The following is a 56,586-nucleotide window of genomic DNA, read 5'->3' as shown; positions in this document are numbered from 1 at the left end:
GCCGTCTTCCACAGCTCCGTCTGCAGCAGCGCGCCGGCGGCCACCGCCGTCGCGGCCCAGCGGAGCACGCGGATGGTCCGGCGTGCCGCGAGACCAGCCAACTGCCGTTCCCGCCAGGCCGCGCCGCTGTTCATCAGCTTGAGCAGCAGCGCGAAGAGGCCGATCACGAGCGCCGGCGTCGTCGCGGGCCCGGCGAGATAGAGCGGCATGTAGACCGCGCAGACGAGCAGCACCGCGGCGAAGCAGGCCAGCCCGTTATAGCGGAACGACCGGCGGAGGTACGCCCTCATCTCCGCTTCGCGCGGCACGAGGAACACGATGTCCGCCTCGCGCAGCCACGTTCGCAGCGGGCTCCAGCACAGCACCGGCGTCAGGACGATCACCCCGACCAGGGTGAACGGAAAATTCGCCGGCATGTTGCGCAGCAGCAGCGCGTATCCGGCCAAGCCCGCGAGCAGCAGCATGATGACCACGCCGGGCAGCCCGCTTTGCGTCATGTCGCGGAAATAGGGGATGCTTTCGCGCCAGAACGCGCCCGCCCGCCGGCGCCACAGCGCCTCAACGGACCGATCCATCGGATCCCCCGTCCGTCACGAGCCGGTAAAACGCTTCCTCCAGCGAGCCGGCGCCGGCGCTGCGCGTCATGCCGGCCGCCTCGCAGACGTCCGCCAGCGTCCCCTGCGCGACGACGACGCCGTGATGCAGCACGATGAAGCGGCTGCAGTACGATTCCACCGTGGACAAAATATGCGAGCTCATGAACACCGACGAGCCTTCCTTCGTGACCTCCACGAGCTTGTCGAGCAGCGAGCGGATCCCGAGCGGATCGAGCCCGAGGAACGGCTCGTCGATGACGTACAGCGACGGACGCGCGAGCAGGGCGTTCATGATCATGACCTTCTGCCGCATCCCCTTGGACAGATGCGACGCGAACGCCCCCCGCTTCGGACGCATGTAAAATTCGTCCAGCAGGCTTTCCGTCCGCTTCTCGTACAGCGCTTCTTCGACGTCGTACGCCATCCCGGTCAGGCGCAAATGCTCCTCCACCGTCAGCTCGTCGAACAGCAGCGGCGATTCCGGCACGTAGGCCAGCGCCTGCCGGTACTGCTCGGGCTGCTCCGCGAGCGTATGCCCGCCGATGCGGATCTCGCCTTGATGCGGCTGCATCAGCCCGAGAATATGCTTGATCGCCGTGCTTTTGCCGGCGCCGTTCAGGCCGATCAGCCCGACCATCTCGCCCTCGGCGACCTCGAAATTCAAATCGTGCAGCACGGGCCGGCGGGGACTGTAGCCCCCTGTCAGCCCTTTGACCTCCAATACGGGTTTCATCGCGATCACCTCTTCGTTCTTCCCTGAATACTACCAAATTTTCGAAGAAATGAAAAACGAACGCGCGGTCCGCGGACCGAAGCCCTCCCGCCGCCCGGCCATGAAAAAGACCGGACGGAAACGAATCCGGCCGGTCGGTATCGGCGCCGCAAGGGGCGAGAGCGCAGCGCGCCATGATGAGAGGGGCGAATACGTGCATCGGACGCCGCATGAAGTCCGATCAGGCATGCCGCCGCCGCGCGGCATCGAAGCCGCATGGGCGCGCGGATAGCGTCGAACGCCGCACCCCGGCGAAGCGGCGGTTACGCCGCTTTAGTCGGTTACACCACTTTAATGGAGATGACGACCCCGTTCAGCAGCGTCAGCTCGACGGCATGGCCGTTCTCGAGCAGGGCCGCGTTGCCGACCACGGTCACGTCCGGCGAGACGTTCAGCACCAATGCCTGCGTGCCGCCGTTCACTTCTTTGGTGATCGAGACCGTGGCGATTTTGCCTTGCGCGTTCAGCGACAGGGAGTTGAATTTGCCGCTCTCCGTCGTGACCGCCGGCTGGTCGGCCGCCGATTTCGTCACTTCGAGGAAGACGACTTTGTTTTGGTACGTGCGCACCAGCACTTCGTCGCCCGCCTTCAGCGCGGATACCGAGGACTTCACGTTGTCGCGGAAGACGAACACGTTCGGGTCGAGCGCCAGCGCGACTTCGCTGTTGTCGGCCTTCACGACCGTGATGACGCCGTTCGAAGCGGCGGCTTTCAGCTTGCCGGTAATGGCGGCCGCGTCGTGGTCCGGCAGCTGCGTGTCCGTCCGGTCAAGCAGCGCGGCCAGCTCGGCGCGGGTCACCGGTTGGTTCGGACGGAACGTGTTGTCCTCGTAGCCGGTGATGAGGTTCTTCTCGATCGCGACTTCCACGTAGCCGACGGAGCCGGCCGGGATTTTGCCCGCGTCGCGGAAATTCAGCTGCGAATTGCTCTTCGCCTTCGCTTCGGCTTCCAGGCCGAGCGCCTTCACGAGCAGCGTCGCCGCGAACAGGCGCGTCGCCGGCTTGTCCGCCTGGATCTGATCCTCGGTTTCGGAGAACAGGTCCTTCTCCAGCGCGACGGCGACGTAGCCGATCGCCCATGGATACTTCTTCTTCAGCTGGTCCGCGTCCTTGAAATTCAGCTTCGTGTTCATTTCGGTCGCGGATTCCGCTTGGTCCTTGAGGCCCATCAGGCGGACCGCCGCTACGATGGACTCGATGCGCGTAATCTTTTGCTGCGGCTTGAACGTGCCGTCCTCGTAGCCGTTGAACACGCCTTTCGAAGCGAGGCGCACGATATATTCGAGAGCCCATTTGAGCTGGTCTTCGTCTTTGAAGTGGAGATTGATAGCCGGACCTTTGCCCTTATCGTCGTTCTTGCCGTTATCGTGCTGGCCGTTGTTGCCGTGTCCCTTGCCGTCGGCGAACGCGCTGCCCGCGCCTCCCGCCAGAGTCAGTAAAGCCATCGAAGTCACTGCCGCTTTCTTCAACATGGCGTTTTTCATGATGCTGCCACTCTCCTCACGATTGCGGTCCGAGCCGCTGAGTTAACGTTCGCTCATATCGTTCGCGGGGCTGTAAATGCTTTCAGGGGGTGACGAGAGAAAAAAATGCCGGATCGGTTCGGCGCGGCTACCGTCGACCGAACGGCGAAATGCTCGGAAACAGGCGGCGCATGTCGGCAAAATCCGCAACATGGAACCCACCGCCGATTCCGCGAATCCATCCGCCCGCGCCGGCAGGCGCGGTAAGACCGACAGCCCCCGCCGGCCGGCGGGCAGCCCTCGATACGCCGCGATCAGTTCAGCTTCTTCAGGAAATTTTGGCGCAGGTTGTAGTACTTCATCCATGCGTCCTTCTGCTTGCTCAACCCGCCCGCGATATCGCTGCCCGCCAGGACGTCCGCGTACGCCTTGTAATTGGCGTCGAACTTGCCGACGGGACCCGTGATCGCCTTCACGATCAGGTTGTCGAGCTCATCGTTGTGCGGCGCGATCATCGTGTTGTTCACGTCGTTGCTCACCTGGTCGTAATCGGCTTTGGCCTTCTGCGTGGCGTCGTCGACCGGCAGCTCGGCGTAGAGCGACATGCGCTTCAGGTTATGCTGCTGCCAAGCCTGGTTCACGAGCGTGTACTGGTCGTAATTGCTCTCGCTGAACGGATAAACGACGGACGGGCTGTAGACGTAGCCCATTTCTCCCGCCATCGCAAGACCGTACACCTCCGGATTCGTCATCGTGCCGTCCTGGCCCTGGATGCCGTAATACCAGCCGTCGCCCGTCTCGTCCTGCTTGCCGAGCAGCTTGTATTCCTCGACCTTCTTGTACTCCGGCTTGAACCGGCGGTCCATGCCGTCGCCCGTATACATGTCCGGCGTGCCCCACTCGCGGAGCGATGCCGCTTCGAGCGAGTCGTTCCAATCGATCCAGTGCAAAATTTGCGGAATCCGGTCCTCGGTGACCTTCTTCGGATTGATGACCTTGGAATTCCATTTGGTCGTGAGCGGGAAGTATTGGTTCGCCGCGTCTTGATAGCCCGGATCGAGCTCGCTCGCGAAGATCGGGTAATAGCGCCAGTTGTAGGTCCCGCCCGCCTTCTTGACTTTGTCCTGGTTGGCGGCGATCGGCGCCCACATATTGACGACGGCGTACTCGCCGTTGATGATTTTCGCGTCGCGCTGCTCGTTCTTCTGGATGTAAAATTCCTTGCCGAACAGCCCTTCGTTGAAGCTCTTGTTCATGAACGAGATGTAGTTCTTCCACTCCGGCGTCAGCTCGTAGTCCGCGAACAGGTTCTTGGACTCGTTGATGACGAGCGGGTACGATTGGCTCAGGCTGAGTCCCGTCGCGGAGAACAGCGACCAATAGAGCGCGCCCCGGGAGTTTTCCAATTGCAGATGTCCCGGCGTGATGGGATGGCCGTTCTCCGTCAGATTCAGGTCCTTCACCTTCGTCAAGTAATCGTGCAGGTCGTCGAGATTATGGATCGGAATGTCCATGATTTGCTCCAGCGACAGCTTGCCCTTGTTCGCGACCGCGAGCTTCTTCAGTTCGTCCGCGCTCATGGCGTCCGGGTAGATCTTCTTCAAAATGTCGTCGCGGAACCAGACCCCGTAGCCGCCGTTGCCGAGACGGGCTTCGCCGTACGGGGAGTTGCGGTACTCGTCCTTCAGCAGCGGGCTCGGCAGCGACGGGATCGCCCACAGCTTGCCGTCGGTCGGATCGACGCTCGCCTTGTACCACTGCTCCATCGTAACGCCGAGATCGGCGAGCCGTTCGGCGGTCAGCGGCATGTACGCCTTCAGCTCGCCGAGCGTGATTTCGCGCGCCATGCCGGCTTTCTTCAGCATCTCCATGTTGGCCGGGTCGTCGGCAATGCCGTTCTGGTTCGCGATGACCTGCGGCACGGTGTTCGCGAGGATCTGCATCTGCAGCCAGCTCTTGTAGTCCGTGTTGGCCGGAATTTCGACGAAGTCGGGAATGACCTTCGTCTTCTCGCGCCAGATCGGCGTCAGGCGGTCTTCGACCGGCTTGCGCGGATTCGTCGGCAGCTGGCTCAGCACCTCCAGGTGCATCTCCTTGAAGCTGGACGGATCGACGGGCGCCGGCGCGTTCCCCGTCCCTTTGTTCGTCTCGGACGCCGTTCCCTTGTTCGCGTCGGACGCCGCGCCGGCCGGCTCGTTCGTCCCCCCGTTCGATCCGCCGCAGCCGGCGAGCGCGGCCGACAGCGCGACCGTCATTAGAAGCGCGATACCCTTTCTCATAACCCGATAAACCTCCCTTTTTGGATGGCGATCGCGGACGGCGAGGCGCTTACGCCTTGACCGCTCCGGTCAGCATGCCTTTGACGAAATATTTCTGGAAGAACGGATACACGAACAGCAGCGGGAACGTCACGACGACCATGACCGTCATCTTGATGACCTCCGGCGTCGGCACGGTGTTGTTGGCCATCGACATGAGCCGGCGCTGCTGCGCGCCGGTCGTCTTGGTGAAGTCGATCAGCGTGTTCGCTTCGGCGCGGTTGATGATCTCGTAGAGCACGAACTGCAGGGTGCTCAAGGAACGGTCGGTGACGTAGATCAGGTTGGTGTAGTAGTCCAGCCAGTTGCCGACGACCGAGAAGAAGGCGAACGCGGCGATGATCGGCATGCTGAGCGGCAGGATGATTTGGAAGAAGATGCGGACGTACCCCGCGCCGTCGATCGTCGCCGATTCCTGCAGCTCCTCCGGCAGCTCTTCGATGTGCGTGCGCATGATGACCATGCTGAAGAAGCCGAACGCGCCGGGCAGGACGTACACGAGGAAGTTGTTCAGCAGGTCCAGCTTCGCGATGACGACGTAGTTCGAAATGATCGTGCCTCCGATGAACATCGGGATCATGAAGAAGAACAAGATCGTCTTGCGGCCCGGCAGGAACCGCTTCGACAGCGCGAACGCCGCCAGCATCGTCACGAACACGGACAGCGCCGGTCCGATCGCGCAGCGCAGCGCCGTGACGACGAACGCCGTCTGCAGCCGGTCGTACTGGAACACGAAGGCGTAATTCTCGAGCGTGAACGCGCGCGGGAAGAACCAGATCGGGCCGGCCGCCGCGTCGGCGCCCGTGTTGAAGGACATGACGAGAATGTACCAGAACGGATAGACGGCCGTGATCGCCCAGACGACCATGAGAATGACGTTGAACGCGTCGAAGGCGCGCTCGCCGGCCGTCCGGCGGATTTTCGTGCCTTTCATCGCCAGCTTCTCCGGGGCTTTCGCCGCCGTTTGGAGTGTCGCTTGCATCGTCAGAAGCTCCTTTCCCTAGATGATGCCGACGTTGCTCAGCCGCTTGGTCGTGGCGTTCGTCGCCATGATCAGAATGAAGGAGACGAGCCCCTGGAACAACCCGACCGCGGCGGAATAGGAATACTGCCCGCTCACCAAGCCCTGATAATAGGTGTAGACGCCGATCGTGTCGGTATCCAGACGGATCATTTTGTTTTGCAGGTTGAACACCTGGTCGAAGTTCGTGGCCAAGAGGCCGCTCAGCGAGAAGATGAGCAGGATGCACATCGTCGGCACGAGGCCGGGCAGCGTGATGTAGCGCAGGCGCTGGAACCGGCTCGCCCCGTCCACCTGCGCCGCTTCGTACTGCTGGGGGTCGATGGTCGTCAGCGCGGCGAGGTACAGGATCGTTCCCCAGCCCGTCTCCTTCCATATCTCCGAGATGACGAGCACCGGCAGGAAGTTATGCGCGTCCTGCATGAAGGAGATGCGCTCCGCGCCGGGGTCGAAGAACTGCCGGATGTTGTTCACGAGCCCGGTCGCGTCCACGGTAAGGAACAGGTAGAACAGTCCGGCCACCGTGACCCAGGATACGAAATGCGGGATGTACGAGGTCGTCTGCACGACCTTTTTGAACCGCTCGCCCCGCAGCTCGTTCAGCAGCAGCGCCAGAATGAGCGGAGCCGGGAACGTCGCGACCATCATCGTGACGCTGTACAGCAGCGTGCGCCCGATCAGGGTGTAGAACGTGTGGTCGTGAAGAAACTTGGCGAAATTGTCGAAGCCGACGAATGGGCTGCCGAAGCCGAACCAGCCTTTGTTGAAGTCGTAGTCCAGGAACGCGATGTAGTTGGAGAACATCGGCAGGTACGCGAAAACGAAGGTCAGCGCGAGCGCGGGCAGCAGGAACAGGTAGAGCACCTTGACGTTTTGCGTTTTCAAGCGTTTGCCTCGCTTGGGCGAAGCGGTCCGTTTGCCGGTTAAGACTGACACGGGATCATCCTCCTGTATTCCGATTGCGGGTCATGCGGCGGGCATCAGGCGTTGGCGGACGGCGATCCGTCCGCGCGGCCGAACCCGCAGGATTGCCGGATCGCGAGCTCGGTCGGCAGGACGATCGACTGGCCTTCCCGCGGGGAATGGAACAGGCACTGGGTCGCGATGGCGCCGAGCTCGTACCGGGAGTGGCCGACCGACGTCAGCGCGGGGCGGACGTACGAGGCCTGATGAATATTGTCGAAGCCGACGACCGCCACGTCGTCCGGAATCGACAGATTCGCTTCCTGCAGGGCGCGCACGGCGCCGATCGCCATCTCGTCGTTCGCGGCGAACACGGCGTCCGGCAGCCGGTTCGCGGCCAGCATCAGCTTCATCGACTGGTAGCCGGTCGTCTCGGTGTAGCGGCCTTGCGCCTTGATCGTCCGCGCATACGGCAGCCCGTGTTCGTCCATGGCCCGCCGGTAGCCGGCGAATCGCTTGGCGTTGTCGTAGGCGACGACCGGCCCGCTCAGAAAATCGATCTTTCTCCGCCCCAGCTTGATCAGATGGGACACGGCCTCGTACGCGCCCTGCTCGTCGTCGATCCGCACGCTGTGGACGTAGTCGGCGTTCAATTCCCGGTCAAGCACGACGATCGGCAGCGACTTGCCGGCGATCGTCAGGATGAGGCTGTCGCGGATGTCGAAGCCCATGATGATCGCGCCGTCGACGAACTTCTCCCGGAGCACCCGGTGCGCCGAACTGTTCTCCCCGCCGTAGGTGCTGGAGACGATCAGCTTGTAATCGTACGAGGCGACGACCTCCTGGATGCCTTCGATCAGCTGGCTGTAAAACGGACCGCCGAGGGCGTTCAGGAAGAGGCCGATCGTCTCGCTCTTGCGCTTCTTCAGGTTGCGCGCGGCGCCGCTCGGGCGGTAGTTCAGCTCCTCGGCGGCCCGGGCGACCCTGCGTTTCGTTTCGTCGCTGATTTTGGGCGAACCGTTCAGCGCGTAAGACACGGTCGAAATCGCGACCCCCGCGAGCTTCGCGACGTCTTTGATCGTAGCTGCCATCTGTCGTGTACCTCTCCGTCTGGTTGTGCCGTGGACATGCTTGGGTGCTGGTCGAACAAAGGCCACGCCGCCGGGTTCGGCCCCTATTGACGCTCCCGCAGGCAGGCTTGCAGGAACGCGACGGATCTGGCGGTATCTTCCGCGAGCGTCCGTTTGGCGCGGGTCTCTTCCTCGTGCAGCAGCTCGAACGTCAGCCAGCCGTCGTAGCCGATCTCGCAAGCGGCGCGCAGCAGCGCCTTCATGTCGATGTCGCCCGCCGCCAATTCTTCGCTCGGAACGCGGCCGATCTGGTTGCGCAAATGGAACGCCCGAATCCGCTCGGGATACCGGCGCAGCAGTCCGATCGGATCCATGCCCGCCACGTGCGCCCAGCCGGTGTCGACGCACAGGCCGACGGCGCCGTCGGCATACCGGATCACGGAGCGCAGGTCGCCTTCCGCGTTGTGCCCGTCGGCCGCGTGGTTATGCATGCTGACCGTCAGCCCCAGGCCGCCGGCCGCCGTCGCGATGCGCGATAGATTGTCGCCCTGACGCTCGAACTCGTCCTCCGTCTTGGGCAGCGGCGCGTCCCAGCCGCCCTTCGGATCGGCGTTGATCACCAGGTCCGTGCCTCCGGCCTCGGCCAGCCTTATCGCCGCCGGCAGCACGGTCGCTTGCACGTTCAAGCGCTCGAACGGCTCGTGGAGCGGCAGACCGATATAAGCGCCGGATATCGCGAGTCCGTGCCGCTCGGCGAGCGCGAGCACGTCCGGGGTCGGGTCGGCCTCGACCGCCTGCAGGCCGGCCTGCGCGCAGGCGCGGAAGATCTCGTCCAGCGCCGGCTCGCGGCCGTCCTTCCAATACTCGGCCTGCCAGCCGTACAGCCCGGTCGAGAAGCCTTTGCCGCTACGCATGCGCGTTCCTCCCCAGCCGGACCGGCCGTCCGCTCTCGGCGCTCTCGTAGATCGCGAGCAGCTGCAGGAAGTTGAACACCGCCTGCTCGTTTACGATCGCCGATGACGCGAGCCCCTTCACCTTCCGGCGGAACAAATGCACGGGATGGTCCATGTAGCCGATCGGCCCTTCGTACGGCACCTCGCGTTCCTTCGCCTCGACCTCGCCGCCACGGTCGGTCTTGACGAGAACCCGGTCCGTCTCGAAATACGGCGACCATTTCACCGCGCCCTTCGTGCCTTCGATCTCGACGAAGGCATGCGGTTCGCCATGCGTGCACGACGCGCGCTCGTACTGGACCCACACCGACCGGCCGTCGTCCCGCACGAATTTCAGCATGGCGCCGACATGGCCCTCGATATCGTACACCGTGTCCGTCGGGTCGATGTCCGTCTCCGGCTTGCTCGTCCACGCGGCGGCTACCTCGATGCGCTGCGGCTGCAGCAGATCGTTCAACACCGCCACATCGTAAGGGCCCCAGTCCATCACGATGCCTCCGGCGCTTTTGGCGCGGTCCAGGAACCAGCGGCTCTCCGGCTGGTATTCGACGCCCGGCCGGCCGCGCTGGCCGCGGAAGACGAACGATATTTTGTACACGTCGCCCAGCGTGCCGTCGTTCAGCAGCTGCTTCACTTCCTCGGTCTTCGGCACGTCGAGGAACCGGACGCTGCAGCAGCCAAGCAGCCGGCGATGCGCCTGCGCCGCCGCGAGCAGCGCCTCGGCTTCGGCGCGGTTCATGACGAGCGGCTTCTCGCAGAGGACGTGCCGGCCGGACGCCAGCGCCATGGAGGACAAAGGAAAATGCGTGAACGGCGGCGTCCCGACGATGACGATGTCGTCCTCGCGCGGCGGCTCCGCCAGCATGGCCCCGGCATCCGCGTAGCCCTCCGCTTCCGGGAAACGCTCCAAGAACCCGGCCAGCGCCGCGGGATTGGGATCGGCCGCCTTGATCTCGACGGTCTCCTCGCCGTCCAATTTGTAAATCGCTTCCGCATGGGTGCGGTTAATGACGCCCGCCCCGATTAAATAAAACCGCATTGTCGTCACCTCGTCATGGGATGGGATAGCACTCGAACGGATGGCATTCGAAATCCGAAAAAATCCGAGTGTTGAAGGAACCTGACCGATAGAACCCGAATTGCCGATAGAACCCGAATGTGATCAAAATGGAATGAGGCAGAAATCCGAACAAAACCGAGTCCGATGATGCGGCAGAAACCGACTGCGATCGAATGCGATTGCGATCGACACGGACGCCGGTGACATCGGCAGGCGAGCATTCCGGTTGTGATGACCCGGCATGCGATGGATTTGTGAAACGATTCGATTATGACTGATTCAAGCGCATTCGGCCCCCCGCTTCCTTGCTCCGACTGACATGAAACAGTCCAAGCGTGCTTCTGTAAGCGCTATCGTATAGTGAAATCGCCGATCCTGACAAACGACGAGTAATCGCGATCGAGCCAGCATATTGTGTGCCCGGGCACGAAAACAGGCGTTTCACCAGCCATTTCACTTATGCGGCTAACTAGGCAAACCTGCGGGAATGCGCGATAATCTTGGGATTGCCTCTTGGCGGCGAAGAAGGTTGTTGAATCGTTTCACTCGCCTGCGCGGCAGCGGTTCGGAGGCGCCGGAAGCGTCTTGCGGAAGGGCCGACCGGCGCGGCCGATCCGTGACTCCGCTTGCGGTTCTCCTCTTCGCACGACCGTCCCGCGATCTTCCTGTGACCTGCGCGTGATCTTGCCGTGTCCTTCATCAAGACCTGCTCGTGACCAGCCCGTGTCCTTCCCTTCACGCGGCAATCACGCGAGCTCCTTTCGACCTTCCCGTGACCCTCACGTGATTTTGCCGCGAACCTCCCGCAACTTCTCCCTTCGCCTTCTCGTGATCATCTCGCAACCTTCCTCCGACTTTCCTCTCCACCTTCCCGCGATCTTCTCGCAGCCTTTCTCCGACTTCCCGCGATCTTCTCGCGGCCTTTCTCCGACTTCCCTCCCGACCATCTTGCGAGCGATCTTCCGCAACCTTCCCGCGACCACGACAAAAAACCGGAATGGCCTCATGGCCCTTTCCGGTTTTTGCTGCTGCGCGATTTGCTGATGCGCCGTCTACTCCGGCGCGCCGTCTCGTTTGGCCTTCAGCCATTTCGGCGCGCCTTTGTTTTTGCGCTCCTGCTCCAGTTGTTTCTTGGACTTGGCGGGCTTCGCCGCCGGTGCCGCCGGCTTTCGGCCCGTTTCGCGGGCTGCCCCCGCGCCGGGGCCGGCAGCCCTGCCGCCGGATTGCGCGGCTGCCCCGCGCGCCGGCTGACCGGACGCCCCCCTGCGCGCCGCGATTCCGGCGCCGCCGTCGGCGACGCGGGCAGGCGTGCCGTCGCCGCGCCGTTCCGAAGGGCGTCCGCCCTCGGCCCCGCGGCGTCCCGCTGCTTCGCGGCGGTCGCCTTCGTCGGCGCGGCCCTTCTCCTCGCCCGGCGTCCATAACTTCCCGCGGTACATCGATTTCTCGCGCAGGTCGAGGCCGAGCTGCTTGCGGAACTTGTCCATGATGAACAGCTGGTTCCGCGTCACGATGGATACGACCGTGCCGGATTTGCCCATTCGGCCCGTACGGCCGGAACGGTGCACGTAATGGTCGGCATCCAGCGCCGGATCCAGATGGACGACGAGCGGCAGGTCCGCAATGTCGAGCCCCCGCGCCGCTACGTCCGTCGCGAGCAGAATCTGAATCCGTCCGTCGCGGAACCTGGCCAGCGTGGCCGCGCGCCGCTGCTTATCCGCGTCGCCGTACAGCGTTTCCACCGTGAACCCCTCGTACCTCAGTTTCGCCTCGTAATTCGCGATTTCGTCGGTTTCGTTAATGAACAGCAGCGCCGAAGCCGGCTTCAGCAGCCGAACGAGCCGCCTCGCGGTATCCACCTTGTCGCGTTTGTCGCAGACGAGATAATAGTGGTCGACGCGGCCGCCCGTTTGGCGCTCCACGTCCACCTGCCGCGGCTCGCGCATCCATCGCGCCTCCACGTCGGCCATCGCCTGCGGCCGGGTCGCCGAGAAGAACGCGATCTGCCGGTCCCGCAGCATGCCTTTCAGCAGCGATTCGACTTCGACGGTCGAGCCCAAATTAAAGACCTGATCGGCTTCGTCGATGATGACGAGCCGAATGGCGTGCAGCTTGAGCTTGCCGGCCTTCACCAGCTCGTGGATGCGGCCCGGCGTGCCGACGACGAGCTGCGGATGCTCGCGCAGCTTCTCGACCTGACGCTGCATGGAGGCGCCGCCGATCAGCTGCTGCGCCTTGACGCCGAGCGCTTCGCCGTACGTCTCCGCGACGCGGAAAATTTGCATGGCCAGCTCCTGCGTCGGCGCAAGGACCATGACTTGCACGGTATCGCTGCCCGGATCCGCCTTCTCCAGCGCCGGCAGCATGTAGGCCAGCGTCTTGCCCGAGCCGGTCTGCGACCGGGCGGAAAGATCATGCCCCGCGAGCAGCAGCGGAATCGTCTCCGCCTGCACCGGCGTCGGCGACGCGATATCGTGGCTTCGCAATGCTTCGATCAGCTGCGGCTGCAGCTGTAATGGTTCCCAGGACACGGTTTATCAAACTCCTCATGTGACTCGTATGCTTATTTGCGGTTCAGCCAGCGTCCCGCGACCCGGTCGGCGAACCGCGGAAACAGGCCGTAGATCCGAATGCCGATCGCGGCCGACCGCGGCAGATCGACTTCCGGCTTTCGTTTCCGGATTACCTGCACGATCGCCGCGGCGACCTGTTCCGGCTTCAGCATGAAGCCTTTCAACCGGTCGAAATACGCTCCCGTCGGATCGGCGGCGTTCAGGAACGGCGTGTCGATCGGGCCGGGATTGACGGCCGACACGGCGATGCCGAAGCCGGCCAGTTCCGGCCGGATGGCGTTCGTAAAGCCCAGCACCGCGTGCTTGGTCGCGGCATAGCCGGACGCTTTGGCCGTGCTCAGCTTGCCGGCCATGGACGCGACGTTCACGATATGCCCGCTCCCCTGGGCGCGCATGATGGGAACGGCCGCTTTCGTGCAGCGGACGATGCCCATATAATTCGTGTCCATCATCGCCTCGAATCGCTCGATGGGCGTGTCCTCGAGCGTCTCGAATACGCCGAAGCCCGCATTATTGAGCAGCACGTCGAGACGTCCGTACGCGGCCGCGATCTCCGGAAGGACAGTCCGTACGGCGCCGTCGTCGGTCACGTCCATCTCGTAAACGCCGTGCGGCCCTTCGATCGAGCGAGACGTCCGTTCGAGCTTGGCCTTGCTGCGGCCGGTCAGGATCGGCATGGCGCCATGCTTGGCCAGCTGTCTGGCCGTCTCCGCGCCGATGCCGCTCGCCGCGCCGGTTATGACGATGATTTTCCCTTTCAGCACGTAGCATCACCTGTCCTTAAGTGTAGCGCAACCGGTACGAATAGGCAAAAGGGCCGCGTCTTTCCGGACAAGAAAAAAAGCTCCCACGGGAGCTTGAAATCATGCTACGATGCAAGAAGAACCTGAATATCCAGTTCGCCGATCCCATCCATGATGAGCGGGATCGTCAGTGCTTTGGTCGCGGCGAAGCCGGCGGACTGAGCCGAATGCATGACTTTCGGCGGGGTGATGTCCACCCGCACGCCTTGATTGTACAGCATCGTGCTGGCGTTGCCGCTGATCATGTTGCCGAGCTCGGAGATCGCGCTTTTGCCCATCTCGTCCATCTCGGCGATGGCATAGCCGCCCATCATGGCGGAAACCATCTTGAGCGCCACCTGCTCGCTTAAACCGAACACGATATCGCCGTTCATTTGACCGTTGATGCCGATTTGAATCCATATGTAGTTTTCGACGAATTTGATGTCTTTGATGCCGAGCTGCCCGGTAGAAGGTCTGATTTGAATCACTTGTTCGATCACGATTTTAGCGGACTCCAAGAAGGGATTGATATATTCAGCCTTCATCTTCAGGATAGCGCCCCTTTTCGACGATTTCTTTCAAACTCATTACAAGTATACAGGAATACTTAGGCCAAGTATACTATAGCTTGCAAGATATGAAGAAATTTGTCGAACATTCGACCTAAAGATACGTTAAAGTTCCTGGTCATTCCGTAACGGTGCCATGTCGATGGACATGGTCCGAATGACCGGCCGCCCCCGCTCAAAGAACGTCTCCGTTCATTATTCGGGTCACGAACGATTCGCAAGCAGAACGTTCCGTACCTCTAGTCCAGCAAGACAAAACTTTACAAGGATCTATCTTACTTATAGCGCAACGCTCTTGTGCGACCGTCATCCATACTTGCTCTTCCCTTCGAGGCGGTTTTATTAAGCGGCTCGCGCTAGCTTACTTAATTTTGAGGAGGTTACCCGTGCCAAACGTTTGGACCCATTTGCTATTCGGGCAGCGATGCCTGCAGGCTCTCGGCGAAGGGGCACTGATTGCCCTTCCGGAGCGCCGGCGCATGTTCAATATGGGCTGTCAAGGCCCCGATTTCCTGTTCTATCATCATTTCCTGCCTTGGCAGAAAGACCGGACGATGGGCGCCCTTGGCGGCGCCATGCACGAGCGTCACTGCGGCCCGGTCCTCATGGATCTGCTCGACGCGGCGGACCGTGCGGCCTTAGAATGCGATCCGGGCAAAGACGACGCGCTCGTCTATGCGCTCGGCTTCCTCCTGCATCATTTGCTGGACCGCGTCATGCATCCGTACGTGTTCAGCCGCTCGGGCTTTCGCAAATGGGACCACCAACGCTTCGAAGTCATGATGGACACGCTCATCGTCCGCAAGCTGCTCGGGGCGGAGACCTGGAAGACGGAGGCATGGCGGGAAATCGACAATCGCGGGGAGCTGCCCCGGGCGATCCTGGACGCCTTCGAACAGATCGCGGCCGTCCACTACCCCGAATCGGCGCCTCGCGTCCGGCGCGAGGACTGGCAGCACGCGATGCGCGACATGATCCGGGCGCAGCGGCTGTTCCACGATCCGAGCGGCATCAAGCGTTTCCTGACGTTCAAGCAAATCGATCCGTTCGTGTACAAGCGCCGGATGCCGGAGCTGGATATCCTGAACGAATCCCGGCGCCCGTGGCTGGATCCGACGGACGGGCGGACGCGTTACGACGAGGACGTCTGGACCCTATGGGACCGTGCGATGGACGAGAGCGCGCAAGTCGTGTCGGCGGTACTTCAATGGCTGCGCTGCGACGAACCCGAGGCGCCGCGGGTCGACGGCGCGATCGACGAGCAGACGCTGTCCAAACATCGGCTGCGCGAAGCGGCCGCCCAATTGATCGGCAACCGCTCCTACGAGACCGGACGGGATTGCGACAGCGGCGCCTCGATCCGGTTCGAGGATCCGATCTGGGCGTTATGACACCCGGTCGTTGCCGACCGAACGGCGATACCGCAGCCGGATCAGCCGCAGCCGATCGTATAGCAGGTCCAGTCCCTTGCCCTTGCCCTGCTCCGCGTCTTCGCCGTAAACCCGGTGCAGCACGGGCCGCAGGTACCGGTCGCCCATGGACTGCAGCGCGTCCCACACGAGCTGCTGCTCCGAAGCCGGCATGCTCGCAAGCTCCTTCTCGATGAGCGGCTCCAGATCGTAGCCTTCCAAATCGAGCTTCTCGAGCCGTTCCATTAAATCCCGCCGCGGCAGCTCGATCTCCGCCTGCAGCTCCTCGATCGATTTGCCTTCCGCGATCGCGCGAAGCAGGTCGCGCTTCTCCTGCTGGCGGTCAAGCTGCGTCTTGTACTTGTTCTCCTTCTGCTTGAACACCCACTTCGTGTACGCCTTCGGGTCGAGCCTGTCCGCTACCCAATCGAGCGGAAACGACGTCTCCCGTTCGAACGCGCCCGTAACGGCCAGCACCTCCGCGCCGTATGCGGCTTGCTTGGCCTCGCCCCATCCCGGGATCTGCATCAATTCTTCCGGCTGCAGCGGCACGTAGGCGCTGATCATCCACAGCATCCGGTTCGTCGCCACGAGATAAGCCGATTTCTTGATCGACGCCGCCTTGGCGCGCCGCCAGTCGCGAAGCGCGTCGAACAGCTCCGCGTTCCCGTTCATCTCCCCGTAGCATTGGATCATGGCATACCGCGCGGCGCCCGCGTCCGCGCTTCTGCGCTCCTCGAGCATGCCGTCGATCAGCGGCGCGAAGCCTTCGCCCATCCGGACCGCGACGCCATGCCGGAACGCGGTCATCATCTCTTCCCACGACCCGCCTTCGTACCACGCCGATTGGCCGCCGTCCAGCGGTCCGTCCGCATCCGTCCAAATGACCGACCAGACGCCGTTCTGTTCGCAGATGGACAGCTGCGCTTCGCGCGCCGCCCCGTCCTCTCCGCCCGATTTCTCAAACGTGTTCAAAAATACGACCTGCATGCAGGCCACCTCCGTCTCCTAGTGTCATCAAATCCCGCTCCGCAACGCGCGCCTCTAGGCGCATGAACGCAAAAAAGCACCGCTTAACGCCATAATTAATGGCGAAAAGAGGTGCTTCCTCATGGGCAACGATTCGATTGCACTCATCATAGCACAGGCGTCGCGGCGTTGGCAACAGCAAAATCGAACAATCGTTCCCCTCTGCTATATTGCCCGGCCGCGAACGGGATGCTATGATAAACCCATCAAAGGAGGAACGCCCGATGCAGCTGCCTGATTACGATTTTATGTCGGATACGACCGAACAAACGTCGACCCGCTTCGTGACGTTCATCACGCCGAGCCTGAAACGCTTCGATCTCGCCATCTTGACGACGAACCGCTTCTATGGCAAAAAGCTGATTACCGACCTGCAGTCCGGACGCACCGCGATCGTGGGACAGGACGATCTGGACGAGGAAGGGTACTTGGAATACACGTACAAGCTGACCGAAGAAGAAGCGGCGGAGCTTCGCCAGTTTCTCGAGCTTGTAGTGGGAACGGTGAATTTTACCGACTGATCGGGGTACACTGAAACGGTACCACCCCAATCCGTTTCAGGAGGTAGCCGACGTGTTCGAAGAAGAAAATCGCCAAGCTTATACGGATTTCAAGACGGTCGAGTCCCAGCGCAACGATCTCGTCGCGGAGGAATTTCCCGAAGGCCCTTACGGGTCCGGCATTCAATCGGCTTCGCTCGGCAAGAGCACGCCGTGGCGGATAGACATGCGCTCCCCGAACCGGTTCGACTACGAGAACCGCGACCTGCACGAAGGCATCGACCGCGACTATCCCGGAGAAGACAGCTATCCGGACGCGCTCGACGAGCCTTGATGTCCCGCAGCCGACTCTAAACCGTCACAACGAACATAAACATAACCGCGTTGCGCATAGCCCGCAGACAAGAAGCGCTTTACACGATGCTTCCGGCCTGCGGGCCTTTTCTATTGCCGGACGGAATCCGGCGATCCGCCGCAGCCCATGGGTGTAAAAATTGGGAACTGCGCTGTCGCGAACGCGTAGGAATCAAACAATACCGACTTTTCAAAAGGAGCCGGCTCATGAACAAACATGCCCTGCGTTTGATATTGGTCATCGCCTGCCTCCTCCTTCCGATCATGGCCTTGCTCTACGGCATCTGGGACTTCCGCCGACCGAAGACCGGCCCCGTCGGGGATGGAGAACTCCATCTCTCTTTCTTTCAGCTGCTTCCGCTGTTCACGACGTTTCTGATCTGGCTTTTGAATCTGCCCCAAGCCGTTTCCCGTTATAGAGAACACAGAGCCCGCAAACGCCGATGATACGCCGCAACGCGGGCAGCTGCACAAAACGATTGACATCCATAACTGGAAAAGATTAGAATACGGGTTCAGGAAGCGGAGGTGCCGCGGCAGACGCCTGCCTCTTCCGCGCCCGAAAGGAGGACTAACGTCATGAACGCTGCGACCGGACTATCGGGCTTCTCGCTCTTATCCGCGATCCCCGTGTTTTTGATCATCGCGTACGGATTAATGGCGCTGCTCGGGCTGTATGCGCTTTACCTCGTCATCAAGCTCCTGATCCGCGCGATCGAAGCGCTCGACATTCATTTGGACGAGAAGCGTAACCGACGGCTGTAGCGGCTTACGCGAGGAGGTGACGAAGATGCCGAACGGATCGGACGAAGAGATTTGGCGTGAATTGCGAAGGATCAACGACAGGCTGGACCGGCTCGAAGCGTCGCGCGGGTCTTCCTGGACGATGAAGCTCGCCGCGGCGCTGTTCGGCTTCCTGGTGGTCGGCCCGCTCGCCGTCGGACTGCTCGCCTTCGCGCTGCATTGACCACGGAGGCGCGCATGGTAAAGTACCCATCAAAAAAGGACGTCCCGCGGGACGCCCTTTTTTGTCGGTTTCCGATACGCCTTCCCGCTAGCCGATCAGCTTCAGCAGCGAGGTCAGCCGGTACTGCTCGAACATCGGATGCGCCGGGTCCTGCGGGCCGCTCCAGGCGCAGGTCTCCAGCTCGCATTCGATCGGCACCTCGACGTTGATCCGCGCCAGCGTGCGCGAAAGATGCAGCATCTCGAGGTCGGCTTCGATCTTCGCCTTGACGCTCTTGGACAAGGCATCCAAATTGCTCAGGATGCCGTCGATCGACTCGTATTCCTGCAGCAGCTTGAGCGCCGTTTTCTCGCCGATGCCCTTGACTCCGGGATAGTTATCGCTCGTGTCGCCGGTCAGCCCCTTCATCTCGATGATCTGGAACGGCCGAACGCCCTTGTCCGTCTGCAGGAAATCGAGATCGTACACCGCGTAATTGCCGCGGCCCTTCTTCATGATGACGACGTGAATCCGCTCCGAGATGAGCTGCAGCATGTCCTGGTCGCCCGTCAGCACGTACACGTGACCGAGCTCGCTCAACCTGTTCGACAACGTGCCGATGCAGTCGTCCGCTTCGTACCCTTCCAGCCCGACGTTCGGGATGCCGAGCGCGGCCACGATGTCTTTCACCAAGGAAAATTGCGGAATGAGATCGCCCGGCGCCTCCGGCCGGTTCGCCTTGTAGCCGGCGTACATGTCCGTGCGGAACGTCTTGCTGCCCATGTCCCAGCAGCAGAGCACGTGCGTCGGCCCGAAACGGTTGACGGCGTCGAACAAATACTGCAGGAATCCGTAAACGGCGTTCGTCGGAGTGCCGTCGGCCATGCGGCGGGCATCGTACGACTGGGCGAAATACGCCCGGAACAGCAGCGCCATCCCGTCGACGATCAGAATCTTGTTTTCGTTCATCGGTTCGTCCTTCCTGTTCTATCAAAAGTTACTCTTATCATAGAATAGGATGGCCCCCGGCCGCAACGCCGATCGCCGGTTGGATGCAATTTACAAGGAATCGCCGCCGTCCGTAAGTCGGTGCGCGATTTGGGCGAAGTAGCGCGCCGAGTCCGGCCGGTCCATCCGCGCTTCCCAAGACGCCGCCCATTCCGACAGGCTCGCGAGCAGCTCCTCGATGTCCGTGCGGAAGTCGAGGAACCACTGGTCGTAAATGCCCTGCATGAACGGTTCCGTGCCGACGGTCCGCAGCAGTGCCCTTAACGCCGCGTATTTCGCCTCGCCGTCCGTGATGAACGGAATCCGCCTGAGCTCCGCGCCGTAGATCTGCAGGTCGCATTCGATCTTCGCGTTCAGCCGGATATGGGTCCGGCTGGTGACCAGCACCGACTCGCCGCCCGGGAGCTCGAGCAGCTTCTTCAGGTAGCCAAGGTACACGCGCAGATTGCTGAGCGCCGTCAGCCGGCTGAGTTCGGGGAACAAGGCGTCGCACAGCTCTTCCCGGGTGCAGGACGGGTGCATGGCCAAATACGCCATAATCGTCTTGGCATACCGCTTGTCCCAGCCGTCCAGGATCGGCACCCCGTTCAGCCGCACTTCGAACGGATGGAACAGCGCGACGTGCAGGACCGGTTCGAGCGCCTTGGCCGACTCGCGCGGGCGCATGTCCGGCGCGAGGTTTTGCATCAACGCGTGGATAACGGACGGAATATGGCTGGCCATCGTCGCCCGGGACGACTGCTGCACGTAATTCGACGCCTTCAGCACGAAGTCCCGGATCCATTGGGCCGTCAGTTCCGGCTGGTCGATAAACACGGCGTTGCTCGCGTTCGGCATGATCAGGAACGACCCTCTCGCGAAGTAGCCGGCCGTGATCGACTGGAGCTGAGGCAAATAGAGCTTATCCTGTTCTCCCGCGAGCAGCAGCGCCGGACAGGCGATTTTCCGCCGTTCGTGAATCGGGCGGTCCAGCATTTGCAGCTTGAACAGCTGAAGATAGAGCCGCTCGTCGATCCGGTCGTACGCGCGATAGATGGCTTCGAGCGTCTCGTCCCCTTCCGGGAGCAGGGTCAGGAACGGTATGAATTCGCGCCGGGCGACGGTCCGCAGTCCTTGCTCCGCGACATGGCTGAGGTAGGCGTTAATGATCCGCTCCCCTTCGACGGCGGGATAGAACACCGCGATCGAAATCAGGACGAGCGTCTTCACCGCCTCCGGGTAACGGTCCGCGAAAGCGACCGCGAACGAGCCGCCGAACGCGTGTCCCGCGATATGCAGCTCGCGAATGTCAAGGCGCGCAAGAAGGCCGCGGAGCTCGCAGCAAAGCCGGTCCCAGGCCGCGCATTCCGCTTCTCCGGCATTCACGTCGATGAACAGCACGTGGAAGCATTCGTTCAGCCGCTCCGCCATCCCGCCCCACAAGGAGCTGTTGAAGCCATTCCCGTGCAGCAGCATGATCGTTTCCGCTTCCGGGCTGCTCGCCGGCGAATGCCGGTACGCCAGCACCGGTCCCGGTTCTTTGACATCGGACAAAGCGAACCCCTCCAATCGGGCCGTCTGCGGCCAATTCGGTTAGAATGCGATATTCACGGCCTCACCGGCCATGTAACGGTTATGTAACGGTAGCTTTATTATAATTTGTGCAAGCGAGAAAGCAATTGCGGCCGCCTTCCAATGTTTGGGGGCGCGCAAGGCCCGCGGCTTCGAATTCTACCCGATTGTTCCCGAAGGAGACATGCGCGATGGCCAAGTCAAGACGGCATTGGTACGGGCAGTGGCTGAACGATCAATTGGATCTCTATTCGATCGCGGAGTCACTTGGCGACGCAGCCTGGCAGGAGGAAATCATGAACGCGCTGACACGCAAAGAAGCGGCCGTCGAGCAATACATCCGGTCCGCAACCGATCCCGAATTCAAAGCGCTGCTCCTAACCATCGCCGAGAAGATCACGGAAGCGCAAACGCTCGTCGATCAAGAGCGGAGCAAAGCGGCCGATGCCAAGCATCGTCCTTAAGAGCCACGAACGGCCCTGCCATCCCCGATGGCGGGGTCTTTTTTGTCGGCGGCGATGGACGGGCCGTCATAGCCTGTACGCAGGACGACGGCGACGGGTTCCGTAAAAGGAGAACTCAGGCGCAGTATACGATGCCCGTGCGTACCCGTCAACCCTTAAAAATCCAAGCAAATCAGGCATTAATTCGCCGGAGCGGCACGTTTCCTTCGCCGATATGGCGATAGGTCGGAGACGCAGGTTATCGTCTGAATTTTTTAACGGCCGGGAGGAAATGTGCCGGGGCACGGTGAAATCATGTTCTGCGGCTATGCTTTCGAAGTCGTTTTGCTCTTCCTTGCGTGTATTACCGCAAAACTTTGAGGAGGTTCACAACATGCGAATCGCACTTATCGGCGCCGGCGCCATGGGGACCGTTCATGCCGAGGCCCACGCGCGCAATCCGCGCGCGGAGCTGGTCGGCATCGTCGACGCACGCCCGGACGCCGCCGCCGCATTGGCCGAGCGGCTGGGCACGCGCGCGTATGCCGCGCTGGACGAGCTGCTGGCCGACGCCGAACCGGACGTCGTCGATATTTGTTTGCCGACGCCCCTGCATAAGGAATACGTGCTTCGCGCCGCCGCCCTCGGCAAGCACGCCATTTGCGAGAAGCCCATCGCCGGCAATCTCGCGGATGCGCGGGCGATGATCGGCGCATGCAAGTCGGCCGGGGTTCACCTGTACATCGGCCACGTCGTCCGCTTCTTCCCGGAGTATGCCCAAGCGCGGGAGCTGGTCCGCGCCGGCGAGATCGGCGACGTCGGCACGGTCCGGGCCGAGCGCGTCAGCTCCGCCCCTAGCGGCTATAACGGCTGGTACGCCGATTTTGCCCAATCCGGCGGCGTGCTGCTGGATCTGCTGCTGCACGACTTCGACTGGCTGCGCTGGACGTTCGGCGACGTCGAACGCGTCTACGCGCGCGGGCTGCACGCCTCCGGCGACGCTTCCGGACCGGATCACGCCTTCGCCACGCTGCGCTTCCGCAGCGGCGCCATCGGCTACGCCAACGGCTCGTGGGCGTTTCCCGAAGGCTTCGCGACCCGACTCGAGGTCGCGGGCAACGGCGGCATTCTCTCCGTCAACTCGGAGGACGCCGTCACGAACCGCACCCGGCTGGCCGCGCGGAGCGCCGACCGGCCGGCCGTGCAAGTTCCGCGGAGCGCTCTCGCCGCCAGTCCGTACGACGACGAGCTCGCGCATTTCCTTCGCTGCATCGAAGACGGCATCGCGCCCGTCGTGACCGCAGAGGATGCCTACGAAGCGCTGCGGATCAGCTTGGCCTGCCTGCATTCGGCCGCAACCGGCACCGCCGTCGAGCTGGACGGCTTCGGAAAGGAGGAGGCGTAAAATGAAAGTCGGTTTATTGGGCGTCGCCCACATGCACGTCTACGCCTACGTCAACGGCCTGCGCCGCCTCGGCGTGGAGATCGCCGGCGTCGCGGATCCCGAGGAAGCCCGCGGCCGCCAAGCGGCTCATGATTTCGGCACGGGCTGGGAGCGGGACTACGAGAAGCTGCTCGCCTCGGATATCGACGCCGTCGTCGTCTGCTCCGAGAACGCCCTTCACCGCGAGATGGCGGTCGCCGCGGCGGAAGCCGGCAAGCACGTGCTGTGCGAGAAGCCGCTCGCCGATTCCCTGGAGGGCGCGGAAGCCATCGTCGCCGCGGCCCGCAAGCACGGCGTGCGGCTGATGACCGCGTTCCCCTGCCGGTTCCACCCGGCGGCCGCGGCGATGAAGCGCGAGGTCGAAAGCGGCGCGCTCGGCCGCATCCGCGCGCTGCAAGGCACGAACCGCGGCACGATGCCGGGCGGTTGGTTCGTCGACAAGGCCAAATCCGGCGGCGGCGCCGTCATCGACCACACCGTCCACGTCGTCGACTTGATGCGCTGGATCATGCCCGGCGCGGAGATCGTCGAAGTGTACGCGGAAATCGCCACCCGTTTCCACGCGATCGAAGCCGACGACTGCGGCGCGCTCGCGTTCGCGTTCGACAACGGCGTCATCGCCTCGCTCGATCCGTCCTGGTCGCGCACCAAATCGTTCCCGACCTGGGGCGACGTCACGCTCGAGATCGTCGGCAGCGCCGGCGTGTCCAAGGTCGATCTGTTCAAGCAAAACATCGTCGTCCATAAGGACGCGACGATGAAGACGTCCTGGGCGAACTGGGGCTCGGACATGGACGCCGGCCTCGTCGCCTCCTTCGTCGACAGCGTCCGAACCGGCAGCCCGGTCGCCGTCACGGGCGAGGACGGCCTCGAGGCGGTGCGCGTCGCGCTCGCCGCGTACGAATCCGCGGCGCGTCGCCAGCCGGTGAAGATCGCGCGCTAAGCGCGGTCATTCACCCGCGCCGCACCCGCGCCGCACCAGTGCCGCATCCTTGCTGCACCCGCGCTGCCCCTTCGCGGCGTGACGCGGCATCATCGCGGCGTTCACGCCGCCTGCTTGCAGACTCGCTATCCTAGCCGCGGAGTTTCCGCGGCTTTTCGGCGTGCGGCCGATGCCTGCGCAGCGGTCGGTCCGCTGCAGGCCGATGCGCCGGTTTCCGACTGCCTCGTGCGGCTTCGGTCCCATGGGCGCGGCAATCGCGATGGTGTACACTACCAATCAGAGGCGGCAGGCAAGGGACATGGACCGCCTCGATAATTATACGGATTGGAGTGACGTTCTTGACGATTCCCAACGCGAACCTCGATGTGTCGTCGCCCGCATTCAAACGGCACGCCCACGAGCTTTATGACCGGCTTCGCGCCCATGACCCGCTGCATGAGCTGACCATGACCGACGGCCAGCGCGCCTGGCTGACCACGCGGTACGACGATGCCATTCTGGCGCTCAAGGACAACGAACGCATCACGAAAAACCTGCAGTCCCTGTCCCCGGAAGACTACGCCTCGGTCATCCCCGAGAAAGAAATGGCGCTGATCAGCAAGCAGATGCTTTCCTCCGATCCGCCGGACCATACCCGGCTCCGCGCCATCGTGTCGAAAGCCTTCACGCCGCAGATGATCGACCGGATGGAAAGCGACATCCAGCGCATCGCCGAGGACCTGATCGACCGCATCGAGCAGGCGGGCAAGCTGGAAGCGATCGAAGACTTCGCGTTCCCGCTGCCCATTACCGTCATCAGCCGCATGCTGGGCATCCCCGACGACGACTACATTCTGTTCAAGCGCTGGTCGAGCGATTTCATCGAGGCGGCCAACAACCGCGAGAAGCTGAAGACGGCCTTTCCGTCCTTGCAAGCGTTCCGCCTCTACCTCGAGGAGCTCATCGACGCCCGAAGGAAAACGCCGGGAGACGATCTCATCAGCCTGCTCATTCAGGCGCACGACGATCAAGACCGGCTGTCGGGAGACGAACTCGTCTCCACGATCTGGCTGCTCATCGTCGCCGGACACGAGACGACGGTCAATCTGATCGGCAACGGCCTGCTCGCGCTGCTCGAAAACCCGGACCAGCTGCGTCTGTGGCGCCAGGATCCGTCGCTGACCGCGACCGCCGTCGAAGAGCTGCTGCGCTACTATAGCCCGGTGGAAATCGCTACGTCCCGCTGGGCCAGCCGCGATTTCGAATGGCATGGCAAGGACGTGCGCAAAGGCGATCTCATCCTCGTCGGCCTCGGCGCGGCCAACCGCGATCCCGCCCAATTCGACGACCCGGGCCGCCTCGACTTGAGCCGCAAGAAAAATAAACATATCGCCTTCGGCAACGGCATCCATTTCTGCCTCGGCGCGCCGCTCGCCCGCATCGAAGGGCGGATCGCGCTGACGGCGCTGCTCCGGCGGCTGCCCGACCTGAAGCTCAGCCCGTCGTTCACCGGCCCGGAATGGCGGCCGGGCATCTTGATGCGCGGACTGCGGGAGCTCCCGATCGAGCTTCGCTAACTAGGCGCATCCAATAATAAAGGTCGACCGGGAGCCATCCCGATCGACCTTTTATGTATCCGCACGGCTTCTATTCGCCGCGAATGAACGCCCCGATGCGCGCCGCCGATGCGCGCAGGCGGGCTTCGCTTTCCACGAGCGCGATCCGCACGTACCCTTCTCCTTCGGCGCCGAACGCATCGCCCGGTATGACCGCGACGCCTGCCCGTTCGAGCATTTCCCGGGCAATTCGACGCGAATTCCACGGTTCCGCGAGCTCCCAGGCCATTTCGGGCAGTTTGGCCCATAGGAACATGGTCGCTTTCGGCCTGCCGATGTCCCAGCCCTGCTCCCCGAGCGCCTCGACGAGCACGTCCCTGCGCCGCTCGTACAACGGCCCGACCTTCGGACCGGTCCCGAGCCGATCCTCCCGTAACGCCGCGATGCCCGCTTCCTGCACGGGCAAGAACACGCCGTAGTCGATGTTCGCCTTCAGCTCGCGCATCGCCGCGACGGCTTCGCGGTTGCCGGCGAGGAAGCCGATCCGTGCGCCCGCCAGATTGAAGCTCTTCGACAAAGAATGGAACTCCACCGCGGTATCGACGGCACCGGCGACTTGCAAAATGCTCGGCGGACGATAGCCGTCGAACGCCATTTCGGAATAAGCCAGGTCGTGCACGATCAGCACGCCGTGCCGCTTGGCCGCCGCGACGGCCCGCTCGAAGAACGCAAGGTCCGCGACGGCCGAGAGCGGATTGCTCGGATAGTTCAGCAGCATGCACTTCGTCCGCTGCCATACCTCGTCCGGAATCGCGTCGAAATCCGGCAAATAGCCGTTTGCCGCCCGCAGCGGCATCAGATGCGGCTCCACGCCGGCAAGCGCCAGCCCCGCGGCGTAAACGGGGTAGCCCGGATCCGGCAGAAGCGCCACGTCGCCGGGATCGCACAGCGCCAGCGCCAGATGGCCGAGGCCGTCCTGCGACCCCATGAGCGACACCAGCTCGCGCTCCGGATCGAGCCGGACGCCGAACCGGAAGGCCAGCCATTCGGCCGCCTCCCCGAGAAACCCCGGCGTCCCTTTCGAGCCGGGATAGCCGTAGGCGTCTTCACGGAGCGCGGCCCGACTCAGCGTCTCCCGCACGGCCGCCGAAGGCGGCAGATCCGGGCTGCCGATGCTGAGGTCGATGACGTCCAGCCCGTTCGCCGCCGCGCGGCGCTTCCACTCCGCCACCTCCGCGAAGATCGACGAGCCGAGACGCGACAGCCGCCCGGCCCGCCATGATTTCATCGTCACGCGAATTCTCCTCCCCGTAGCCGCCGATTAACCCCAGGTCCGCTCGTAGTCATCTTCCTTGAAGCCGACGGTGACCGTGCTTCCGTCCGTGACGACGGGGCGCTTGATCAGTCGGCCGTTGGACGCGAGCAGCGCAATCTTCTCCCGCTCCGACAGTCCCGGCAGCACGTCCTTCAAGCCCATTTCCTTATAGGTCTCGCCGGACGTGTTGAAAAACTTCTTGGCTTCCAGGCCGCTCTTGCGCACGAGCTCCGCCAGCACGTCTTCGGACGGCGCCGTCTCGAACAGATTGTGATGCTCCAGTTCGTAGTCCTTGCCCTTCAGCCATTTGATCGCGCTGCGGCTCGTGCCGCATTTGGGATATTCGTAGATCGTCAATTTCTTCATCTTCTGTCCAAGTCTCCATTCGTCGAAATAAAACCGCCGCCGCAAGATCGCTTACCGCCGCGGCAGCGGCGACCATTCGGCCGCACGACCCCGCAATCAAGCGTCAGGCCGACCCCCGGTCCGTTACAGCCGTTCCAGCGCCGACTCGAGCCGCCGCAAATCGTCGGGCAGCGACGCTTCGAACGACATTCGCTCCCGGGTGATGGGATGCGTGAACGCCAGCATCGCGGCATGCAGCGCCTGCCGCTCGACCGCGGATTCCAGCACGGCCGCGGACGCGGGCGCTTCCGCGACCGCGGCGCGAGCCGCCGACGGGACCGCCGAATCGCCGGCCTCCCTCGCCGAATCGGCCTCGCCGTCCGCCTCGTCTGCCGCCCGTCCCGCATAGCCGTACAGCTTGTCCCCGATCAGGGGGCAGCCGATATGCTTCATATGGACGCGAATCTGATGCGTGCGCCCCGTCTCCAGCTTCAGGTTCACCTTCGCCGCGGCGCCGCCGCCGAAGACGGCTTCCGTCTCGTAACGGGTCACGGACGGATACCCGTCCGGCCGCACGACCCGCAGATGCGGATTGGCCTCGTCGCGGTCGATCGGCTCGTCGATCGCGGCCGCCGCCTCGGCAGGCCTGCCGTACACGTACGCCCGGTACCGCTTGTCCACCTCGCCGCGCTGCAGCTGCTCCGAGAGCTGCTGGTGGACGTAGGCGGTCTTCGCGATCGCGACGAGGCCCGACGTATCCTCGTCGAGCCGATGGATCGGCCGGAAGCGCACCCGTTCGCCGCGCTCCCGCCAGTGGTGGACGACGCCGTTGGCCAGCGTACCCGTGTAGCGGCCGTGCGTCGGATGAACGATGACGCCCGGCGGCTTGTTCACGACGAGCAAGTCGTCGTCCTCGTACACGATGTCCAGCCCCATCGGCTCCGGCAGGATGTCGTCCGATTCTTCGCGCTCCATCCGCAGCTCGAGGAGATCGCCCGCTGCCACGCGGTCGTTCGTATAGACGCGCGCGCCGTTCACCGTGATGCCGTGCTCCGTCAGCTTCAGCCGCGACAGCAGCTTGCGGGAGACGCCGAGCCGGCGTTCCAGCACGGCGCGGACCGTCTTGCCGGCGTCCTCCTCCGCCACGCTTACCGCGAGCGGCGCGTAATACGTCGCGTCAAGGCTCATGAATCGCGCTTGCGGAACACGTCCGCGCTCCTGACGTATTCGGTGTCGGTCACGCCCAGCTTCGCGTTGGCCGCCCGCGCCGCCGCGAAGAAATAATCCGACAGCCGGTTCAGATACACCATGACGGGCGCGGGCACCTCGACCTCGGCGCTCAGGGTCACGGCGCGCCGCTCGGCCCGGCGGCACGTCGTCCGGCAGACGTGCAGCTGCGCCGCCACGTCGCTGCCGCCCGGCAAGATAAACCTCGTAATCGCCGGCGCGGCCTCGTCGTGCGCGTCGATCCAGCCCTCCAGCCGCGCGGCCGCGTCCGCCGTCAGCTTGAGCTCCCGGCCGGCCGGATCGCGGAACGCGAGGTCCGACCCGCAGTCGAACAGCTCCTGCTGAATCTCGCGCAATTCGGCCGCGAGCGCCCCCAGCCCTTCGCGCGCGGCGGCCATCGCCGCCGCCAGGCCGACGAAGCTGTTCAGCTCGTCGATCGTTCCGTATGCCTCCACCCGGACGTCGTCCTTGCGGACGCGCCCGCCTTTCACCGACGTTTGGCCGCCGTCGCCCGTTCGCGTATACAGTTTCATCGTCGTTGCATGCTCCTCTCGCATCTTGCCTTGGTCAATAAGTTACGTTCACTATAGCATACTTGCGGCCGCCCGGGCATTGCCCGCAGCCGGCCGGGTCGGGAAAGCCGCCTCCGCCGTTACACCGACTGCCCGCCGCCGAGCGCCCCTCCCGCGCCGGTACGCGGCCAGCAGCGCGAGGCTGAACAGAAACGCCGACAGCGACATGACGGACAGCGCGACGTAGAAGCCCTGTCCCGCCAGGCGATCGTACAGCCAGCCGCCCGCGTACGAGGCGACGATGCCCGAGACGCCGAAGAAGACGAGCGCCAGCACCGTCTGTCCCGTCGCCTTCCACTCGTCCGGCACGATCCGGTACAAGTATTGAATCGCCGCCGAATAGAAGATCGGGAACGTAAACACCTGCATCAGCTGCACATACGTCATGGCATGGGGATCGGTCACCCAGATCGAAAGGAAGAAGCGCAGGAAATAGAAGAAGCTGGCGAAGGCGATCAGCGCCAACTCCCGGCCGCTCCGCATCCACCAAAAGCTGAGGGCGAACACGAGGATCTCGCTGCCGGCGGCCAGAAACCAGGCTTGGCCGACGAGCTCGGAACTCCCGCCGAGCGCATGCAGATGCACGCCGAGGTACGTGTCGTTCATCCGGGACGGCACCGCGGCGACGAAGATCAGCACGAGGAATAGCAGCGTTTCCCGGTGCCCGAGGAAGCGGCCGAGGTCGCGCCAGCGGACCGGCGTGCCCGCGGCGGGCGCGTCGCGCAGCGTCAGGCAGACGAGGAAGGCGGCCGCGCCGAAGCCGGCGAACAGCAGCCCCAGGCTGTTCTTGCCGAAGTACAGCATCACGTACCCGACGACGAGCGACATCGCCGCGTAGCCGAACGCCCCGAACGTGCGGATCGAGCCGTAGCTGACGCCCGCCGCCTGCGAGGATTGAAAGTTCAGGCTTTCCGTCAGCGGGTCCATCGGCAGCAGGAAGAAGTAGAGCAGCATCGTAAGCGCGATGAGCGCGATGAGGCTGTCCGAGGTGTAGAGGTAATACCCGGCGACGGCGGAGCACGCGATCAGCACCAGCAGGACGCCGCGGATCGTCTTGGACCGGTCGCTGACCATGCCCCAAAGCGGGGACGAGAAGATCGACACGAAGCCGCCGGTCCCGACGACGACGCCGATCCGCGAGGCCGTCAGCCCTTGGGCATCCAGGTAAACGGGCAAAAACGAAATGAAAATGGCGAGCAGCGCGAAAAACAGCACGTTGTACGCGCGCAAACGGGCGGTAGCGCTCATGACGGTTCCTTTCTCGATCGCGCACATGCGGCGGGCAAAAGAAAAGAAGCCCCCGCGAGGACCTCTTCCCGGAACAGGTTCGCGCGTCCGGGTCAGCCCAACGGCGCTGCGCCCAAACCTCTGCGAAACCGCATATACTCGTTAATCTTGTTATCCAATAACCGGCTGAGGCCGATGACTTTCTCCGAACTGAACGTCGCTTCTTCCGCGTAAGACTGTTCCATTTTCATACGCAGCGCATAGATTTCGTCTTCCAACCGACGCATAGACGTTGAGGACTTCAGCTTAAGACCCGTTTTCGCACAAGTCATTGCCACCCCTCCTGTCATCCATCAATGCCATGTCACGACGCTTGTGCTCAGCGCGGGTTAAAGATTTGATAAAGATTACTCAAGCATAACAAAGTCTGGTAAAAAAGCCTATTCTTCGTTATTCGCCCTTCAGCTTGCGGACGTACGCGCCGATCCGCTCGATCGCTTCCGTAATCAGGCTCACGGACGTCGCGTACGAGCAGCGCAGATGGCCCTCGCCGCCGAGTCCGAACACGTCGCCGGGCACGGCAGCGACCTTCTGGTCGTGCAGCAGCCCCGTCGCGAATTCCTCCGATGTCATGCCGAGTCCCGCGATGGACGGGAACGCGTAGAAGGCGCCCTGCGGCTCGTGGCAGTCCAGACCGATCTCGCGGAAGCCCTTCACGACGATCCGCCGGCGCTGATTGTACGACTCCACCATCCGGTCCTTCTCTTCCATCCCGTTGCGGAGCGCTTCGAGCGCCGCGACCTGCGCCATGTTCGACGCGCACATGACCGTGTACTGGTGAATCTTCAGCATCGCGGCGATGAGCTCCGGGTGGCCGCAGGCGTAGCCGATCCGCCAGCCGGTCATCGCGAACGCCTTGGAGAAGCCGCTGACCAGAATCGTCCGGTCGCGCATGCCCGGCATCGCGGCGAAGCTGACGTGCTTCGCGCCGTACGTCAGCTCGGCGTAGATCTCGTCGGAAATGACGATCAGATCGTGCTCTTCGACGACCTTGGCGATCGGCAGCCACTCCTCGCGCGTCATGATGCCGCCGGTCGGATTGCTCGGATAGCACAAGATCAGCACCTTGGACTTCGGCGTGATCGCCGCGCGCAGCGATTCGGCCGTCAGCTTGAACTGATCCTTCGCGAACGTCTCGACCCCGACCGGCACGCCGCCGCTCAGCGCCGTGATCGGGGAATACGAGATGTAGCAGGGCTCCGGCACGAGAATTTCGTCGCCCGGCGCGATGAGCGCCCGAAGCGCCAGATCGATCGCTTCGCTGCCCCCCACCGTGACGAGCACTTCGTTGCCCGGCTCGTACGCGACCTCGTACTGCCGGTGCAAGTAATGCGCGATCTCTTCGCGCAGCTCCGGCGTGCCCGCGTTGGACGTATACTGCGTCTTGCCCATTTCCAGCGCGTACACGCAGGCTTCCCGCACGTGCCACGGCGTGACGAAGTCGGGCTCGCCGACGCCGAGCGTGATGATATCCTTGCGTCCCGCCGCCAAATCGAAAAACCGCCGGATGCCCGAAGGCTTGATGTCCCTGACCTGCGGCGACAGGTACTCCTCCATCGAAGCGCGCCGCGGGCCGCTTTTCCGTTTCTCGTCGATAATCATCCCGGCTTCACTCCTCACGGCGAGACGAGAAGACGGTGATCGTCCTCATGCTCTTCGAATATGATGCCGTCCTGCTTGTATTTTTTGAGGATGAAGAACGTTTTGGTCGACAGCACGGCGTCGATCGGGGACAGCTTGTTGGACACGAAGGACGCCACGTCCTTCAGCGTCTTGCCCTGCACCTCGACGAGCAGGTCGTACGCCCCCGACATCAAATAAACCGATTTCACTTCGGGATATAAATAAATCCGTTCCGCGATGCCCTCGAAGCCGCGGCCGCGTTCCGGCGTGATCTGCACCTCGATGAGCGCCGTCACCTTCTCGTCTTCCACCTTGCTCCAATTGACGACGGTCGCGTATTTGACGATGATATGATCCTGCTCCATTTCCGCAATGGCCGCTTTCACTTCGTCCACGGGCGCGTCGATCATCGTCGCGATCAGGTCCGCGGAGCGCCTTGCGTCTTCCTTCAGCAGTTCAAGTATCTGCCTCTTCCGTTCATTCATCGTCAAACCCTCCTGATCTTAGCTATAAAAACTATATTACAACGAATCCAAGCTTCCTGCAAAGCGGAAAAGCGCGCCGGCTCGCCCCTTTCCGGGCTTTCGGAGCGGGCGGGCGCCGCATAAAAAAAAGACCCCGAAGGGTCTGGTAATCGGCTACATATAGGGTTGGCCCTGCTGCTGCAGGTTCTGCGGCTGATGCATGTGCTGCTGGAAGCCCGTGCCGTTTTGGCCGTACCCGTGCTGCTGCAGGAACTGCTGCGTCTGCTGCGCCGTCTGCTGGTTCTGCTTCAGCTGCTTGTCGACTTCCTGGCGAAGCGCCGGGGAAGCGACGCTGTACATATTGTTCTGCTCCATGATTTGGTACAGGTGGCCCTGCATCTGCAGCGTGCTATTAAGCAGATTCGTGAACAGCTGGCGCACTTGCGGGCAGTTCGACTCCGTCGTCGCCGTCGCGTATTCGCCGCAGACCCGCTTCAGGTCCGCCAGAACCGTATACGCCAAATCCTCGTCGGACAGCATCGGACGGGCTTGTCCTTGTTGTTGGTACATGTCGTGCATCCTCCCGATCGTTAATAGGGCTGGCCGTCAGTGCGACTGCGGCTGCGTAGGCGCGAGCTGCTGGTGCTGCCCGATCGCCTGGAGCAGCATTTGGGTATGCTGCTGGTGCGTCTGGATCATTTGCATGCTCGCCTGCTTCAGCGCGGCATTGCCGGCGGAAGCCATCAATACCGCGTTTTGCTTGATGAGCAAATCTTCGTTCGACAGGGAATCCACCATATATTCCAGCTCTTTGGACGTGAGCGCCTTCATCGAGGCAATCCCTCCTATTTCCATGGATTGTAATCCTCGAGTAGTATATCCGGCGCCGCGCGATCTTATGTAACGCTTCTTCCCCGGAGGGAAGAAAACGATGCCTTGCGGCCGTTACGGGAGATGAACCGTCTTCACGTGGTCGAAGTGCAGATAGACGGAGTTTCCGCCCGCGGTCGACAGCTCGATGATATTTTGGTCGATGCTTTTGAGCACGCCGATTTTGTTCGGATTCTCGCCGAGATCCAAAATGACGAATTCCCCGATCAGTTTGCGCAGCTGCTGGTCGAACGTGCGGGCGAGCGTGATCGGCGACGGCTTCAACGGGAATTGCTCGGGCGTGAGCGTGTAGGGCGTGACGTTCGGATTGTACGGTATCAAGTATTTCAGGTGCTGGAGCGACACGATGACCGAATGATACACGGGCGAGTAGAATACGAAGAAATCGTTCATGACGCTCGTCAAGTAGCCGTGGATGGACTGGTTGCCGGTAATGTAAATCTCGGAAAACATGCCCTTCGCGTTCATGAGCACCTTGCGGTAGGAGATGGGATCGTTCTGCGGCTCGAAGGGCAGGTCCGGCACTTCGATTTCTTGTGTATCGGCGGCTTTGGACATGCGGAGCTGCTGCACGTGGATGAGCGGAATGTAAAGGAACTGCGTGCCGTTATGAATAACGAGTATGTCTTGGCCCATATCGATCAGCTTGCCTTGAATCGTAATCGACTTGCCGGAAATGTCCAGCTCGACGTAACGTTCCAACAAAGGGTGACGATGTTTCAACGAAATCGACCTCCTTTCATCCGGTTATTTGCGTTCAGGCATCGTAAGACTGAGCAGACTGGCCAGCTGCATGGCGGGAGAAAGAAGAAGGAAGCGGTCAGCGGCAACGTCCCGGCCGTCGATAACATATACGCTGTTCATGAAGGTTTGACATGATCGCCGGCAGCCTGCCGAAGGTGCGCAATCACATAGATACCGAACGCAAACAAGAGGATATGCCAGGGAGTCTTCGCCTCTCGGTCTCCCGCTATGAAGCGGTTCGCGGCCGTGCGGCGCCGATGAGGGCCGCGCCGGTCGCGGAAATCCAGTCGGCCGGCACCCCGGGGCCGGATCCGTTCGGAACCCGGCCCGGGCCGCCGCCGGAAGGGGAAGCCGCGCGCGCCGCCGCTTAACGCAAGCGCCGGCGGGACGCATCGCGGCTGCCGTCCGTCTTATTTGCCGCGCAAAGAACCGGAGCGGAGGCTCGAGGTTCTGCCGCTTTTCTTGCTCTTGCTGTTGCTGCGGCTGCTCGCGTTGCGGTTGTTGGCGCCGCCGGAGGAGCTGTTGCGGTTGCCGCCGGACGAGGAGTTGTTGTTCTTGCCGGATTTGTTGTTGTTGTTGTTGTTGTTGTTGTTTCCTTTGCTTCCTTGGCTTCCGCGGCTTGCGTAGATGCCGGCCGTTTTAACCGTTTTGATGTGGTACAGCGGAATTTGCACCAATTCCGGTCCGACGACGAGCAGCAGGGCGTTGTTGCCGACGTCCGCGATGAAGCCTTCGATCTTTTCCGGGCCGCCCCAGTTGATTTGGACGAATTTCTGTCTCAGCGCGCGCAGTACGCCGACGAAGCTGCCGGCCATGATGTATGGGCGCGAGCCGCCGCGGGAGCCTTGGGAGCCGCGAGAGCCTTTGGAGCTGCCCGGAAGGTCCGTCACGCTCTTCACGTGGCTGGTGTTGACGTAGACGAGGCCGCCCGTGGCTTTCAGCACGAGGTAGCCGGTTTGCACGCCGAGCAGCTTGCCTTCGAGCGATTCCGGACCGCCGCGGTTGATGCGGACGTTCATGCCGACTTGGTTGGCCAAGAAGGCGTTGCCGCCGCTGTGGTGGCTTTTGTGGCTCTTGTGATCCTTGTGGTCGCAGCAGTGGTTGCCTTGGTTGCCCATGCCCATGCCTTGGTTGCCGAGCATGCCGTACGGTTTGTAGCTGATCGCTTCGTTGCCCATGTTGCCCATGTTGCCCATGTTACCCCAGTAGTTCATACCAAAATCCCTCCGCATAAATAGATTCTAACCTGCCCCATGAGAGACCAAAGGGTGCAAACACGATCCGATACCTGCTTACGAAATAACGGTTCATTTTACTCGCTTCGGCATTCATCCCTCCATTGCTTGCCCCTGTGAAATCTATCATGGGAGACAATTTATAATGCATTTATATGTATCCGGTATCCATAGGGTACTAGATTGATATCTATTTCTTCCAAGTTTGGTCGATGACCCGGAGCGATTGATAGATTCGCAACATAGCTTGTATTAAATCTATGATAAGGAGATGACGCAGCATGGCAATGCAAACGAAGCGTGTCCACAAGAGCGGCCGGAACGGAAATCAAGGCAACCAAGGCACGCAAGGTTCCCGCGGTTCGCAAGGTTCGCGCGGCGAAAACCGCTCGCCTGGACAAGGCTCCAAAGGCTCGCGCGGTTCGCAAGGTTCGAAGGGATCCCGCGGCGAAGGCACGCGCGGTTCCCAAGGCTCTAAAGGTTCCCGCGGCGAAGGCACGCGCGGTTCCCAGGGCTCTAAAGGTTCCCGCGGCGAAGGCACGCGCGGTTCCCAGGGCTCTAAAGGTTCCCGCGGCGAAGGCACGCGCGGCTCCCAGGGCTCTAAAGGTTCCCGCGGCGAAGGCACGCGCGGTTCTCAGGGCTCTAAAGGTTCCCGCGGCGAAGGCACGCGCGGCTCCCAGGGCTCCCGCGGCCACATGAGCAGCTGAGGCGGCAAATAAGGAGTGACCGATAGACGATCGCCCGCATAGTGTAAATAAGCTGAAGCCTATCGAATGCGGTAGGCTTTATCTTTTGCCTAAGGAGATGGTCGAATGTCCGGGGAAGGGCTGCCTACGCGCAAAATCACGATTGACGAAGCCGACCTGCGGCGTCTTCAGGCGGACGTCTGGAGCAATGAATTCGCGCCGGTGAAGCTGGAGATGGACGGCGTGGCGATGGACGCGCGGCTGCGCTTTCGGGGAGGCCACACGCGGAACTATCCGAAGAAGTCCTACGAGATCCATTACGGCGATAACGGAATCCTTCATTGGAACGCCGAGTTCGACGATCCGTCCATGATCCGCAACGCGCTGTCGTTTCATTTCTTCGAAATGATGGGGCTGCCGGCGCCGCGCACGCAGCATATGTGGCTCGAGTGGAACGGCTATCCGCACGGGGTCTATCTGGAGATCGAATCGGTCGACCGGACGTTCTTCCGCAAACGGAAGCTCGGCTCGCGGGCGCTCGTCTACGCGGTCAACGACAAGGCCAATTTCAGCCTGATCGACCCCGACACGGAAGGCGTCAAGGACTCGCTGCTCGACGGCTACCGCGTCATGCACGGGAACGTCGCGCGGACCGAGAAGCGGCTGACCCGCTTCGTGCGCGGCATCAACCGGCTTCCGCGGCGGTCGCTGAAGACGTTTCTCGCCAAGCGGCTGGACGTGACCGTCTACCTGAAATGGCTCGCCGGCGCCGTGCTGACGGGGAATTACGACGGCTTCGATCAGAACTACGCGCTCTACGAACATTCCTCGACGGGGAAATACCGGATTATTCCATGGGACTACGAGGGGACCTGGGGACGAAACTGTTACGGCCGGCTGTGCGGCAGCGATCTCGTGGACGTGAAGGGCTATAACGCGCTGACCCGCAAGGTGCTGTCGTACAAAGACTGCCGGCGCGCCTACCGGAAGCTATTGAAGAAGATGCTCGAAACGAAATTCACGCTGAACGCGATCGAGCCCGTCATCGCGGACATGTATGAGCGGCTTACGCCCGCCATCCGCGACGATTTCACGCGAAAATGGCCCTTCCGCTCGTTCGAGGCGGAGCCGGAATTGTTTCGCAGCTACATCGAAGAGCGGAGGGCCATTATTTACGATACGTTGAACGCGTGGAAGGATTGAACGCGGCGAGCGGCCGAATTTCGGACATTCGGCACGGCGCTCAAAACAACCCCATGCTCAAATACCGCTCGCCGCTGTCCGGCGCGATGCACAGCACGCGGCCGTCCGGTCCGATTCGGCGCGCCTGTTCCAAGGCGGCCCAAACGGCCGCGCCGGATGACGGCCCGAGCAGCAGACCCTCTTCCCGGGCGAGCCGGCGCATCGTCCCGACCGCGTCGTCGTCCGCGACCTGCACGATCTCGTCGTACACGGACGTATTGAGGATGCGCGGCACGAAGCCGGGGCTCGTGCCGACCAGCTTATGCGGCCCCGGCTTGCCGCCCGACAGAACGGGCGAGCCCTGCGGCTCCACGACCGCGACGTACAAGCCCGGGAGGGCCGCCTTGAGCGTCTCGCCCGTACCCGTAATGGTACCGCCGGTCCCGGCGGTCGCGACGAAGACGTCCAGCCGGCCATCCGTCTGGCGGAGAATCTCCTGCGCCGTCGTGACGCGGTGAATGTCGGGATTCGCCGCGTTCTCGAATTGATTCGGAATGTAGCTGCCGGGCCGTTCCGCCTGCAGCTCCAACGCCCGCTTGATCGCGCCGGGCATCCGCTCCGCCGCGGGCGTCAGCACGACGTCCGCGCCGTACGCCTTCAGCAGGCCGATCCGCTCCTTCGTCATGTTGTCGGGCATGACCAGGATGAGGCGGTAACCCTTCGCCGCCGCGTTCATCGCGAGCCCGATGCCGGTGTTGCCGCTCGTCGGCTCGATGATGGTCGCCCCGGGCTTCAATAAGCCTTGGCGTTCGGCGGCCGCGATCAACGCGAACGCCGCGCGGTCCTTCACGCTGCCGCTCGGATTGAAGCGCTCCAGCTTCACCAGCACCTCCGCGGCGCCTGGTTCCCTCATTCGGCGCAGGGCCACGACAGGTGTTTCCCCGATCAATTCCGTCACGTCGTTTACGATCCGAGCCATCGTATTCCCCCTCCTTGAATCCGTCCTCACGATGAGGCTTTGTTTCTCCCCGCGGTCACTTTCCCCAGCAGCCCGCGCATCAGCCACCAGCCCAAGATCGGAAAAGCTCCGACCGCCAGCATCAGCCCCGGCACGACGTAATCGGACCGGTCCATGTACGGCAGGACGAGCAGGTACGCGGCGACCCCGACGATCCTGCCTACGGTCAGGCCGGCTTCGCGCAGGATGACGAACTCTTCCCGCTGCCTCGCGCTGGCTTCCGTGCTCCCGATCAGATCGAATACCGTCGAGGTCATCGGCAAAATGTACAGCGGCATGAACAGCGCGGTGCCGATGCCGAAGATCAGCAGCGTCCGGTACGACAGCGGCCAGAACAGCGTCGCGATGGTCGCCGTTACCGCGAGCGCCCCGATCAGCATGGCGGCGCGCCGGCGTTCCGGCTTGAGCATCCGCCCGATCAGCCAGAAGCTGAAGAGCGCCACGAGCGAGGTGACGAGCGAGAAATTGCCCAGCTTGCCTTCGTTCTTCGTCGCCAGGAAGACCAACAGGCCGATGAAGAACATGTAGACGCCTTCGCGCACGCCTTGGCAGACGATCGCCGGAAAGGCGAACCGCCACGGATTGCCCCGTTCGCGAAGCTGCCGGACGCCGTGCAGCCATTCGTACGTGCCGGAGGATTGCCGCTTCTTCAGCCAGAAGCTGAGCACGACGCCCACCGCGAAGACGATCGCGGACACCGTGAATATGATATGATAGCCGCGTTCTCCGTTATTGATGGTAATGAGCCACCCCGAAATCCAGGGCGCCACGATGCCCGCCCCGGAACCGAGCAGCCCCGCCCAGCCATTGAACCGGTCGCGGTTGCCGGGCTCCGTCACTTCGAAGTAGACGACGTTGAACGCGAGCCAGAAGAAGCCGTTGCCGAGGCCGATCATGGCCCCGAGCGGCACCGCGTACGTCACCGCGGACTTTCCCAGCAACAGCACGACAAAATAAAACAAGCCCGACAGCGCGACGCCGAGCCGGAGGCTGTTCATTTTGTTGTGCTGCTTGACCCATTTGCCCGCGAGCCAGAACGTCAGCCCGCTGACGAGAAATTGCGTCAGGTTGAACCACCCGATGAGCGCAAAAGATTGGCTCGTCTTCCATAAGTAGATCGGCAGAAACGTCCCGGACAGCGCGTTGGCCGTGCCGAGCATCGCCTGCACGGCCAAGAGCAGCACGGCTTGGCCGTCCAACGCGCGGCTCTCGTAATTCCGCTTGCCGCCGCCGTCGTTCGATACGGTCCGCACGCGGCTTCCGCCCTTGCCCGCGAACCAGCGCGACTGCACGCCATGTTTGCCTTGCTCCAAGCAGCATCCCTCCTGCTTGCTGCATTGCTGCAGCTAACTAGGCGTAAGATACCCCCAAGCGAAAGGCGCCATGCCCCGCGCGCGTTGATTCCCTGAATTTGCCAATCGTTTGCCGCCGCTTACCCGTTCTCGCCGCCTTCGTCGGACGCCTCCGTGAGCAGGAAGACCAACCGCTCCTGATCCTGCACCGACAGCCGGTTCTCCGTATGGAAGCAGGACGGACAGACGTACATGACGAGCGCGAACGGCGTTTCCACGACCGGCGCTCCGAGCGCGGCCGGAATTCTGGCCTTGAACGCGTCCCCCGTTACGATATGCGTACCCGCTTCAAGCATCAGCTCGCGGCAGTTCGGGCATTCCGGCGCTTCCAGCTGATCGTCCAGCATCCGTTCCATCGTGCCGTCCAGCGCGAGACGCTCCCGGTTATATTCGCGGAAGTCGGTCAGATCCTGATCGCCGCCGTCGCCGCTCCAAGCTTGATTGTCGTCTTCTTCTTGCTCTCCCGGGTCTTCTTCGCCGGCTTCGTCCACATCCAGCTGCAGCGTCCGGTAGCCGGACAGTTCGTTCTCGCAGTGCGGGCAGTAGCGCTCGGGTCCGATTTCCTCGTCCCAGACGATCTCCGTCTGGCACCACGGGCAAACGACCGGTCCCTCCTGGTCATGTTCATGGTTGTGATTGCGCGGATTGCTCAAGAAGTCTCCCCCGTTCTCGTTCGATTGGTAAACGTAGTACTCAATTCATTAAATATAAAACGCCGATGATGACGAATATCACGGCAAGCGCAAAAAGCGTGCCCCATAAATATTTCATGCCGACCGTTCAGCCTCCCAGCTTCATGCAAACGTTGCGCGGCGCCGTCACGCGATCGTGGCGCCGATGACGTACGACAGCGAGACCGAGATGATCATGGCGATCAACCCGACCGCGCGGTTATCGCGCGCAATCTCGTCGTCGATCCGGAACACCGGCGTCAGAAACTCGAACAGGAAATAAGCCGCGAGCAGCAGGGCGTAGCCGTACAACGCCCAGACCAGGCTTTGGTACACGGTCTCGTTCGCTTCGATGGAGAAGCGGAACAGGTTGCAGATGCCGAAGATTTTGCCCCCGGTCGCCATCGCCACGGCCAGATTGCCCTTCTTGATTTCCTGCCAGCATTTATAACGCGTGACCAGCTCGAAGATATATAAGAAGATTAACAGCGCGAGCACCGCTACCGACACGTACGCCAGCGATGCCGCGAAGGTATTGCTTAGCATCTTGTCGACTTCCTGATCCATCGCGAAGCCCCATCTCCTTACTTCAGTTCGGCGACGGTGACGCCCGCGCCGCCTTCGCCGTATTTGCCCAGACGGTAGCTCTTCACGTGCTTATGGCGGCGCAGGAAATCGCTGATCCCGCTGCGCAGCACGCCCGTGCCGTTGCCGTGGATGATGTAAACCTGCCCGAAGCCGGCCAGGAACGATTCGTCCAGGAACCGGTCCACCTCCAGCATCGCTTCCTCGAGGTTGGAGCCGCGCAGGTCGAGCTCCGAGCGGACGTTCTCGTCGCGGGTCCGTTTCAGGCTCGCCGCCAGCTTCGGCTGATGCGTCTTCGACTTCTCGGCGTTCTTCACGAGCTCAAGGTCGCTCAGCGCCACCTTCATCTTCAAGATGCCGAGCTGCACCAGCGCGTCCGAGCCGCTCAGCTCCACGACGTGCCCGCGCTGGCCGAGGCTGTACACCATGACTTCGTCGCCATTCCCGATCTGCTGCGGCTTGGCGGTCTTCGGCTTGGCCGCCGACTTGCGCGCTTCGGGCGTCGCTTCGTCCAGGCGGCGCCTGGCTTCCGTCAGCTTATGGTCCTTGACCGCCGCGCCTTCCTCCTGCGCCAGCTTGCGCAGGTCCGCGATGATGTCCTCCGCTTCGCGCTTGGCGCGCAGCATGACCGCGCGGGCTTCCTCCTGCGCCTTCGCGAGCAGCTTCTCCCGCTGCTCCTCGAAGCGCCGAAGCTCCGCCTCGTGGCGGGCCTGCTGCTCCTCGAGCTGCTTGCGCAGCGCCTCGGCGGTCTGGCGCTCGTGCTCGGCGCCGATCCGGTTCTCCTCGAGCGAGGCGATCATCGTCTCGACGCGGACGTCCTCCTCGCTCACTTCGCCCCGCGCATGCTCGATGATGCCGCGCTGCAGGCCGAGCCGTTCCGCGATCGCGAACGCGTTGCTTCGGCCGGGCACGCCGACCAGCAGCCGGTACGTCGGGCTCAGCGTCGCGATGTCGAACTCCATGCTCGCGTTGATGACGCCCTTGCGGTCGTACGCATAGGCCTTCAGCTCGCTGTAGTGCGTCGTCGCCACGATCCGGCAGCCGAGCTTGTGCATATGCTCGAGAATCGCGATGGCGAGCGCCGAGCCTTCCGCGGGATCCGTTCCGGCGCCCAGCTCGTCGAGCAGCACGAGGCTCTTCGGCGTCATCGTGTTCAGGATGCGAATGATGTTCGTCATATGGCTGGAAAACGTACTGAGGTTCTGCTCGATGCTCTGCTCGTCGCCGATGTCGGCGTAGAGCGCGTCGAAGACGCACAGCTGACTGCCTTCCTCCGCCGGCACGAACAGCCCGGACATCGCCATCAGGCTGAGCAGGCCGATCGTCTTCAGCGAGACCGTCTTGCCGCCGGTATTCGGCCCCGTGACGATGATGGCCGTGTATTGGTTGCCGAGCTCCACGTCGATCGGCACGACCTGGTCCCGCGGAATGAGCGGATGGCGTCCCCGGCGCAGCTTCAAGTAGCCGCGGTCGTTCATGCGCGGCATCGACGCGCTCATGACATGGGCGAGCCGCGCTTTCGCGAAGGCGAAGTCCAGCTTGCCGAGCAGATCCAGGTCGACCGTCAGGTCGTCGGCGTATTCCGCGGTCAGCGCGGTCAGCTTTTGCAGGATTTTCTCGATCTCCCGCTCCTCCGCCAGCCGCAGCTCGCGCAGCCGGTTGTTCATCGCGACGACCGCCTCCGGCTCGATGAAGAGCGTCGCGCCCGAGCCCGACTGGTCGTGGATGATCCCGCCGAAGTTCGAGCGGTACTCTTGCTTGACCGGGATAACGTAACGGTCGTTCCGTATGGTGATGATGGCGTCCTGCAGCATCTTCTGCACGGACGACGAACGGATCAGGCTCTCCAGCTTCTCGCGGACGCGCGATTCTCCGGACCGGAGCTCCCTTCGGATGTTCGCGAGCTCGGCGCTGGCGCTGTCCATGACCTCCGCCTGGTCGTCGATGCATTGGAAGATCGCGTCCTCGAGCGGCTTATGCTCCGTCAGCTGCTCCGCCATGGCGGCCAGCATCGGGATGGGATCGTCGTCGTGCAGCTGCAGGACGTGCCGCTTCACGCGGCGGCCGCCCCGAACGGTCTCGGCGATCTCGAGCAGCTCCGCCGGATTCAGCGTGCCGCCGATCTTCGAGCGCATAAGCGACGGCTTGACGTCCGCCACGCCGCCGAACGGCGCGTTGCCCTTGAGGCGGTCGGCTTTGTACGCTTCGTCCGTGACCTGGAGCGCATGCTTCACGTCGTCCAGCACCGAACTGGGATGAAGCGCTTCAACCTCGGCTTTGCCGAGCGCCGTCGCCGCGTGCTGGCTTAATGTATATACAATTTTCGCGTAATCGAGCGTGTGTAAGATTTTGCTGTCCAAGCGAGCACAACTCCTCTCGTTTCCTATTATAGCCGAAGCGTTCTCCGTATGCTACGACCGTCCGATTCCATGCATGGTCCCGCCGGAAAAGGCAACACTACATGTACACGGGAAGTGTCATGCTTCTTGGTAAGCCGGCCGCCGCTTGCCGCACGGACGAAGCGAAACGGGCCCCGGCCGGCGCTTGACCACTATACTTTGCAGGAGGTTGAAATCGATATGCATTTTCTGGGTCATGTCGTACGGTTTATCGTCTCCGCGATCGTCCTGATGATCGTCGGTTACATTGTTCCGCAATTCAGCGTCGGGGGATTCTGGAGCGCGCTGCTGCTCGCGCTCGTCATCGCCGCGCTGGGCTGGATCGTGGAAGGCATTTTCGGCAAACGGGTCACGCCGTTCGGACGGGGCATCGTCGGCTTCATCATGAGCGCGGTCGTCATCTGGGTGGCTCAGTTCATCGTCAGCGGCGTATCGGTGACGTGGCTGGGCGCCATTCTGGCCGCGCTCGTCATCGGCATCATCGACTTGTTCATTCCGGTCGCGACGCCGTACGAAGCGGGACGGAACAAGGATCGGGCGTAACGGATTCAATAGTTCGTCACAGTAATTTCGTCCCGTTCGCGCTATACTGGAATGGCAGCATTCCAGATTAGGGAAGGGGAGTCACGTTTCGTGAAAAAATTACTGCTCATGGCCGTCATGCTCGCCGCCGCGATTTTCATTCTGGCCGCCTGCGGATCCAAATCCGATTCCGGCTCGAACGCCGGAAGCAGCGGCAGCGTCGAGGAAACCGGCACGGCCGCGGCCGCGAAAATCACGATCAAGGCGAAGCGCTACGAATTCGACCAGCCCGAATATACGGTCAAGAAGGGCGAACCGACCGAGCTGACGCTCGTATCCGAAGACGGCGTGCACGGGGTCGAGATTCCCGACCTCGACGTCAAGCTCGACTCCGGCAAGCCGAAGGTCGTCACGATCAACGACGCCGGCACGTACGAGTTCCACTGCGACGTGCCTTGCGGCACCGGCCATGCCAAGATGGTCGCCAAAATCGTCGTGCAATAAGCGACCGTTAGCCCGGCCCGGCATGCAGCCCATGCCCGGAGCCGGGTTTCTTTTTGCCTTGGAGCCATAGCGAATTCTGATGACGTTCATCAATATCGCTGATGAAGCCGCGATTCCAAGCCCGAAACGCGGAAATATCGCGCAAACCGCCGGTCCCTCATAAGAAAGTCTGATACCGTGCCTATTCCTCGTGCCCCCGCCGTTTGGTACGATGTCCGCAACACAAGAACCGACGAAGGGGTGGACTTCATGGCAACAGGCAAATTGCAAGGACGGGTCGCGATCATCACGGGAGCGGGCACCGGTCTCGGCCGGGCGGCCGCGCTCGCCTTCGCCGCGGAAGGCGCGCACGTCGCGCTCGTCGGCCGGCGGCTCGCCAAGCTCGAAGAGACGGCGGCGGCGATCCGGACCGCGGGAGGCACCGGCAGAGCTATCGTCATCCAGGCGGACGTTACGTCCGAACGGGACGTCCGGCATGCCGTCGGCTGGGTCTATGCCCAGTTCGGCACGGTCGACATCCTCCTGAACAACGCCGCGACCTTCGAGCCGGGGACCGTGCTGGAGATGGACCTCGAGGAATGGAACCGGCAGCTGGCGACCAATTTGACCGGGCCGTTCCTGATGACGCGCGAAGTGCTGCCGCTGATGCGCGGCAGCCGGTACGGGCGCATCGTCAACGTCACGTCCGGACTCGCGGACAACGGCGCGGGCGGGTATGCCGCCTACAGCGCTTCCAAGGCGGGGCTGGAATCGCTCACGCGGACGACGGCCGACGAAGAGCAGAGCTACGGCATTCTCGTCAACGCCTTCAATCCCGGGACGATCCGCTCGGAGATGCACGCGACGGGCCGGGATCCGCAGCTGGTCGCGCCGGAGCTGGTCCGGCTCGCTTCGCTTCCGGAACACGGGCAGACGGGCGGCATCGTCGCCAGCTGACGGCGCGGAAGGCAGCGCGGCAAAACTTCCATGGTGCGTAAAGGCCGAGATTAGAGAGATGGCCAGAGAACGAGAATGTTCCGAGAATGGCTGAAAGCCGGAGATTGGCCAGAAGCCCGAGATTGTTCGAGGAAGAGGAGCGCCTGCGCCCGAATCGACGATATGCGCGATTCGGTTCGTCACGGTTTTTGCATTCGACACCGTCAAACCCGGCAAAAAAGGACAGCTTCTCCAGAGAATTCGACCGGTTATCTACCCGGCCGAGCTCGGATGCTGTCCTTTTCTTCAAGCCGCTCCGCGGTCTAGCTGTTCTCGATCAGTTCAAGCCAGTCGTTGAATTCGGTCTGCAGCTTCCGGTATTCCGTCGTCAGCTTGCCGTGCTCCACCTTCAGCTGTTCGTGGACGCCGAGCAGCGACTCCTTGTCCTGCACCGCGTCGTTCAAAGCCGCTTCCAGTTCCGAGAGCCGCCCGTCTTGCTCCGGCCGATCCTGCAACCGGAGCGCCTGCTCCTCGACGAGCCTCAGCTGATCCAGCAGTCCGGCTTCCGACTCCGCGTGCGCCGCGGCCTCGCGCCTCGCCAGCTCCAACTCGGCTTCGGCGGCCCGCGTCCGGCGCTCCAGCTCGGCGGCCGCTTCGTCGGCCACCCGTTCCGTCTCCGCCATATAGTGGCGTGCCTCGCCCATAAGCTCGGCCGCGCGTTCCTCGGCAGCCTGCAGCCTCTCCGCCAGCTCGGCGTTCCGTCCGTTCAGCGCCTCGAGCTCCCGCCGGATGCCGTCGCGCTCCTGCTGCAGCTCGAGCTGCAGCTGCCGGTAGTCGTCGGCGCTTGCCCGCGCATCCCTCAGCTCCGCTTCCAGCTCAGCGACCCGCCGCTCCTGCTCTTCCAGCGCCGCCGCGCGGCGCTGCTCGCCGCGCGCCAGCTGCTCGGCCTGCTGGGACAGCTGCTCCGCGGCGTATTCCCGCTCGCGAAGCTCCTGCTGCAGCCGATCGATCGTCTTCCGCTGCGTTTCTTCCTGCTCGGCCGCTTCCACTAGCAGCAGCTCGCCGCTCTCCTGCGCGTCCGCCAGCTCTTTGCGCAGCCGTTCCAGCTCGGCTTTCGCGCGGTCAAGCTGCTCCGCAAGACGAAGCCGTTCTTCGCCGCGCGCGTCGAGCTCGCCGCGCAGCGATTGCTCGCGCTCGGCCGCTTCCGCACGGGCGGCTTCCAGCGCCGTCCGGTGTTCGTTCGCGAGCGCGGCGGCTTCAGCCGCCCCTTCCTGCAGCGCCTCGTCGAGCAGCGCCTGCGCGGTCTCGCGCTCCCGTGCCAGCAGCGCCTCCGCCGCCGCCCGCTCATCTTCAAGCGCCGCGCGCAGCTCGGCCAGCTGCTTCCGCAGCGCGGCTTCGCCTTCCGCCGCCAGGGCGGCTTCGCCGCGAAGGCGCTCCGCTTCCTGGCCGGCGGCTTCGCGCAGACGCTCGGCTTCCGCCGCCGCTTCCTCGCGCGCCTGCTCCAGCTGCGCCAGCAATCCGGCCCGGGCTTCCGCCAGCTGCTCGGCCGCGGCCGCCGCCGTCGCTTCCTGCAAGGCCCGCTCGCGCCTCACGTCCTCCTCGTGCTTCTCCTGCGCCTCGATCAGCTCGAGCAGCGCGGCTTCGCGTTCGCGCTCGAGCTCCGCCCGCGCTTCTTCGCGCTGCTGGTCAAGCTGCGCTTCCATCGCCCGGCGATGCTCCGCGAGCTGCAGCTCGAGCGCCTCGCGCAGCTGCGCGGCTTCCATCGCCGCAGCTTGCCGCAGGCGCTCCAGCTCTTCCGCGGCCGCCAGTTCCGCCGCTTCGCGTTCGGCCGCGGCCCGCGCTTCGGCCGCTTGGAGCGCGTCCTCGTGCGACTTGCGCTCCCCGCCCGCGCGCGCCGCCGCGGCGAGCAGCATCTGCTCGTACGCGCCGCGCTCCTCGGCGAGCGTCGCTTCGGCTTCGCGCAGCGCCGCTTCATGCGCCTCGCGCTCGGCCGCCGCGCGGGCCTGCGCTTCGCGCAGCGCCTGCTCGTGCGCTTCGAGCGCTTCGAGCTCGGCCAGCTCGCGGTCCTCGCGCTCGCGCGCCAGCTCCGCCGCGGCCGCTTCCGTCGCCTCGGCCATTGCCGCCTCGTGCGCCTCGCGCTCGGCCGTCGCGCGCGCTTCCGCTTCGCGCAGCCGCTCCGCGATCGCCTCGCGTTCCGCGGCGGCCTGTGCCTCAGCCTCGCGCCTAGCCTGCTCATACGCCTCGCGCTCGGCCGCCGCATGGGCTACCGCTTCGCGCAGCGCCTGCTCGTGCGCTTCGAGCGCTTCGAGCTCGGCCAGCTCGCGGTCCTCGCGCTCGCGCGCCCGCTCGGCTTCGTGCTCCGCGCGCGCCTGCGCCAGCTCGGCCGCAGCCGCTTCCTGCGCCTCGGCCAGCGCTACCTCGCGCGCTTCGCGCTCCGCCGCCGCGCGCGCATCCGCTTCGCGCAGGGCCCGCTCGGCTTCCTCGCGCTCCGCCTGCGCCAGCGCCGCCGCCTCGGCCAGCGCTACCTCGCGCGCTTCGCGCTCCGCCACGGCACGCGCTTCCGCCTCGCGCAGCGCCCGCTCGGCTTCCTCGCGCTCCGCCTGCGCTAGCTCCGCCGCCTCGGCCAGCGCCGCCTCGCGCGCTTCGCGTTCCGCCGCCACGCGCGCGTCCGCCTCGCGCAGCACCCGCTCGTGCGCCTCCAGCGCCTCGAGCTCCGCCAGCTCGCGGTCCTCGCGCTCCCGCGCGAGCTGCGCCGTCAGCTCCGCTCGCGCCTGCGCCAGCTCGGCCTCCGCCGCTTCGCGCTCGGCGGCCAGCCGCGCTTCCAGCGCCTCGCGCTGCGCCGCCAGCTCCGACTCGTGCGCGCCGCGCAGCCGCTCCAGCTCGGCCTCGCCCGCTTCCCGCAGGCGCGCCAGCTCCGCTTCCGCGGCTTCGCGCTCGCGCGCGCGTTCCGCCGCGGCCGCTTCGAGCTCGCCGGCCGCCCGCGCTTCCACCGCCTGCAGCGCTTCCTGCGCCGCCTGAGACGCCAAATCCTGGCGTTCCCATTCTTGCTCCAGCTCCGCGCGATGCTCGGCCTGCCGCGCTTCCTGCGCCTCGCGCGCCTGCGCCAGCTCGGCTTCCAGCGTCTCGCGAAGGCGCGCCAGTTCCGACTCCGCGTCTTCCCGCGCCCTCGCAAGCGCCGCCTCGGCTTCCGCTCGCGCCCGTTCCAGCTCGCGCTCCCCGGCTTCGCGGACGCGCGCCAGCTCGGCGTCGGCCGCTTCCCGCTCCGCCGCCCGGACCGCATCGGCTTCTTGCTTCAGCCGCTCAAGCGATTCCTCGGCTTCGAGGGCTTCCATCAGACGGCCTTCGCGCTCCTGCTCCAGCGCTTCCCGCTGCCGCGCCAGCTCGGTTTCGAGCGATTCGCGCAGCGCCTGCAGCTCCGACTCGAGCGTCGCCCGCGTCCGCGCCAGCTCCGCGGCCGCCGCTTCGCGCTCCGCGGCCAGCGCCTCCTCCGCTTCCATCCGCGCAAGGACCAAGGCGTCCTGCCCTTCGCGCGCGGTGTCGGCATGGCGTCCTTGCTCGCGCTCGAGCTCGCCGCGCGCGGTCGCCAGCTCGGCTTCGAGCGCCTCGCGCACGCGCGCGAGCTCTTCCGCGGCGGCTTCCCGCTCGAGGGCGGCCTTCGCTTCCGCTTCGCGGAGCGCCTCTTCCGTCCGCCCCTGCAGCATCGCGCTCAGCCGTTCCATTTCTTCGTGCGCGCTTTCCCGTTCGAGCTCGCGCTCCAGCTCCAGCTCCTCGCGCGCGCGCGCGAACGCCGCCTCAGCCGCCTCGCGCCCGAGCACGTGCTCGGCAATCAGCCGCTCCCGCTCTTCCCGCGCCGCTTCCAACGCGGATTCGTGCGCTTCCTGCGCGCGTTCGAGCTCGGCCTGCGCCGCCAGCATCTCCTGCAGCTGCTGTTCCTCCAGCTCCTTGCGGACGCGGTCCAGCTCTTCGCGCGCGTCGGCCTCCGCCTTCGCGTGCTTCGCTTCGGCTTCGCGCAGCGCGGCTTCGAGACGATCCTTCAGCTCGGCGCTTGCCCGGCCGCGCTCCGCTTCGAGCCCGGCTTCCGCGTCCAGCCGCTCGGCCTCCATCTGCGCCTGCAGCTCGTCCAGCAACCGCTTCGCCTGTTCCATTTCGGCCACGGCGGCCCGGCGGCGCTCCTCCGTCTCGTGCATGCGCTCGTTCTCGGCGCGCAGGCGGAACACGTCCTCCGCCATTTGCACCGAGGCCAGCATCGCCAGCTTCGGAAGGTCGAGGCGCGGATAGCCCTTCGCCAGCTTATGCAGATTGTCGTCCACGAAAGCGGCAATCCGTTTGATGTAATCGGGATTGTTATGGCCCGTCAGTTTGAATTGATTACCGTATATATCAACCGTCACACGTGTCCGATCGGCAGCGTTCATGAGGGTAGCCTCCTATTGTTCCGGGTGAACATTTATTTGCGCGTTCTCGAAGGGCATCCGCCCATTTTCCGTCGAACCGGACCTCCGCCGGACGGCTTTCCGCCGCCGCATGCCGGAATCCGGCCGCCGCAAACGCTTTCGATACGGCTGATCCAGCCTAGAACCATTCGGCTTTTCGCGTTTTATTCCAAAATATAGAAAGAAGTGGCAAACAAGCCTGCATTCCTCCGTCTCCGGAAAAAACAAAGCCGCCTCGAATTAGCGTTCGTACGGAACTAATTCGATGCGGCTCATGGCATCTCCTGCCTATTTACGCAATTCTGCCCCAAAAGATTGTTCCAATTTTGTTACGACCTTGCCGTGCAGCTCCGTCACTTCTTCGTCCGTCAGCGTGCGCTCGCCGTGGCGGTAAACCAGCGACAGCGCGACGCTCTTCTTGTCCTCGCCGAGCTTCTCGCCCGTATAGATGTCGAAGATGCGGATCGATTCCAAGAGCCCGCCGGCCGTTTCGGCCGCGGCTTGGGTCAGCTTGCCGGCTTCCACGCCGCGGTCCAGCACGACGGCGATATCGCGTTCCATCGCCGGGTAGCGCGGCAGGGCTTTGTAGACGATCTCGAAATTCGCGTGGTCGTAGAGCGGCGCAAGCTCGATCTCGAGCACGTACGTATCCGCGAGGTCCTGCTCCAGCTGCACGGACGGGTGCAGCTGGCCCAGGTAACCGATCGTGACGGGACCGCGCTCGCCGCGGAAGACGACGGCGGCCGTCCGGCCCGGATGCATGTGCGCCGGCTGCGCCGCTTCGTAGCCGATCTCCCCGCCGACGCCGAGCGCGTCGGCCAGCGATTCGAGAATGCCTTTCGCGTCGTAGAAGTCGTACGCCTCCGCCCTGCGGTTCCATTCCGCGCGGACGCGGCTGCCCGTCAGCAGCACGGCCAAGCGATGCTTCTCCTGCGGCAGGCGCGTGAGCGTTTCCTCGTCCGTATGGAAGACGCTGCCGATTTCGAAAATCGCGACGTCGTCGGTTTTGCGGTTGCGGTTGTACGCGGCCGTCTCGAGCAGCTGCGGCAGCAGGCTCGTGCGGAGCACGCTGCGGTCCTCGCTCATCGGCAGCGCCAGGCGGACGGGCAGCATGCCTTCGCCGTTCAGCGCCGGGAACAGTTTCGTCCGGTCCGGGTGGGTGAACGAGTAGCTGATCACCTCGTGCAGGCCGGCGTCGGTCAGCCGCTTGCGCAGCTCGCGGCGGATCGCCTGCGGCTTCGTGAGGGCGCCCGGCGTCGCCGCGCCTTCGATGGCCGTCGTCGGAATGTTGTCGTAGCCGAACAGGCGGGCCGCTTCTTCGATCAGGTCGACGTCCCGCGTGATGTCGCCGCGGCGGCTCGGAATGTCGACGGTGAACACGCCGCCCTCTGACAATTGGAAGTGGAACTGCAGCCGGCTGAAAATCGTCTCCAGCTCCAGCTTCGACAGGCTCGTGCCGAGGTAGCGGTTGATCTTCTCGATCGAAACGGTCACGACGGTCTTCGCGGCCGGCGCCGCGATCTCTTCCACGACGCCTTCCAGCACGTGGCCGCCGGCGTATTGCGCCATCAGCGCGGCCGCCCGGTCGAGCGCCGGGAGGACGCGCGCCGGATCGACGCCTTTCTCGAAGCGGAGGCTCGATTCCGAACGGAGCCCGAGCTGGCGCGACGTCTTGCGGACCGTGCCGCCGTCGAACCGGGCGGACTCCAGCAGGATGTCGACCGTCGACGCCGACACTTCCGTATCCGCGCCGCCCATGACGCCGGCGAGGGCGATCGGGCGATCGCCGTCCGTGATGACGAGCATTTGCGGCTCGAGCTTCCGTTCCTGGCCGTCCAGCGTCGCCATCGTTTCGCCTTCGTGCGCGAGGCGCACCAGAATGCGGCCGCCCGGGATTTTATCCGCGTCGAACGCGTGCAGGGGCTGTCCGTACTCCAGCATGACGTAGTTCGTGATGTCGACGACGTTGCTGATCGGACGGATGCCCGCCGCCATGAGGCGGTTCTGCATCCAGAGCGGCGACGGGCCGATGCTGACGCCCTTGATGTAGCGGGCGGCGTAATGCGCGCACTGCTCCTTCGCTTCGATGCGGACCGAGACGCGCGCGGACGCTTGCTCCGCGGAGTCGCTCACGCGGTTGTCCGGCAGCTTCACCGCGCGGCCGGTCAGCGCGCCGACCTCGTACGCGACGCCCAGCATGCTGAGGCAGTCCGAACGGTTCGGCGTCAAGTCGAGCTCCAGCACTTCGTCGTCGATGCCGAGCACGTCGAGGATCGACGCGCCGACCGCCGTGCCTTCCGGCAGCACGAGGATGCCCTCCTGCTGCTCCTTCGGCAGCAGCTTGTCGTTCAAGCCGAGCTCCTTCGCGGAGCAGATCATGCCCTGGGACTCCACGCCGCGCAGCTTCGCCTTCTTGATCGCGAAGTCGCCCGGCAGCACCGCGCCGATCGTCGCGACCGGCACGAGCTGGCCCGCCGCGACGTTCTTCGCGCCGCAGACGATCTGCAGCGCTTCGGGACCGCCGACGTCGACCGTCGTGACGTTCAGCTTGTCGGCGTCGGGGTGCTTCTCCTTCGTCAAGACGCGGCCGACGACGACGCCGGTCACGCCTTTATTGCGGGATTCGACGACGTCGATCTCGATGCCGCCGCTCGTCATCAGCTCGGCCAGCCGCTCGCCGTCATAGCCGTCCAGGTCGATGTATTGGCTCAACCATTTATAAGATACGTTCATCGTATTAGCCTCCCTCTCACATTCGGACAAACTGGCTCAGGAAGCGCAGGTCGTTCGTATAGAAATGACGAATGTCGTCGATGCCGTACTTCAGCAGCGCGATCCGCTCGATGCCCATCCCGAAGGCGAAGCCGCTCATCTCCTGCGGGTCGTAGCCGCCCATTTCCAGGACGCGCGGGTGGACCATGCCGCAGCCGAGAATTTCCAGCCAGCCCGTATGCTTGCACATCCGGCAGCCGTGGCCGCCGCACTGCACGCACGTCACGTCGACCTCCGCGCTCGGCTCCGTGAACGGGAAGAAGCTCGGGCGCAGGCGGATCTGCGTCTGCTTGCCGAACATGAGCTGCACGAATTGCAGCAGCGTCCCTTTCAGGTCGCTCATGCGGATGTTCGGCCCGATGACCAGGCCTTCGACCTGGTTGAACTGGAACGAGTGCGTCGCGTCGTCGTCGTCGCGGCGGTACACTTTGCCCGGGCAAATGACCTTGACGGGCTTGCCGTTCATCGCTTTCATCGTCCGCACCTGTACCGGCGACGTGTGCGTCCGCATGAGGATTTCGTCCGTCACGTAGAAGGAGTCCTGCATGTCGCGCGCCGGGTGGTTCTTCGGCAGGTTCAGCGCCTCGAAATTAAAGAAGTCGGTCTCGACCTCCGGGCCTTCCGCGATCGTGTAGCCCATGCCGATGAACGCGTCCTCGATTTCCTGGGCGACCTTGTTCAGCGGATGCACCGCCCCCGCGCCGAGCTTGCGGCCCGGCAGCGTGACGTCGACCGTTTCCGCGCGGAGGCGGTTCTCCGTCTCGGCCTGCTGGAACGCGGCCTGCTTCGACTCGATGACCGCTTCGATCGCGGCGCGCACGTCGTTGCCGACCTGCCCGATGACCGGGCGTTCCTCGGCGCTCAGGCTTCCCATGCCGCGGAGAATTTCCGTCAGGGCGCCCTTCTTGCCCAAATATTTGACCCGCAGGTCGTTCAGCTGCTGCGGGCCGGCGACGCCCTGCAGCTCCTGCAGCGCCTCGGCGCGCAGTGCTTCCAAACGCTCTTTCATTTCTTCCAGTCCCTTCTCTTGAAAATAAAAAACGGTCCTCTCTCCCCGCAAGGGACGAAAGAACCGTGTTACCACCCTAATTCGAACCGCCGCGCCGGCATGCTGCCGCCGTATCGCCTGGCGATTCCTCAAGCTCCGGATATCGGCCGGACGACCGGTGCTTCCTACCTCATGCGCCCGGAGGACGCACCCGTTCAGAAGCCTGCTCGGAAGCGAACTTCGGCAGCCTGATTTCCCGAAGACGCTCTCAATCTGCGGCGTCTCCTCCCTGTTGCGGAAAGCACTGCGTACTCTTCTTCCTCATCGCATTGACGTATGTTCGTTTTATTATACGAAACTTCGCCGCTCGTTCGCAAGTCCGTCCCGCGCGAAAAGCCGCCTATTCCGTCCTTTTTTCGCGATTACGCCCGTTTCCGGCGGGTCAGCGACGCGATCAGCGCCGCCGCGCCGAGCACTGCCGCCGCGATCGAGAGGACGAACGAGACGTTTTCCTTCGCGCCGCCTTTGTCCGCCGCCGCTTCGGCATCCGCCGAAGCCGCCGGCGCGCCGTGCCCGTCGCCTTCCGCGGCGCCCGCGACGACCGCCGTGACCGATGCGGGGTGATCCGAACCGTCCGCGCCGACCCATTCCACCACGGATTTGTCGCTATACGTCTGGTACGCCTTCCAAACCAGCTGCGCCGCGTCGTCCGCCACTTTGCCGGAGATGCGGAAGTCCGTGAATTCCGTCTGCGCGAGTCCCGCCCCTTCGGCCGTCCACGTGACGGACTTGACCGCCTTCGTGTCCGGCGCGAGCTCCAGGTCGTACTTCCAGCCCGCCTTCGGCTCGACCCGGCTGATCGCCACGCCGTCCGGCACCGTCACCTTCACGCCCGTCGTCGTCACGTTCTCGCTCTCGCTCGGCACGCGGACCGAGAATACCTCGTAACTCCCCTGCGTCGTCTGCTTCGGCTGCACCGTCACGTGCGCGCTCGCCATGGACGCGAACAGGAACAGCGGCATTAAGGCCGCCCCGATCACCGATAATTTCTTCATGCGTTTCAACATTCCGCCGCATCCTCCCTCGGGCAAATGTTCCCCCATCTGCCGGTATCATTATCTTAGCCTAGAGGGAGTATAGCGCAGACGTGCCGCGAAGACATGACTCGAACGGGCTATGCGGTTGTTACGAAATCGTGTCCCTTGTCCGGGACGGCGGCTTATTCCTTCACGAGCCCCTTCTCCAGCGCGTACCGCGTCAGCTGGACCCGGTTGTCGAGATGCAGCTTCTGCAAAATGTTCTTCAAGTGGTTCTTGACGGTATGCTCCGAAAGGCCGAACGCTTCGGCGATCTGCCGGTTGGAGCCGCCCGACGCCACCTGCTCCAGCACCTCGCGCTCCCGCTGCGTCAGCGCCGTATGCGCCCGATCCTCCGGCCCCCGCCCGCCCGGAGGACCCTGCTGCCCCGGGCGCCGCGCCGAGCCGGAGCCGCTGCCGCCGTTGAATTCCTGCAGCATGCGGAAGGCCAGCTCCTTGGACAGCGGCGCCTCGTCCAGCGCCACGGTCCGCAAATATTCCAGCCAGGAGGACGGCGACAGGTTCTTGAGCAGGTAGCCCTGCGCGCCGCGCTTGATGGCCTCGAACAGATCCGTGATGTCGTCGGACACCGTCACCATGACGATCTTGATCCGGGGATCGAAGGCCTTGATCAGCTGCGTCGCCTCCATTCCCGACACGACGGGCATGTTGATGTCCATCAGCACGAGGTCGGGCGCCAGCTGGGCCGCCATGGCGACCGCCTGCTCGCCGTTCGCCGCCTCGCCCACGATCTCGAATTCCGGCGCCCCGCCGACGATGTCGCGCATGCCTTCCCGGCCGTGGGGATGGTCGTCCGCCAGCAGCACTCTGACCTTGTCGTTCCCGGTTCCGTTCCCCTCCATGCCGCTCACCCTTCCTTCTCGACTTCCACGACCGTTCCCCGGCCGCCGGACCACGCGTCGTCCGCGCCGGCGGGCCGGACCGCGAAGCGCCAGCCCATCTCGGCGGCGCGTCCCTGCATCATCCGGACGCCGTAGCGCCCCTTCGCGAACAGCCGCTCCGGATCGGCCCCGGCGCCGTCGTCGGCGACCGTGCAGCGGAACGCCGCCTCCCCGCCGGCCGCGGCTTGCACCCGAAGGCGCGACGCGCCCGCGTGCTTCCGCGCGTTCTGCATCGCCTCGCGCACGATCGCGATCAGCTGCACCTTCTCCTTGCCCGACAGCCGGGCATCGGCCAGCTGCCAGTCCAGCTCGACGCGCAGGCCGCCGAGCTCCAGCTCCGCGGCCATGTCGCGCACCGCCCGCATCCACTGCACGTCGGTCCGGGACGGCTCGCTCCGCAGCGCCGCGATCGACTGCCGGACGTCGTCGTACACGTGCTTGACCGTCCTTCGCAGCTGGCCCATCGTTTCCGCCGCGAGCTCCGGATCCTTGGCGTGCTCGAGCTTGTCGAGCTTCACGGACAGCAGGAACAGCGATTGCGAGATGCCGTCGTGCAGCTCCCGCGCCAGCTGCTCGCGCTCCTCGAACGCCGCCTCGGCCGCCTTGGACCGCTGCAGCGTGTCCTGCGTGTCCTCCAGCATCCGGAACAGCCGGAGCAGCAGCGTGGCGGTCACGGTCATGACGATGACCGGCGCCAGCGCGTTGCCGAGATCCATGGACAGATAGGGCAGCAGCAGCGTATGGCGCAAATATTCCCACAGCGCGATCGTCAAGGTCGGCGTCCATAGAATGAGCCATTTCAGCCGCTTATACGTCATCCTCGTCCCTGCCTCCCTTCCGTCCCGGCGCCCGTTCCGCCTTGCGGCGGCTCGATCGGGCGGCCCTTGACCCGAGCCTTGGCCTTGCTAGCCGCGAAAGTTAATAGTTGCGGAAATCGACCTTCCGCACCGTCTCGTTATCGTCCTTGTCGCGGACGCGGATCTCGGCCTCCCACCGGCCGGCGAACGGAACGTACGGCCCTTCGGCCTTGTAGGCGGTCTTCGCGTAGCCCTCGAAGTCCGTCAGCTCCGTATCCTCGAACGGCTTGAGCGGCACCTCGATCGGTCCGAGCTCCTTGCGGTCGAGCGAGAACAGCCTCAGCTCCGCCGACTTCGCGGCGCCGACGGCGTCCGGCAGCCAGACCTTGACGGTCAGCTCGTTGACGCCCGCCTTGTTCGGCGTGACGCGGAAGGACAGATGCAGCTTCTCGCCCATCTGATGGTACGTGACGGGCTCGTTGGCCGGCAGCGGGCTGACGTACGTGAACAGCGCCGCGACGACGACGATCAGGACCATCAGCGCGGCGTCCGCGCGCAGCAGCGCGCCCGTCGGCAGACCGCCCTTGCGGATCCGCAGGTGCAGCGTTCCGCCGACCCCGAGCACCAGCACCACCAGCCCGGTCTTGACGAGCAGAAGCGTGCCCCACGCCGTGTAGAACAGGTACTTCAAGCTCGGCAGGAAGAGCAGCGTCATCCCGACGCCCGACAGCGCGAGCAGCATGAGCGACAGCAGCGCCGCCTTGGAGAACAGCGCGGCGAAGCGGCCGGCTTCCTTGCGATCCTTCAGCCACAGCATGAAGAGCAGCGTCAGGCCGCCC

Annotated in this window: 56 protein-coding genes (2 of these 56 only partly in view); 15 read left to right on the top strand and 41 right to left on the bottom strand. The window is 63.7% G+C overall.

What is annotated here, in order from left to right; all coding sequences use genetic code 11:
* Together BMZ79_RS15230 and BMZ79_RS15225 are read right to left on the bottom strand one after the other, a co-directional pair.
* Positions 1-575, bottom strand: partial view of an ABC transporter permease gene (locus tag BMZ79_RS15230; RefSeq protein WP_090641396.1) — the 5' end (the start) only. Its footprint begins 670 nt before the window's first position; 575 of the gene's 1,245 nt are visible here — the first part of the coding sequence; its start codon is at positions 573-575; its stop codon lies beyond the left edge, outside the window.
* Positions 559-1,329, bottom strand: a complete 771-nt coding sequence (locus BMZ79_RS15225; protein WP_090641588.1) for an ABC transporter ATP-binding protein — start codon at positions 1,327-1,329, stop codon at positions 559-561. The genes BMZ79_RS15230 and BMZ79_RS15225 overlap by 17 nt, the downstream gene beginning before the upstream one ends.
* Here BMZ79_RS15225 and BMZ79_RS34700 point away from each other — a divergent pair.
* Positions 1,307-1,600, top strand: a complete 294-nt coding sequence (locus BMZ79_RS34700; RefSeq protein ID WP_218154695.1) for a hypothetical protein — start codon at positions 1,307-1,309, stop codon at positions 1,598-1,600. The two genes, BMZ79_RS15225 and BMZ79_RS34700, sit on opposite strands and share 23 nt — an antisense overlap.
* Before the next feature lie 49 nt (positions 1,601-1,649).
* Here the strand turns inward: BMZ79_RS34700 and BMZ79_RS15220 are convergent, their stop codons facing one another.
* From BMZ79_RS15220 to BMZ79_RS15170, 11 genes are all read right to left on the bottom strand, one after another.
* The gene (locus BMZ79_RS15220; RefSeq protein ID WP_256252760.1) at positions 1,650-2,813 is read right to left on the bottom strand and encodes an S-layer homology domain-containing protein; all 1,164 of its coding nucleotides are present in this window, start codon (positions 2,811-2,813) and stop codon (positions 1,650-1,652) included.
* A gap of 81 nt (positions 2,814-2,894) precedes the next feature.
* Positions 2,895-3,197, bottom strand: coding sequence for a hypothetical protein (locus tag BMZ79_RS33620; protein ID WP_143088964.1), 303 nt, complete (start codon positions 3,195-3,197; stop codon positions 2,895-2,897).
* Positions 3,146-5,110: a type 2 periplasmic-binding domain-containing protein gene (locus BMZ79_RS15215; protein WP_143088963.1), complete on the bottom strand. Its 1,965-nt coding sequence runs from the start codon at positions 5,108-5,110 to the stop codon at positions 3,146-3,148. Before BMZ79_RS15215 ends, BMZ79_RS33620 begins: the two co-directional genes overlap by 52 nt.
* A 49-nt stretch (positions 5,111-5,159) precedes the next feature.
* Entirely contained in the window at positions 5,160-6,131 is a 972-nt protein-coding gene (locus tag BMZ79_RS15210) for a carbohydrate ABC transporter permease (protein WP_090641391.1), read from the bottom strand.
* An 18-nt stretch (positions 6,132-6,149) separates the two neighbouring features.
* Positions 6,150-7,106, bottom strand: coding sequence for an ABC transporter permease (locus BMZ79_RS15205; protein ID WP_143088962.1), 957 nt, complete (start codon positions 7,104-7,106; stop codon positions 6,150-6,152).
* A 44-nt stretch (positions 7,107-7,150) separates the two neighbouring features.
* Positions 7,151-8,164: a LacI family DNA-binding transcriptional regulator gene (locus BMZ79_RS15200; protein WP_090641388.1), complete on the bottom strand. Its 1,014-nt coding sequence runs from the start codon at positions 8,162-8,164 to the stop codon at positions 7,151-7,153.
* An 83-nt stretch (positions 8,165-8,247) separates the two neighbouring features.
* Positions 8,248-9,057, bottom strand: coding sequence for a sugar phosphate isomerase/epimerase family protein (locus tag BMZ79_RS15195; RefSeq protein ID WP_090641387.1), 810 nt, complete (start codon positions 9,055-9,057; stop codon positions 8,248-8,250).
* The gene (locus BMZ79_RS15190; RefSeq protein WP_090641385.1) at positions 9,050-10,135 is read right to left on the bottom strand and encodes a Gfo/Idh/MocA family protein; all 1,086 of its coding nucleotides are present in this window, start codon (positions 10,133-10,135) and stop codon (positions 9,050-9,052) included. Before BMZ79_RS15190 ends, BMZ79_RS15195 begins: the two co-directional genes overlap by 8 nt.
* Positions 10,136-11,208: 1,073 nt before the next feature.
* A complete protein-coding gene (locus BMZ79_RS15180; RefSeq protein WP_090641382.1) occupies positions 11,209-12,684 on the bottom strand; it encodes a DEAD/DEAH box helicase in 1,476 nt (491 codons plus the stop codon).
* Between the two features lie 32 nt (positions 12,685-12,716).
* Positions 12,717-13,490, bottom strand: coding sequence for an SDR family NAD(P)-dependent oxidoreductase (locus tag BMZ79_RS15175; protein WP_090641381.1), 774 nt, complete (start codon positions 13,488-13,490; stop codon positions 12,717-12,719).
* A 104-nt stretch (positions 13,491-13,594) separates the two neighbouring features.
* Entirely contained in the window at positions 13,595-14,056 is a 462-nt protein-coding gene (locus tag BMZ79_RS15170; protein WP_090641379.1) for a chemotaxis protein CheX, read from the bottom strand.
* 410 nt (positions 14,057-14,466) lie between these two features.
* On the opposite strand from BMZ79_RS15170, the gene BMZ79_RS15165 reads away from it, so the two are divergent.
* Entirely contained in the window at positions 14,467-15,471 is a 1,005-nt protein-coding gene (locus tag BMZ79_RS15165) for a zinc dependent phospholipase C family protein (RefSeq protein WP_090641378.1), read from the top strand.
* Here the strand turns inward: BMZ79_RS15165 and BMZ79_RS15160 are convergent.
* Positions 15,466-16,479, bottom strand: a complete 1,014-nt coding sequence (locus tag BMZ79_RS15160; protein ID WP_090641376.1) for an HRDC domain-containing protein — start codon at positions 16,477-16,479, stop codon at positions 15,466-15,468. The two genes, BMZ79_RS15165 and BMZ79_RS15160, sit on opposite strands and share 6 nt — an antisense overlap.
* Positions 16,480-16,742: 263 nt before the next feature.
* Between BMZ79_RS15160 and BMZ79_RS15155 the strand changes: the two genes are divergently transcribed.
* Positions 16,743-17,039 (top strand): DUF3055 domain-containing protein, encoded by a 297-nt coding sequence (locus tag BMZ79_RS15155; RefSeq protein ID WP_177222152.1) that lies wholly within the window; start codon positions 16,743-16,745, stop codon positions 17,037-17,039.
* A 52-nt stretch (positions 17,040-17,091) separates the two neighbouring features.
* Entirely contained in the window at positions 17,092-17,352 is a 261-nt protein-coding gene (locus BMZ79_RS15150) for a hypothetical protein (RefSeq protein WP_256252759.1), read from the top strand.
* Positions 17,353-17,462: 110 nt separating this feature from the next.
* Here BMZ79_RS15150 and BMZ79_RS35115 read toward each other — a convergent pair whose 3' ends face one another.
* On the bottom strand, positions 17,463-17,774 hold the full coding sequence (locus BMZ79_RS35115; protein ID WP_256252758.1) for a hypothetical protein: 312 nt from the start codon (positions 17,772-17,774) through the stop codon (positions 17,463-17,465).
* Positions 17,775-17,951: 177 nt separating this feature from the next.
* On the opposite strand from BMZ79_RS35115, the gene BMZ79_RS15140 reads away from it, so the two are divergent.
* Both BMZ79_RS15140 and BMZ79_RS34280 read left to right on the top strand, forming a co-directional pair.
* Positions 17,952-18,137 carry a hypothetical protein gene (locus tag BMZ79_RS15140; protein WP_090641372.1) on the top strand — a complete coding sequence of 62 codons (186 nt, stop codon included), beginning with the start codon at positions 17,952-17,954 and terminating at the stop codon, positions 18,135-18,137.
* Positions 18,138-18,162: 25 nt separating this feature from the next.
* Positions 18,163-18,339: a hypothetical protein gene (locus BMZ79_RS34280; protein ID WP_177222151.1), complete on the top strand. Its 177-nt coding sequence runs from the start codon at positions 18,163-18,165 to the stop codon at positions 18,337-18,339.
* Positions 18,340-18,426: 87 nt separating this feature from the next.
* Here the strand turns inward: BMZ79_RS34280 and BMZ79_RS15135 are convergent, their stop codons facing one another.
* Complete coding sequence (locus tag BMZ79_RS15135) at positions 18,427-19,287, bottom strand: 5'-3' exonuclease (RefSeq protein ID WP_090641371.1); 861 nt, start codon at positions 19,285-19,287, stop codon at positions 18,427-18,429.
* A gap of 90 nt (positions 19,288-19,377) precedes the next feature.
* Entirely contained in the window at positions 19,378-20,859 is a 1,482-nt protein-coding gene (locus tag BMZ79_RS15130) for an alpha/beta fold hydrolase (protein ID WP_090641369.1), read from the bottom strand.
* A gap of 209 nt (positions 20,860-21,068) precedes the next feature.
* On the opposite strand from BMZ79_RS15130, the gene BMZ79_RS15125 reads away from it, so the two are divergent.
* The 4 genes from BMZ79_RS15125 (at position 21,069) to BMZ79_RS15105 (ending at position 25,263) form a co-directional block, all read left to right on the top strand.
* A complete protein-coding gene (locus BMZ79_RS15125; protein WP_090641368.1) occupies positions 21,069-21,341 on the top strand; it encodes a hypothetical protein in 273 nt (90 codons plus the stop codon).
* A gap of 373 nt (positions 21,342-21,714) precedes the next feature.
* Positions 21,715-22,725, top strand: a complete 1,011-nt coding sequence (locus BMZ79_RS15120) for a Gfo/Idh/MocA family protein (RefSeq protein ID WP_090641366.1) — start codon at positions 21,715-21,717, stop codon at positions 22,723-22,725.
* Between the two features lies 1 nt (position 22,726).
* Positions 22,727-23,707, top strand: a complete 981-nt coding sequence (locus BMZ79_RS15115; RefSeq protein WP_090641365.1) for a Gfo/Idh/MocA family protein — start codon at positions 22,727-22,729, stop codon at positions 23,705-23,707.
* 329 nt (positions 23,708-24,036) lie between these two features.
* Positions 24,037-25,263, top strand: a complete 1,227-nt coding sequence (locus BMZ79_RS15105) for a cytochrome P450 family protein (RefSeq protein WP_371263722.1) — start codon at positions 24,037-24,039, stop codon at positions 25,261-25,263.
* 70 nt (positions 25,264-25,333) lie between these two features.
* Here the strand turns inward: BMZ79_RS15105 and BMZ79_RS15100 are convergent, their stop codons facing one another.
* The 11 genes from BMZ79_RS15100 to BMZ79_RS15050 form a co-directional block, all read right to left on the bottom strand.
* Complete coding sequence (locus tag BMZ79_RS15100; protein WP_090641584.1) at positions 25,334-26,530, bottom strand: aminotransferase class I/II-fold pyridoxal phosphate-dependent enzyme; 1,197 nt, start codon at positions 26,528-26,530, stop codon at positions 25,334-25,336.
* Positions 26,531-26,563: 33 nt separating this feature from the next.
* A complete protein-coding gene (locus BMZ79_RS15095) occupies positions 26,564-26,923 on the bottom strand; it encodes a Spx/MgsR family RNA polymerase-binding regulatory protein (RefSeq protein WP_090641362.1) in 360 nt (119 codons plus the stop codon).
* A gap of 123 nt (positions 26,924-27,046) precedes the next feature.
* Positions 27,047-28,090, bottom strand: a complete 1,044-nt coding sequence (locus BMZ79_RS15090) for an RluA family pseudouridine synthase (RefSeq protein WP_090641361.1) — start codon at positions 28,088-28,090, stop codon at positions 27,047-27,049.
* On the bottom strand, positions 28,087-28,662 hold the full coding sequence (locus tag BMZ79_RS15085) for a cob(I)yrinic acid a,c-diamide adenosyltransferase (RefSeq protein WP_090641360.1): 576 nt from the start codon (positions 28,660-28,662) through the stop codon (positions 28,087-28,089). Before BMZ79_RS15085 ends, BMZ79_RS15090 begins: the two co-directional genes overlap by 4 nt.
* 51 nt (positions 28,663-28,713) lie before the next feature.
* Positions 28,714-29,976, bottom strand: a complete 1,263-nt coding sequence (locus tag BMZ79_RS15080; RefSeq protein ID WP_090641359.1) for an MFS transporter — start codon at positions 29,974-29,976, stop codon at positions 28,714-28,716.
* Positions 29,977-30,041: 65 nt separating this feature from the next.
* Positions 30,042-30,206, bottom strand: a complete 165-nt coding sequence (locus BMZ79_RS15075; RefSeq protein WP_256252756.1) for an aspartyl-phosphate phosphatase Spo0E family protein — start codon at positions 30,204-30,206, stop codon at positions 30,042-30,044.
* 172 nt (positions 30,207-30,378) lie between these two features.
* Positions 30,379-31,590 (bottom strand): aminotransferase class I/II-fold pyridoxal phosphate-dependent enzyme, encoded by a 1,212-nt coding sequence (locus tag BMZ79_RS15070; RefSeq protein WP_090641357.1) that lies wholly within the window; start codon positions 31,588-31,590, stop codon positions 30,379-30,381.
* A gap of 14 nt (positions 31,591-31,604) precedes the next feature.
* The gene (locus tag BMZ79_RS15065; protein WP_090641355.1) at positions 31,605-32,096 is read right to left on the bottom strand and encodes an Lrp/AsnC family transcriptional regulator; all 492 of its coding nucleotides are present in this window, start codon (positions 32,094-32,096) and stop codon (positions 31,605-31,607) included.
* Positions 32,097-32,249: 153 nt separating this feature from the next.
* Positions 32,250-32,645, bottom strand: coding sequence for a spore coat protein (locus BMZ79_RS15060; protein ID WP_090641354.1), 396 nt, complete (start codon positions 32,643-32,645; stop codon positions 32,250-32,252).
* A 36-nt stretch (positions 32,646-32,681) separates the two neighbouring features.
* Entirely contained in the window at positions 32,682-32,906 is a 225-nt protein-coding gene (locus tag BMZ79_RS15055) for a hypothetical protein (RefSeq protein ID WP_090641353.1), read from the bottom strand.
* Between the two features lie 114 nt (positions 32,907-33,020).
* Positions 33,021-33,689: a DUF2642 domain-containing protein gene (locus BMZ79_RS15050; protein WP_090641352.1), complete on the bottom strand. Its 669-nt coding sequence runs from the start codon at positions 33,687-33,689 to the stop codon at positions 33,021-33,023.
* Positions 33,690-33,841: 152 nt separating this feature from the next.
* On the opposite strand from BMZ79_RS15050, the gene BMZ79_RS15045 reads away from it, so the two are divergent.
* Positions 33,842-34,081 carry a hypothetical protein gene (locus tag BMZ79_RS15045; protein WP_090641351.1) on the top strand — a complete coding sequence of 80 codons (240 nt, stop codon included), beginning with the start codon at positions 33,842-33,844 and terminating at the stop codon, positions 34,079-34,081.
* 39 nt (positions 34,082-34,120) lie between these two features.
* Here BMZ79_RS15045 and BMZ79_RS15040 read toward each other — a convergent pair whose 3' ends face one another.
* Complete coding sequence (locus tag BMZ79_RS15040) at positions 34,121-34,924, bottom strand: hypothetical protein (protein ID WP_256252755.1); 804 nt, start codon at positions 34,922-34,924, stop codon at positions 34,121-34,123.
* Between the two features lie 833 nt (positions 34,925-35,757).
* Between BMZ79_RS15040 and BMZ79_RS15030 the strand changes: the two genes are divergently transcribed.
* Positions 35,758-36,834 (top strand): CotH kinase family protein, encoded by a 1,077-nt coding sequence (locus BMZ79_RS15030; RefSeq protein WP_090641348.1) that lies wholly within the window; start codon positions 35,758-35,760, stop codon positions 36,832-36,834.
* Positions 36,835-36,874: 40 nt separating this feature from the next.
* On the opposite strand, the gene cysK is transcribed toward BMZ79_RS15030, so the two are convergent.
* From cysK to BMZ79_RS15005, 5 genes are all read right to left on the bottom strand, one after another.
* Entirely contained in the window at positions 36,875-37,792 is a 918-nt protein-coding gene (cysK, locus tag BMZ79_RS15025) for a cysteine synthase A (protein ID WP_090641347.1), read from the bottom strand.
* 26 nt (positions 37,793-37,818) lie between these two features.
* Positions 37,819-39,144 carry an MFS transporter gene (locus BMZ79_RS15020; RefSeq protein ID WP_256252754.1) on the bottom strand — a complete coding sequence of 442 codons (1,326 nt, stop codon included), beginning with the start codon at positions 39,142-39,144 and terminating at the stop codon, positions 37,819-37,821.
* A 119-nt stretch (positions 39,145-39,263) separates the two neighbouring features.
* Entirely contained in the window at positions 39,264-39,836 is a 573-nt protein-coding gene (locus BMZ79_RS15015) for a hypothetical protein (protein WP_090641346.1), read from the bottom strand.
* A 165-nt stretch (positions 39,837-40,001) separates the two neighbouring features.
* Positions 40,002-40,421: a DUF350 domain-containing protein gene (locus BMZ79_RS15010; protein ID WP_090641344.1), complete on the bottom strand. Its 420-nt coding sequence runs from the start codon at positions 40,419-40,421 to the stop codon at positions 40,002-40,004.
* Between the two features lie 17 nt (positions 40,422-40,438).
* Positions 40,439-42,799: an endonuclease MutS2 gene (locus BMZ79_RS15005; RefSeq protein ID WP_090641343.1), complete on the bottom strand. Its 2,361-nt coding sequence runs from the start codon at positions 42,797-42,799 to the stop codon at positions 40,439-40,441.
* Positions 42,800-43,018: 219 nt separating this feature from the next.
* On the opposite strand from BMZ79_RS15005, the gene BMZ79_RS15000 reads away from it, so the two are divergent.
* The 3 genes from BMZ79_RS15000 (at position 43,019) to BMZ79_RS14990 (ending at position 44,800) form a co-directional block, all read left to right on the top strand.
* Positions 43,019-43,381, top strand: a complete 363-nt coding sequence (locus BMZ79_RS15000; protein ID WP_090641342.1) for a phage holin family protein — start codon at positions 43,019-43,021, stop codon at positions 43,379-43,381.
* 90 nt (positions 43,382-43,471) lie between these two features.
* Positions 43,472-43,864 (top strand): cupredoxin domain-containing protein, encoded by a 393-nt coding sequence (locus BMZ79_RS14995; protein WP_090641341.1) that lies wholly within the window; start codon positions 43,472-43,474, stop codon positions 43,862-43,864.
* 249 nt (positions 43,865-44,113) lie between these two features.
* Positions 44,114-44,800, top strand: a complete 687-nt coding sequence (locus tag BMZ79_RS14990) for an SDR family NAD(P)-dependent oxidoreductase (protein ID WP_090641340.1) — start codon at positions 44,114-44,116, stop codon at positions 44,798-44,800.
* Positions 44,801-45,102: 302 nt separating this feature from the next.
* Here BMZ79_RS14990 and BMZ79_RS14985 read toward each other — a convergent pair whose 3' ends face one another.
* The 7 genes from BMZ79_RS14985 to BMZ79_RS14955 all read right to left on the bottom strand — a co-directional run.
* Positions 45,103-49,194: a hypothetical protein gene (locus BMZ79_RS14985; RefSeq protein ID WP_143088961.1), complete on the bottom strand. Its 4,092-nt coding sequence runs from the start codon at positions 49,192-49,194 to the stop codon at positions 45,103-45,105.
* A 306-nt stretch (positions 49,195-49,500) separates the two neighbouring features.
* Positions 49,501-51,945, bottom strand: a complete 2,445-nt coding sequence (pheT, locus tag BMZ79_RS14980; RefSeq protein WP_090641337.1) for a phenylalanine--tRNA ligase subunit beta — start codon at positions 51,943-51,945, stop codon at positions 49,501-49,503.
* Positions 51,946-51,961: 16 nt separating this feature from the next.
* A complete protein-coding gene (gene pheS / locus BMZ79_RS14975; RefSeq protein WP_090641336.1) occupies positions 51,962-52,993 on the bottom strand; it encodes a phenylalanine--tRNA ligase subunit alpha in 1,032 nt (343 codons plus the stop codon).
* Positions 52,994-53,394: 401 nt separating this feature from the next.
* A complete protein-coding gene (locus BMZ79_RS14970) occupies positions 53,395-54,039 on the bottom strand; it encodes a YcnI family copper-binding membrane protein (protein ID WP_256252753.1) in 645 nt (214 codons plus the stop codon).
* Between the two features lie 152 nt (positions 54,040-54,191).
* Complete coding sequence (locus tag BMZ79_RS14965) at positions 54,192-54,911, bottom strand: response regulator (RefSeq protein ID WP_090641335.1); 720 nt, start codon at positions 54,909-54,911, stop codon at positions 54,192-54,194.
* Between the two features lie 5 nt (positions 54,912-54,916).
* Entirely contained in the window at positions 54,917-55,768 is an 852-nt protein-coding gene (locus BMZ79_RS14960) for a sensor histidine kinase (RefSeq protein ID WP_090641333.1), read from the bottom strand.
* Between the two features lie 100 nt (positions 55,769-55,868).
* Positions 55,869-56,586, bottom strand: partial view of a copper resistance CopC/CopD family protein gene (locus BMZ79_RS14955; protein WP_090641579.1) — the 3' end only. 929 nt of this gene lie beyond the right edge of the window; only the last 718 of its 1,647 coding nucleotides appear in the window; the start codon falls outside the window, past its right edge; its stop codon occupies positions 55,869-55,871.

The sequence above is a fragment of the Paenibacillus sp. UNC496MF genome, from assembly GCF_900113915.1.
Taxonomy (GTDB): Bacteria; Bacillota; Bacilli; order Paenibacillales; family Paenibacillaceae; genus Paenibacillus_Z; species Paenibacillus_Z artemisiicola.
Note: the sequence above shows the minus strand (reverse complement) of the source record. Positions and strands in the feature narration are given on the sequence as shown.

Bases quoted from the DNA above. Each gene is read 5' to 3' on its own strand.
- BMZ79_RS14965 (WP_090641335.1), bottom strand. From the start codon at position 54,911: ATGGAGGGGAACGGAACCGGGAACGACAAGGTCAGAGTGCTGCTGGCG.
- BMZ79_RS14960 (WP_090641333.1), bottom strand. From the start codon at position 55,768: ATGACGTATAAGCGGCTGAAATGGCTCATTCTATGGACGCCGACCTTG.
- BMZ79_RS15140 (WP_090641372.1), top strand. From the start codon at position 17,952: ATGAACGCTGCGACCGGACTATCGGGCTTCTCGCTCTTATCCGCGATC.
- BMZ79_RS15090 (WP_090641361.1), bottom strand. From the start codon at position 28,090: ATGAGCCTTGACGCGACGTATTACGCGCCGCTCGCGGTAAGCGTGGCG.
- BMZ79_RS15080 (WP_090641359.1), bottom strand. From the start codon at position 29,976: ATGTGCGCGATCGAGAAAGGAACCGTCATGAGCGCTACCGCCCGTTTG.
- BMZ79_RS15045 (WP_090641351.1), top strand. From the start codon at position 33,842: ATGATCGCCGGCAGCCTGCCGAAGGTGCGCAATCACATAGATACCGAA.
- BMZ79_RS15200 (WP_090641388.1), bottom strand. From the start codon at position 8,164: ATGGCAGCTACGATCAAAGACGTCGCGAAGCTCGCGGGGGTCGCGATT.
- BMZ79_RS15155 (WP_177222152.1), top strand. From the start codon at position 16,743: ATGCAGCTGCCTGATTACGATTTTATGTCGGATACGACCGAACAAACG.
- BMZ79_RS15085 (WP_090641360.1), bottom strand. From the start codon at position 28,662: ATGAAACTGTATACGCGAACGGGCGACGGCGGCCAAACGTCGGTGAAA.
- BMZ79_RS15120 (WP_090641366.1), top strand. From the start codon at position 21,715: ATGCGAATCGCACTTATCGGCGCCGGCGCCATGGGGACCGTTCATGCC.
- BMZ79_RS34280 (WP_177222151.1), top strand. From the start codon at position 18,163: ATGCCGAACGGATCGGACGAAGAGATTTGGCGTGAATTGCGAAGGATC.
- BMZ79_RS14985 (WP_143088961.1), bottom strand. From the start codon at position 49,194: ATGAACGCTGCCGATCGGACACGTGTGACGGTTGATATATACGGTAAT.
- BMZ79_RS15125 (WP_090641368.1), top strand. From the start codon at position 21,069: ATGGCCAAGTCAAGACGGCATTGGTACGGGCAGTGGCTGAACGATCAA.
- BMZ79_RS15060 (WP_090641354.1), bottom strand. From the start codon at position 32,645: ATGTACCAACAACAAGGACAAGCCCGTCCGATGCTGTCCGACGAGGAT.
- BMZ79_RS15225 (WP_090641588.1), bottom strand. From the start codon at position 1,329: ATGAAACCCGTATTGGAGGTCAAAGGGCTGACAGGGGGCTACAGTCCC.
- BMZ79_RS15170 (WP_090641379.1), bottom strand. From the start codon at position 14,056: ATGAAGGCTGAATATATCAATCCCTTCTTGGAGTCCGCTAAAATCGTG.
- BMZ79_RS15070 (WP_090641357.1), bottom strand. From the start codon at position 31,590: ATGATTATCGACGAGAAACGGAAAAGCGGCCCGCGGCGCGCTTCGATG.
- BMZ79_RS15135 (WP_090641371.1), bottom strand. From the start codon at position 19,287: ATGAACGAAAACAAGATTCTGATCGTCGACGGGATGGCGCTGCTGTTC.
- BMZ79_RS15210 (WP_090641391.1), bottom strand. From the start codon at position 6,131: ATGCAAGCGACACTCCAAACGGCGGCGAAAGCCCCGGAGAAGCTGGCG.
- BMZ79_RS15195 (WP_090641387.1), bottom strand. From the start codon at position 9,057: ATGCGTAGCGGCAAAGGCTTCTCGACCGGGCTGTACGGCTGGCAGGCC.
- BMZ79_RS15010 (WP_090641344.1), bottom strand. From the start codon at position 40,421: ATGGATCAGGAAGTCGACAAGATGCTAAGCAATACCTTCGCGGCATCG.
- BMZ79_RS15100 (WP_090641584.1), bottom strand. From the start codon at position 26,530: ATGAAATCATGGCGGGCCGGGCGGCTGTCGCGTCTCGGCTCGTCGATC.
- BMZ79_RS15095 (WP_090641362.1), bottom strand. From the start codon at position 26,923: ATGAAGAAATTGACGATCTACGAATATCCCAAATGCGGCACGAGCCGC.
- BMZ79_RS15055 (WP_090641353.1), bottom strand. From the start codon at position 32,906: ATGAAGGCGCTCACGTCCAAAGAGCTGGAATATATGGTGGATTCCCTG.
- BMZ79_RS15065 (WP_090641355.1), bottom strand. From the start codon at position 32,096: ATGAATGAACGGAAGAGGCAGATACTTGAACTGCTGAAGGAAGACGCA.
- BMZ79_RS14990 (WP_090641340.1), top strand. From the start codon at position 44,114: ATGGCAACAGGCAAATTGCAAGGACGGGTCGCGATCATCACGGGAGCG.
- cysK (WP_090641347.1), bottom strand. From the start codon at position 37,792: ATGGCTCGGATCGTAAACGACGTGACGGAATTGATCGGGGAAACACCT.
- pheT (WP_090641337.1), bottom strand. From the start codon at position 51,945: ATGAACGTATCTTATAAATGGTTGAGCCAATACATCGACCTGGACGGC.
- BMZ79_RS33620 (WP_143088964.1), bottom strand. From the start codon at position 3,197: ATGGATGAAGTACTACAACCTGCGCCAAAATTTCCTGAAGAAGCTGAA.
- BMZ79_RS15040 (WP_256252755.1), bottom strand. From the start codon at position 34,924: ATGAACTACTGGGGTAACATGGGCAACATGGGCAACATGGGCAACGAA.
- BMZ79_RS15160 (WP_090641376.1), bottom strand. From the start codon at position 16,479: ATGCAGGTCGTATTTTTGAACACGTTTGAGAAATCGGGCGGAGAGGAC.
- BMZ79_RS15115 (WP_090641365.1), top strand. From the start codon at position 22,727: ATGAAAGTCGGTTTATTGGGCGTCGCCCACATGCACGTCTACGCCTAC.
- BMZ79_RS15215 (WP_143088963.1), bottom strand. From the start codon at position 5,110: ATGAGAAAGGGTATCGCGCTTCTAATGACGGTCGCGCTGTCGGCCGCG.
- BMZ79_RS15030 (WP_090641348.1), top strand. From the start codon at position 35,758: ATGTCCGGGGAAGGGCTGCCTACGCGCAAAATCACGATTGACGAAGCC.
- BMZ79_RS15220 (WP_256252760.1), bottom strand. From the start codon at position 2,813: ATGGCTTTACTGACTCTGGCGGGAGGCGCGGGCAGCGCGTTCGCCGAC.
- pheS (WP_090641336.1), bottom strand. From the start codon at position 52,993: ATGAAAGAGCGTTTGGAAGCACTGCGCGCCGAGGCGCTGCAGGAGCTG.
- BMZ79_RS14970 (WP_256252753.1), bottom strand. From the start codon at position 54,039: ATGTTGAAACGCATGAAGAAATTATCGGTGATCGGGGCGGCCTTAATG.
- BMZ79_RS15190 (WP_090641385.1), bottom strand. From the start codon at position 10,135: ATGCGGTTTTATTTAATCGGGGCGGGCGTCATTAACCGCACCCATGCG.
- BMZ79_RS15000 (WP_090641342.1), top strand. From the start codon at position 43,019: ATGCATTTTCTGGGTCATGTCGTACGGTTTATCGTCTCCGCGATCGTC.